This is a genomic window from Pseudomonas syringae group sp. 243L2, from assembly GCF_032587875.1.
GTDB classification, from domain to species: Bacteria; Pseudomonadota; Gammaproteobacteria; order Pseudomonadales; family Pseudomonadaceae; genus Aquipseudomonas; species Aquipseudomonas amygdali.
On record NZ_JAWHPL010000003.1, the window covers coordinates 285,202 to 342,872 of the forward strand.

A 57,671-nucleotide genomic window follows, 5' to 3' on the forward strand; every position below is an offset into this window, starting at 1 on the left:
CAGGCGTGGAGTTCATCACCCTGACGCCGGAGCAGAAGAAAGCCTTCTACGACGCCACCCAGCCGGTGCGTGACAAATTCGGTGCGCCTTACAAGGATTTGATCAGCCGCATCGAAGCGGTCCAGACCAATCCGGCACTGGCTGCACCCGGTACCCAAGCGGCCCAATAAGCCTGTCCGATTATGCTGCGCGAATGAGTGAAAGCTCGTTCGCCGCCGCAGTGGTGAGCCCAATGAAAAATACGCTATTGCGCATCAACGACACGATTTATCGGGTCTGCATCGGCATTGCCGGTCTGTCGGTGCTGATCATGACCCTGATCATCCCCTGGGGCATCTTTGCCCGTTACATACTCGGCAGCGGCTCCAGCTGGCCGGAACCCACGGCCATTTTGCTGATGGTGGTATTTACCTTCTTCGGCGCTGCCGCCAGTTACCGCGCCGGTGCACATATGGCCGTTTCGATGGCTGTGGACCGTATGCCGCAACAGGTGCGTCGCAGCGCCTCGATGGTCGTGCAGATCCTGATGGCAATCGTGGCCCTGTTCATGATCTTCAAGGGCTTCAAGCTGTGCGCTACCACGTGGAATCAGTTTGTCGGCGAGCTACCGTTTCTGAGGGTCGGCATCACTTACCTGCCAATCCCCATCGGCGGCATCGTAACCCTGATTTTCGTATTGGAAAGACTGTTTCTGGGCGACCAGAGTCATCGCGCGGTGATGCGCTTCGATGTCATTGAAGAAAGCGAAGGTGCCGCATAAATGGACGCTTTTATACTGCTGGGCAGCTTCATCGCATTGATCCTCATCGGCATGCCTGTCGCCTATGCGCTGGGGCTTTCGGCCCTGATAGGCGCCTGGTGGATCGATATTCCAGCCGATGCGCTGATGATCCAGATTGCGGGCGGCGTGAACAAGTTTTCGCTGCTGGCGATTCCATTCTTCGTGCTGGCCGGGGCAATCATGGCCGAAGGCGGCATGTCACGACGGCTGGTCGCCTTTGCTGCTGTGCTGGTGGGTTTCGTGCGCGGTGGGCTGTCGCTGGTCAACATTGTGGCATCCACTTTCTTCGGCGCGATTTCGGGTTCCTCGGTGGCCGATACCGCTTCGGTAGGCTCAGTGCTGATCCCGGAAATGGAACGCAACGGCTATCCTCGGGACTTCTCGACGGCAGTGACCGTCAGCGGCTCGGTTCAGGCCTTGCTGACGCCACCCAGCCATAACTCGGTGCTCTATTCGCTGGCGGCAGGCGGTACGGTATCGATTGCTTCGCTGTTCATGGCCGGGATCATGCCGGGTCTGTTGCTCAGCGCAGTGATGATGGGCCTGTGCATGATTTTCGCGCGCAAGCGCAATTACCCCAAGGGTGAAGTGATTCCGCTGCGCAAGGCGCTGAAAATTGCCGGTGAAGCGCTCTGGGGCATGATGGCCATGGTCATCATTCTCGGCGGCATTCTGTCGGGTATTTTCACCGCCACCGAGTCGGCCGCCATTGCCGTGCTCTGGGCGTTCTTCGTCACCATGTTCATCTATCGCGACTACAAATGGCGCGATCTGCCCAAGCTGATGCACCGGGCCGCACGGACCATTTCCATCGTGATGATTCTGATCGGTTTTGCCGCCAGCTTCGGGTACATCCTGACGCTGATGGAAATCCCGATGAAGATCACCACGGCGTTCCTGACCCTGTCGGACAACCGCTACGTGATCCTGATGTGCATCAACGTCATGTTGCTGCTGCTGGGCACCGTGATGGACATGGCTCCGCTGATTCTGATCCTGACTCCGATCCTGTTGCCGGTCATCGTCGGTGTCGGCGTTGACCCAGTGCATTTCGGCATGATCATGCTGGTCAATCTGGGGATCGGGCTCATAACACCGCCGGTGGGTGCGGTGCTGTTCGTCGGTGCCGCGGTGGGCAAAGTCACTATCGAAGCCACCGTGAAAGCTTTGCTGCCGTTCTACGTCGCGCTGTTTTTGGTGTTGATGCTGGTCACCTACATTCCCGCCATCTCGTTGTGGCTGCCGAGCGTCGTGCTCTAACGTCATCAGTTGCAACGCTACCGGAGCGCTTGAAACCGCTCCGGTATGCACCTCTGTTGTCCAGCCAAGGAGGCTGGTTGCGTATGTCTGCCCCTGCCCTGTTCCCCCGCCACATTGCCGTGCTGATCCTGGCATTGCTGGCCTGTTCGTTTGCCGGCAACCACATTGCGGCACGCATCGCTTTCGATCATGACACCGGCTTGCTGCTGGCCATTCTCTGCCGCTCCGGCGTCACCCTGCTGGTGCTGGTCAGTCTGGTGCTCTGGCAACGTGAAAAGCTCAGTCTTCCTGCCAGCACCTGGCGCTGGCAATTGCTTCTGGGCTTGCTGATCGCGACTCAGAGTTTTTGCATTTATTCGGCGGTAGCACGTATTCCGGTGGCTCTGGCATTGCTGGTGGTCAACGTCTCGCCGATTCTGCTGGCGCTGTTGACCTGGGCACTGGGCGGCGCAAGGCCCACACGACGTGCCGCAGGCCTGATGGCGTTGATTCTGTTCGGCCTGACGCTGGCGCTGGATGTGCCGCAGCGGCTGTCAAACCCTGGCAGCAGCGAACCGCAGTGGCTGGAAGGTATCGCCTATGCGTTTACCGCAGCGGTGGTGTTCGCCTTTGCGCTATGGATCACCGACAACAAACTGGCCAGCATGCGCGGCACTGTGCGCAGCATGCTGACCATGGTCGTGGTGTTCGCGGCGGCTGCGCTGGCCGGTGCCAGTGGCCTGTTGCCCGGTGGCGTGGATCTGCCGTCAAGCCGCATCGGCTGGACTGCGCTGGCCAGTCTGGTGGTGCTCTACGGGTTGGGCTTTTCGCTGCTGTTCATCTGCATGGCGCGGCTGGACATCGCCCGCAACGCGCCGGTGATGAACATCGAGCCGGTGGCGAGCCTGCTGTTCGGCTGGCTGATTCTCGATCAGTTGCTCAGCAGCGGCCAGGTCATCGGCGGGCTGATCGTCGTCAGCGGTATCGTCCTGCTGACCTGGCGGCGCGCCACGCCATCTGCCTCTCAACCATCCAGCCCATCATCCAAGAAGGTTTTGCATCATGCCCGCGAACGTACTGACCCTTGAAGATGGCCTTACCCGCCTCACTCTGGCTCCCGACATCGGTGGCAGTATCGTCAACTGGACCGTATTGGCCAGCGGGCACCCCCTGCTGCGCCCGAGCGACGAACTGGCACTGGCTGCCGGTACACCTCGCCGACTGGCCTGCTACCCGCTGGCACCCTGGTCTAACCGGATAGGCAACGGCGGTTTCGATACGCCGGATGGCTGGCTCGCACTGGCCGCCAACAGCGCCAACGAACCATTGCCGATTCATGGCAGCGCCTGGCAACAGGTCTGGAGTGTTATCGAGCAGACCGCAGAGCAGGTCTGCCTGCAACTCGACAGCCAGACGCCGTTCGCCTACCGCGCGCAACTGCGCTACACCCTGCAAGACGGCAAGCTGAGCATCGAACTGACCACCACCCACCTGGACAGTCGCGCCGCCTGGCACGGGCTGGGCTTGCACCCTTACCTGCCGCGCACGCCTCACACACGCTTGCAGGCCAAGGCTGCGCAGGTATGGATGTGCGACGACGCTGGCTTGCCTGCCGAGTTGCAGGACTTACCCGCCGAGTGGGACTTCCGGCACAGCAATACGCTGCCTGAAGCACAACTGGACAACGGTTTCACCGGCTGGGACGGCCACAGCATCATCAGCCAGCCAGACCTGGGCTATGAGCTGCACTGTCAGGCCACTGGCAGCGACTACTTTCTGGTGTTCTGCCCGCCGGGGTTGGGTTTCTTCTGCTTCGAGCCGGTTAGCCACCCAGTCAACGCACATCATTTGCCCGGCCGGCCGGGATTGAGCCTATTACGTCAGGAGGAGTCGATGGAGTTGACGATCAGTCTGCATTACAAGCCCTTGTAGCAGCTTTATGCGTGCATGCTCCGTGCCTTTCGTTACGGGGTAATCAACAGTGTTGAAAGACCGCTGACGCGGGTAACGCCGGTGGCGGTGTCGCAGCTGTTGTTCAACGTTGACTGAAGATTGCCAAGTAAAAATGTACTTGTCGCATTGGCGCCTTTATAACGGCCATCCACAATTGCCCCGACACCAACAATGGTCGTGTTCAAAGTACCAATATTATTGATCGTCGCGTTGAACTTGTAAGTGCTGGTGACTCCATCGCTCCAGCTAATGACCCATGTTCTGCTGGACGTTGGTAGCAGTAACGACTCGCAGGAAAACGTAGACTGGAAGCTTTCGCTGGACGAAGCGCTGGTAACCGAAGGGAATGAGAGCGAAACACACGGGTTCCAACTGCTCGTCGTCGATACAACAATCGTCTGACTGGTGTTGGTCAATCCTGGCGACCAGTTTGTAGTATGGGTTCCTGTACAGGTAACCAGATTTACAGCCTCAGCCTGAGCTCGCCAAGGTGCAAAAAGAAGCCCCATACAAATGATAACCAGCAGTACACAGGCCAGCTTGGCCAGCGTAGATGAAGCACGTGCAACGTGAGTGTCCATAATAGTCTCCCTGACCTTGATAGCATCCAGATCACAGGTTAAGCAGCCAGCTGCTAATAGCGCTACTGGCAGAAATGACAGCGACTGTCTGCATGACTGGCCCGTGGTCATTGCCATGGCAGCACCTGTAAAATTCCTCCACGCCGCTCGTCATATCCTGTGATCCACTCCCCATCCCGTTGCGTAACACCTCTGCATTGCGAACCAAAACCAGACAATGGTGATCAGAAGGTGGATCATGCGCACTACTGCCAGTCTCAGGACCTTCTGTCACTTGTCCCCCCCTCACAGCGAATCGACAATAACCCGACTTTGGATTGATGAAGTCGCCGCCGTGGCCCGCCAGAGGGACCGCGAAAGCTTCATGCGCATCTACGATCACTTCGCGCCGCGCCTGTTACGTTATCTGACCGGGCTGAATGTGCCTGAGGGGCAAGCCGAAGAATTGGTGCAGGAAGTGCTGCTCAAGCTGTGGCACAAGGCCGATTCCTTCGACCCGACCAAGGCCAGCCTGGGGACATGGCTGTTTCGCATCGCCCGCAACCTGTACATCGACAGCGTGCGCAAGGACCGCGGCTGGGTGCAGGTGCAGAATTCGCTGGAACAACTCGAGCGCCTGGAGGCCCCGGTAGATCGAACGCTCGATTACAGCCAGCGCCAGGAGCAACAACTGAACATTGCCATTCAGAACCTGCCAACCGATCAGGCCCGGGTATTGCGAATGTCTTATTTTGAAGCGCTCAGCCATCGGGAAATTTCCGAACGCCTTGGTATGCCACTGGGCACGGTGAAATCGTGCCTGCGCCTGGCGTTTCAAAAATTGCGTTCGCGGATAGAGGAATCATGATGAGCCCACGACATCATCCGGATGACGCGACGCTGGTCAGCTATGCAGCAGGGGCGCTGTCGCAGGTCCTTGCGGTGGTGACTGCGGCGCACCTTGAACGCTGTGCCGAGTGCCGTGCGCGACTCAGGCAAGCCGAAGAGATTGGCGGTGTATTGATGCAGCAGCACACCAGCAGCGTGGTGCCGCTCAAGGGCAGGTCAGCAATGCTGGCGCGCCTCGATGAACGGCAAACGGGCGCTGAGCCGGCAATGTATTCGACGCCGGCAGCCAATCAGGACCCGGACTTGCTGCCTGTCTGCATGCACGCGCATTTCGGTCGGCAACTGAGCACACTGAAGTGGAAGACACTGGTTCCTGGCGTGCAACGAGTACGTGCGCAAGGTATTGAACAAGGCAACCTGATGCTGCTGAAAATCGCCCCCGGCTTCAGCATGCCGGTGCACAGCCATGAAAGCGGCGAGATGACTATGGTGCTCAAGGGCGCGTATCACGACATACAGGGAGCGTTCGCGCTCAATGATGTGGCCGATCTGGACAGCCACATCCAGCACCAGCCCATCGCTTACCCTGACCGGGAATGCATCTGCGTACTGGCGACAGAATCAAGGCTGCGCTTTTACGGGCTGCTGGCGCGGATGATGCAGCCGTTCTTCGGGATCTGAAAAACGGCTCCATAGCTGCTCTCAGCGCTGAACACGCACCCCCAGCGAAGCCAGTGCATCCCAGTAACCCGGGTAGGTCTTGCCGACGCAATCGGGGTCGAGAATGCGAATACCGGCAATCTTCAAGCCTGCCAGCGCAAAACACATGGCGATGCGATGGTCGGAGTGGGTGTCAATCAATGCGTCTACCGTGGTGCCTGCCAGCGCCGGGTTGGCGTGCACCAGCAGATCGTCGCCCTCCTCTACAGCAAGGCCCGGCGCGATGGCACACAGGCCGTGGGACAGTGCTGAAATACGGTCACATTCCTTGACCCGCAGGTTGGCGATGCCGACAAAGCGCACTGGCTGACGGTTGAAGGCGGCGAGTACCGCCAGCGTCGGAATCGCGTCCTGCATTTGCGAACCGTCGATCACGGCAGGCATGTTCGGGAAGCTTGCGATGATCTGACTGGCCAGGGCATCAGGCTGAGTGAATGCGTCGCTGGCCACGCCGAGGTCGATATCGCCCTCGGTCAATGCTTGGGCGGCCCACAGGTAGGTGGCCGCCGATGCATCCGGTTCGATATGGAAGTCCGTAGCGCGATAACCAGTGGCCGAGACTTTCCAGGCGGTTTCGCCGATGGCCTGAACCTCGGCGCCGAAGGCCTGCATGGCCGCCAGGGTCAGATCGACATAACCACGCGCGCCAATCTCGCTGCCGGTCAGGGCGACTTCGACCGGGCCCTTGCCGCAGGCTCCGGCCATCAGCAACGCTGACACGTACTGGCTGGACAGGTTGCCATCGATTTCAATACGTCCGGCTTCCAGACCGCCTTTGCCCTTGATCGCCACCGGCGGGCAGCCACTGGGCGCACTGACCTCCACACCCATGCGCTGCAAGGCATCGACCAGCGGGCCGATCGGGCGCTTGCGCATGTACTCGTCGCCGTCGACCACAAAGTCGCCTTCGAAGTTGGCCAGTGCAGCGGTCAGAAAGCGCGTTGCGGTTCCGGCGTTACCGAGAAACAGTGCCTGCTGCGGTGCCTGCCAGTGGCCGCTGCTGGTGACCACGAATGTGCTGTCATCCGGCTCGTCGACCTGCACGCCCATCAGACGCAGTGCTTCGGACATCACGCGGGTGTCGTCACTCTTCAGCGCGCCGGTCAGGCGGCTGGTGCCTTTGGCCAGCCCGGCCAGCAACAATGCGCGGTTGGTGATCGACTTGGAGCCCGGCGGGCTGACGCGCCCGACCAGCGGGCGCTCGACAGGCAAAACAGTGAGGGTGGCTTGAGGTCGCATGATGTCCCTGAGCGTCAGCGGAAAAATCGCGATCCTAGCACGAGCGGGATCAAGCCCGCAGTGCGGTTTTGCTGCCCCAACGAGCCAGACAGCCGTTTACTTTTGTTCAGCACCCGACAGTTGCTGCAGCTTGTCATTGGCTGCCTGCAATTGATTGCGGTTGGCTGCCACGTCGGTGACGTCATAGATCACCAGGCACACATGGCTGATCGCCCCGGTGGTTGAACGCAGCGGAAACAGCGTGGTGTTCTGGTACATGAACTCTTCGTGCCCGGTGATCGGCTGGTAATTCTTGAAGCGCACCAGATACGGCCGCTGTTCCCAGATGGTGAATGCCGGTGTGCCAAGGGTCACGACGTTATCGATTTTCTTGCTCAACCATTGGCGGTTGACCTCCGGAAACAACTCGAAGAAGGTCTTGTCGATGGCCACATAAGGCACCACGCCAGAGCGGTTTTCCATGAAAGTATTCCAGACCGTCACCCGATAGTTCAGGTCCAGCACCACAATGCCTACGTCAATGTTCTGCGTGACGGCCAGCAACCAATGGAGCTCGTTGATTTCGATAGCGTTGCTCATGGGTCAGCTCATCATGTAGGCGAGTTTTTTGGTAAGCAGCTCGACCGAGTCTTCGGTGAACAGCATCAACAGATCGAAATGAATGTTATGGCCTTCTACGCTGTAACTGATTTCAACCGCCAGGGTCTTTTTCCAGCGCTGCTGATTAATACGAATAAGCTCGTCGATGCCACCCTGCGCGCCCAGCAACTGTGGATGGCCTTGCGAAAACGCGATGTCGATCTGCTCGGCAATACCGCTCAGGCAGGCACCGATCAGGATCGTGGACAGGTCCAGAAGCATCTCCATGTTGGAGCTGTCGGAGTTATCGTCGCCCATCAGTTTCGACATGCCGGAGATTTCCGAGTCATGGAAAATCAGCAGCGCTTCACCTGCAATGCCGCCACCGATGTAGCCCTGACAAACCGCCGTCAAACGCTGATCAGCGTGGGCATCGGCCAGCGCCATGTGCAACTCGCCGACTTCGAGCATGTTGACGTTGGGCACCGGCAACTGCACGAACACGCCCAGCACCTTGGCCAGCAACGCCGCAGCGCGGCCCATGGCAACGTTAATGGTTTCGCGGAAGGCATCCTGAAAGCTGATCACCCCGCCCTTGTTGTTGAGGGCCGGCAGCGCAACAGGTGACACCGCCGGCTTGCCCAGCAGGCCCAGGCGTTCCAGCGTGCTCTTGAGTTCGTCCGGGTCGGCAGGTTTTTTCAGAAACGCCAGCGCGCCCAGCTCCATGACCCGGCGCACCGCTTCGTCCTGCACGTCACCCGACACCACAATCACCTTGGTGTCGAGGTTTTCGGCACGAATCGCCGTCAAGGTCTGGTAACCGTCCATCACCGGCATGGTCAGGTCGAGCAGCACCACCTGGCCTTGGCCTTTACGGATAGCTTCCAGACCTTCCTGCCCCTGGGTAGCGAGCGTTACCGATACATCCCAATCAGCAGGCAGGGCACGCAAAAGCTGCTTTCGCGCCATGTTCGAGTCATCGCATATCAATAGTGCAAGCGTGGACATCGTGTGGTTCTCACTGCAAAAAAATCAGGCTGACAACGGCGGACAGCACGTATACGTTCGACAGCACTATCGAAATCGACTGACACTGAGCCTATAACGCTCGATCAGCAACATTCAAACTAAACCTATAGCCTTAAGTCGGCGATGTTTGCAGTTTCTGTAATTTAAGTCGCTTTCTGTTGCTGCAAATCACTACCGCGCCCACCCAAACCAGCCTATTATCAAGTGATAGATTTAATAGTAATCACTCGATAGACAGGTGTGTCCATGTCTCTGCCCATAAGCGACTACCATCCGGCCCTGCCCCGGCAGGACGATTTCTGGCAGCATCTGGGTATTCCGGCCCGTGGCACGCGCCTGTACTCGGCGCTGCACGACGGTTTGCCGTATGAAGTATTCGAGCGTCTGGCGCATTACACCGACCTGAACCGCTCGACCCTGGCCGAGCATCTGGGCATCGCTCCCGCCACCTTGCAGCGACGCCTCAAGGTGCGCCGCTTCAATGCCGAGGAAAGCGATCGGCTGTTCCGCTTGGCAGCGGTTTACAAAGCGGCGCTGGACCTGTTCGAAGACGATGCCGAAGCGACCCGTCTGTGGCTGGCCAATCCGGTCTATGGGCTGGGCAATCGCAGGCCGCTGGAAATGCTCGCTACCTCGGCAGAGGCGCAGGCAGTGCTCGACCTGATCGGTAGGCTGGAACACGGTGTCGTGGCGTGATTGCAGTCTATCGACTGGTAAAGCGCAAATGGCTGGCTCAGGCGTTCGACGGTGAAGGCGCCAAGCTCTATGGCGGACGCTGGAACAGCAAAGGCAACGCCTGTGTGTACTGCGCAGGCAGCGAATCGCTGGCGCTGCTGGAAGTGCTGGTGCACCTGGGCAATGCTGGCGTGGCCCGGCATTACGCGATGCTTGAGCTGCAGATTGGCGAAGAGCACATCCTCAATGCACGGCCGGATACCCTGCCCCCCGACTGGCGCGAAGAGCCCGCACCACCGGCAACAGCCTCGTTCGGCGACGACTGGCTTGCATCGGGTCAGAGCCTGGCACTGGCCGTGCCCAGCGTGATCATCCCGCGTGAATCGAATTACCTGCTCAACGTCCAGCACCCGGAATTCCTGGCCGTTGTGGCAACGGCCAAGGAGCTGGAGTTTGTGGTTGATCCGCGTTTGAAATGAGATTGATACAGGGCAGCCAGTTGTTCGATAGCGTCAGGTGCGAATTTGATAGCGTTATGGCCGAAGGTTGATCACCTCATAAACCGTTTGCAGATCCCGCTCCGGGATTTCCCAGATCAGCAGCTTTGGCGGGGTCTGGCGAAAGGCCGGGTTGTCGAAATAGACGTTGGCTGCCCCCGAGAACTCGCCGCCGTCCCTGGCGAAGCTGCCGATCGGTGCGCCGAGTTCGCGCTGTAGAAAACCGGTAAAGCCCGAATTGCGTGAGAAAGATGTGCCGATCAAGGCGACGTTGGGCAGGTTGCTGTCGCCAAACAGGTCGTCGAGGTTGTCGCCGCCTGACGCTGCTTCACTGGCAAGCTCGGTGATTTGCGTGGCGGCTACGCTTTGCGGCGCGGGTTGCAACGACAGCGGTAGCCAGTCGAGACCCGCTAAACGCACCAGATCACCGGAGCGCTCGGCAATCGGGGCGATGCTGGTTTGAAACTGCCGTTGCGGAGTGGCCTGAAAGCCGGCTTTGCGCAGGTGCAGTGCCAGCGCTCTGGCGGCCGCGTTGGCACCGCTTTCGCTCCAGTGTGTGTCGGTACGCAGGTACGCTGTGTCACCCAGCGGTTGCAGGGTAGTGGTCAGGTCCAACGTATCAACACCGGCGTCCTTCAGGCTGTTGGTCCATTGCACAACACGGGCCTGCTGTACCTCGGGGCGATAAAGCCCGCACAGTTGGGCGGCAGCAATGCGGCTTTTGTCTGGCACCACGGCGACCAGCAGGTCGATGCCGCGCTTTTTCAGGCTGCGTTGCACATCGATAACCGCCTGCGCCTTGTGTTGCGCATTGGCCTGCGCGTCGCGATTGAGCCTGAATTCATCGGTCAGGAACAGCCAGCCCGGACACCCCTGACGGACCCGCGGACCGGTGTCGTGAAACAGCAACCAGCTTGCGCCACGCTCGATATTCGCTGCGCGCTGCGCCAGAAAAGTCCCTGACAGTTGCTTGGCCAGTTTGTGAGTCACCTCGCCATGCAGCGCTGCATCGAGGGTCAGGGGTTTGGGCAGCAACTCGACCTTGCCGCTGGCCAGCAGCATGCACGAGGCCAGCAAGCCGACGCCGATGAAAGCCACCAGCGTGATTCCCGCCACGCCACAGGTGCGCACGGCCAGTTCGCTGGGCAGAGGCGGTACAGCAGACGGAGCAGTCATGGCCACTGACCTCAGAACTGGAAGTAAAGAAAAGGAACTGTCTCGCGGCTGGCAATCAGCGCGAACGACAACAGAAAGCCGGCCACCGGCCACAATGCGGCGCCCGCTATGAACAGAGGGTGGCTGGCGAAACGCTGCTCAACGCGAACCAGCAACAACGGCGCGAGCACACAGGCCATGCCCAGCAGCGCCGCCATGCCGTGCGCCGGGCGCAGGGTTACGGCCAGTGCATCGCCCAGCTCCAGGCCATGCAGGCCGAACTGTCCGGCATACATGGTCAGCGCAGTGGCAAAGTCCGGGGAGCGGAACAGCGTCCAGGCGAGGCACACAAACAGCAGCGTCAACACGTGCGCCAATGGTTTGGGAACAGTGGGCAGGCTGGAGCGCGACCAGGCGCGATCCACGCACAGCGCCACGCCATGTGCCGCGCCCCACAACAGGTAGTTCCAGCTGTCGCCGCCATGCCACAGACCGGCGATGGCCATGGTCAGAAACAGGTTGCGATAGGTGTTCCAGACGCCATGCCGGTTGCCGCCCAAGGCAATGTACAGGTAGTCGCGCAACCAGCTGGACAGCGACAGGTGCCAGCGCCGCCAGAAGTCCTGAATGCTGCTGGCCAGGTACGGCCGGTTGAAGTTTTCGGGAAAGTGAAACCCCAGCATCAGCCCAAGACCGATGGCCATGGCGCTGTAACCGGCAAAGTCGAAGAACAGTTGCAGCGAGTACGCCAGACAGCCGATCCAGGCATCGGCCAGCGACGGCTCGGGCAAGTGAAACGCCACATCGACCAACGGTGACAAGGTGTCGGCCACCAGCACTTTCATGCTCATGCCGATCATGAAACGGCGTGCGCCTAGGGCGAAATTCAGGCGGTTGAAACGGCGCTGCACCAACTCGCGGCGCACCCAGTCATAGCGGATGATCGGCCCGGCAATCGAGTGGCCGAACATCGAGATGTAGGTCGCGTAATTGATGAAACTGCGCTCGACCGGCACGGTGTGCCTATGTACATCCACCAGATAGGAAATCGCCTGCAACACGATGAACGACAGCCCGGCCGGTAACGCCACGCGCTGCCATTGCAGCGGCATAGCTCCGTAATACGTGATCAGCTGATTCCAGCTGCCGGCGACGATGTTGGCGTATTTGTACCAGCACAGCACGGCGGTGTTGAACACGATCAGTGCCACCAGCAGACGCACCCGCCCTGTTGAGCCTTGCCGCGCCCGATCGACCAGCAAACCGCCGACCCAGGCCACGATCGTCAACACGATGTGCAGGCTCAGAAACAGCGGGCTCAGCCAGCCGTAGAACAGCCAGCTGCCGATCAACAGAACGACGTTGCGCCACGCCGCCGGGCTTGCGGCATAGGCCAGCAAAAAAGCCGGCAGGAACACCATCAGAAACTCGAGCGAGGCGAATACCATAACGACCACAGAACCCGATCAGTTGGACAGCGTGTCCGTGGCCGACAACAGGCGCGGTCCGGTGGCGGACGGCACCAGCAAAACGCTGTAGCGTTCACCGGCCTTGAGCTCCCCCAGATCCAGCGGTGCGCCGACAGTGGCGTTGGCGCAAACCAGCTGTACCGAGAGGCTCACCGGATTGATCGAGCGGCGCTGCAACGTACCGGTCGGGATCGCCTTGAACAAATCAGCCGTGCGACCGGCAGGACGCAGGTTTGCCTCCACACAACCGGCATCCAGACTGAAAAACGCCAGCGAAGCCTTCAAACCGTTGAAATCATCAGGCTGCTCACGCACTGTCACCGGCGCAAGGCTGCCATCGGCCTGCACGGTGAGGACGACGGTGGCGAACTCGCCCGGCTCGACGCTGACGTCCATCGGCAGCTTTTTCTCACTGCTGATCAATGTGCCTTTTATCGAGCTGCTGGCCTGCACCGCAAAGAACAGCGACACCGGTTTTGCCGCGTCCAGTTGCAACGGTGCCTGGCCTTCCCGGGCAACCACTTGCAGCGGCGCGGCAGTGGCATTGACGAAGCGAATGAACGCCGAATCCTGCGCCGGGCCTGTCGGGTACAGGGCGATGTCGGCCGCCTGCGCTTGAGCACCGATCAACAGGGCCGCGACGCTCGCGGCCATCAGGCGCAGGGCGATCATTGCTTCGCTCCGGCTGCGCTGACGCTGGTGACCGGGAGTTTGCCCAAGGCATCGCCAATCGCGGTGCCCCAGGAGTTATAACCGGCGACGGTAAAGTGCTGACCGTCGGTGGTGATCCATTGTCCCGGTTTGGAGAAACTCAGCGAGTCGATGTACGTGCAGGGCGCCACGTTGCTGGCCAGAAACTGCGACATCAACTGGGTACGCGCATCGTTCTTCTGGTACATGCCGCCCACCTTGCCCCACGCAGGGCCGACCCAGGCGCACTTGGTGCCGGTGGCCGCAATCGCCTTGGTCAGGCCGGTGACGCTTTGCCATGCCCAGGCCTTTGGAAACGAAGGCTTGTCATAGGAAGCCATTGTGTCGCCGATCACGATCACCACCAGATCAGGCTTGTCGGCCGCGATCAGCTCGCCGATGGGCGTGGTCGTGGCGTCACGTCCCTTGATGACGATCTTGCCGTTGCCTTTTTGCTCGGCCCCGCAATCGACCTTTTTGGTGATCAACCAGTCACCGGCACTCGCGCCACAGGCACCGATCGAATGCACGATAGCGCCCTGCCTGGTCAAGTTGTCGTGCAGCGGTTCCATCAGATGATCGGCTAGACTCATGTGGCTTTCTCCCAGGACCAGAAGGGTCATACCGGCAAGAACGGAAGGCATCGAATTCTCCAGAAATCAGTTGGAATAAGGTGAACGGTAAGGGCTGACCGGCAGTGCCATCGGGCCGGTCATGTCCTCGAACATGTAACGCAGGTAAAGCGCGCCGCTGAACTGGCGATAGTCACGGGCATTGTCCAGGCCCAGATTGGCCCCCATGAACAGGCTGGAATCGAGCTTGTACTCGCCTGCCGCGCTAAGGTTGTAGCCAATTCCGGTTTTGCTCTGCCCTGTGTAGCGCTGGCCGGACGCGGCCTGCAGCGTGCTGTCGTCGGGGAAGAATTCGGCACCGTCCTGCTTGAAGTGCTGGACCCCGACCGAACTCTTGACCTGATAGCTGAAACGCTCGGTGCGCTGTGCCCACATCACCGGCACGCCGATGGCATAGAAGCTCTGCGGGCTGAAATAGCCACCATGGCCGTAAGTGAAGTAGCTCTGGTCATTGTCATAGCTCATGCCCATCAGGCTCAGGCCTGCGGTCAGCTTGCTGTCCTCGGCATTGCGCAGGTACCAGTAAACGCCGCCACCCACTTCGCCTCGGGTATTGGATTTCACGTTGTTGCCGACCAGCTTGTGCCACGAGCCGTAGCCATAACCGCCGATGGTCTGGTCGTCATAGCTGATCTGCCCGCGGCCGCCGTTGGCCGTGACGCCGCCCCAGGACAGGCCGCTGCGCTCGTCGGTGGAACCGGCAAACGAGGTCACGCTGTCCGTCACCGGACGCCGTGACACGTTGAGGCCGTAGCGCAGGTCCGGGTTGTCACCCAACGGCCGGTCGACACTCGCGCCACCCGCGACCGTGGTGTATTTGAAGCCCATCGGCGTGGTGCCGATATCGGCCTTGAGGCCTTCTTCGGGGCGCTCGAACGCTACCGCCAGACCGACACCCTTGTCGCTCTGCGAACCTGCAGCACCGCTGGTGCCACCGCCAAAACGGGCACTTGCATCGGATTTCACGCTCCCAGCATTCAGCGACACCGGCGTGACGCGCACGGCCACCCGGTTATCACCGGCAGGCACGTTGATCTCAAGCGGGGTCTCGACCACGGTCAGTTTGCTCAGACCCGCCTCGCTGTTATTGCTACGCACGCTCAGGCCCTGACTGACGAAGCCACTGCGCTGCTCAAGAATACGATTGAGCGCCTGCTGCGCGCTGCTGGCCTGATCGCGGTCGGTGGCTGCCATGAACGGATTGCCGCGCACGCTTTGCGCACGTGCGGCAGACAGCGGCTGTTGTGCGGCGATCTGGCCGGGGTAAGCCGTTTCACGCGTGGCCGGCAAGCTCGTCGCCGCCCCGCCGCTGAGCGACACCTGTGCCGGTGCCGGGATGGCAGACGCTGCGGCCAAGCTGCGTGAACCGCCCGCCGCGAACGGATTGGACGACGTCACACCCGACCCGCCCTGCGTAGCCATCAGACGCTGTTTTTCGCTTTGTTCGATGGCCACGGCCTTGCGCAGCAACTCGGTGGCCGCGCCAGTCTGCCCCATGCTCTGGTAGATACGTGCGGCTTCGGTCAGGGTCTGCGGGTCGTTGCGCTCCAGTTTGCGGAACTGGCTCAGGGCTTTTTCGGCAAAGCCATAATCATGCGCTTTGACCGCCGCATCAGCTGCGCCCAGCAGCACTTGCGGGTCATTGGGCTGACGCTGCAACAACGGTTTGTACAGCTCGAACGCGCGAGCGCTGTCGCCATTGGCGGTGTACATCCGGGCGAACGCCGACACCGCCTGAATGTCGTCCGGGCGCTGCGCCAAAGCCGGTGCCAGCGTGTCGTACGCGCCCGCCAGATCTCCACCCTCACGTAGCAGATCGGCCTGGCGAATGCGGTAGCGGTACAAAAGGTCATCGAAGCGTTTGCGGGTCTGCGCGCTCATCGGCTGACCCTGCACGTTGCGCAGGATCGCATTGACCTGCACATCATCACCCGCTGCGAGCAGCAGACCGGCGTATTGCAGCATCAGATCGGCCGACGGCGCCGGGGCCTGAGCGATGGCGGCAAGGGCCATTTCCTGACCGCGCGCGGGCTCGCCCGCATCAATGTAAGCGTTGGCCAGCGTGAGTTGACGCTCCGGGCTGCCGCTGGCGACCGGTTGCAGGCGATCGAGCAGCGCCAACGCTTCCTGGCGCTGACCGCGCCGGGCGATGCCGATGGCCAGATTGATCTGCACGGTCATGGTGATTTCGTCAGCGAGCGCTTTCATGTCCGGCGTGCGCTGATCCACCGGGATGCGCGCAAACGTGGTTTGCGCGTCCTGCCACTGGCCCATTTCCACCGACAGCAGTGCGCTGGTGTAAAGCGCATCGATGTTATTGGGCTGGGCCTTGAGCAGCTCGTCGATCAGCACGCGCGCCTTGGGCGCTTCGTCGGTCTTGAGGTACAGGCGCGCCAGGTCAAAACGCGTCCAGACATTGTCCGGGTCGCTCTTCACCGCGTCTTTCAAGGCCGTCTGAGCAGCGCGAACATCGCCACGCTGCTCGGCCAGACGCGCCACTTGTGTGGAGCGCAGCGCCTTGAAGCGACCGCTGTCGCCCAGTTTGGCCTGTTCGCCCGGCGACAATGTGTCGAGCAGGCGTAGCGCTTCATCGGCCTGACCACGCTGAGCCAGCACGTTGATCAGCCCGCGTATTGCTTGCGGATTGCCGCGCTGGCTCGCGAGCACCTGACGATAGCCTGCCTGCGCGGCGTCCAGTTGCCCGGCCTGCACCTGCACGTCGGCCAGGGTCAAACGCACGTCGATGTTGTCAGGGTTTTCCCGCTGCGCCTGCGCCAGCAACGCTTGAGCCTTGCCGGTCTGTCCTTTGGCCTGTAGATCACGGGCTTGTTGCAGCGAGGTCCAGAGCTGTACGTTTTCCAGCGCGTTTTTCCAGCGCGCACCGCCCGGCTGGCGCGTGGCGCGGGTCAGCAATTGTTCGGCTTCAGGCAGCCGGTTCTGCTGCTGACGCACCACGCCCAGGCCGCCCAGCGCATCGACATCGTCCGCCTTGATTTTCAAGCGGGCGGCAAAGGCTTCTTCGGCCGCCGCGTGATCATTTCTTTCCAGCGCCTTCAAGCCACGCGCCACCAACGGGTCCTGCTGCCAGCCTGAGGCAGCGCCGCTAGTGTTCTGCTGGCGGCCCTTGTTCAACTGGTCGCGGATTTCCTGATCGTCGGGATGAATCTTGAGAAACGCGTCGAACAGTGGCACCTGCGCAGCCGCAGGCGGGCCGATCCAGACCAACGCCATGCGCCAGCTCTGATCGGCGTCCCCGGCGATGTCCGGGTGAGTGCTCAGGCGCGCCAGCGCAGCGATCCCTTCGGCCCGGGTGTCTTCGCGGCGGGCCAGGTGCTTGGCGAAGAACAGCGCCAGAATCGAGTCGTCCGGATTCTGCCGGATCAGGCGTTCGAAGCCTTTGCGCGCTTCGGGCCAGTCCGCGCTGTTGAACCCCAGGTTGGTGTAGTACTCGCGTCCGATCGTGCCCTCGGGCAAACGGCCGTTGAACAGTTGGCGAAAGACCCCGGTCGCCTTGTCGCGCTCACCGGCATCGGCGAGGCGTCGGGCCTCATCCAGCAAGGCCTGATTCTGCGGCTGAGCGAGGGCGATGTCCTGCTCCAGTTGCACCGACTGCCACGGCACTGGCGACAGGGCCTGCAGACGAGCCAGGTAAGTCTGCGCCTGCTGCGGCTTGTTCTGTTTGACGCCGATCAGCCCCATGCCATACAACGCGTCGATCTGATTGGGGTCGATCTGCAGCACCTTCTGCCAGACCTCGGCAGCCCGCACCGGGTTCGAGCGAGCCTGCCAGTACTGGCCCTGCTCGATCAACTGCGCCTCGGCGGTGGCGGCCTGAGCCTGAGAAACGCTGGCTGCGATCGCGGCAACCAACCCGATGACTAACGTGTGGCGGCGCGCGGGCATGACGTCTCCCAGGATAATTTGAGGGTTCCGTCTTCACGGAACTGATAGCGTTTTTCGACCCAGCCCAAGGCAAACAGGCTGAGCATGAGGTTGTAATAGGCAGGTTCGGTGCGATCTGTCGGGTCGCGGGCCAGCGCCGTGCTGACGCCTGCTTCGACCCTGCGCTGCTGCTGTTCCGCCAGCCACGTCTGGCCCTTGGCCTGGAAGTACGGCAGCAACGCTGCCGAGTAACCAAACGGAGCCTGGCCCTGGCTCATGCCACTCATCACCTGGACTTTTTCCGGGGGCGTGCCGCTGGAGGCCGTGCTGACCGCCATGCCGTCGAGACGCGCCAGCAAGCGCGCGGCCAACGGGTCGGACGCAGGCGTCATGCCCGCCCAGAGGTAGACGCGAATCGCGTCATAGCTGCCCAGCTCGCCGGTGACCGGATCGACTACGAACAGCCCGGTTTTCGGTGATGTGCCGCGATAACCCACCCAGTCGGCGATAAAGCCTTTCGGGCTGGATGCGTCGATCAGTTTTGCCGTGTTGTCGGCGATTTCCTTCCACGGGCCAGCCGGTTCTTCCTTGGCCAGACGCCGTAACAGCGGCACCGGCAGGTAACTGGCGTTCAAACGCCATAAGTGGTCAGGCTGCACGAAACCTTCCGGGCCGGGCAGGAGCATCTTGCCCAGCCCCGGCAGGTTGACCACCAGCCGTGATTCAACGGTCTTGAGCAGCGCCAGCGCATCGTTTCGATACGCCGGGTGCTGCCAGATGCGGGCGGCTTCCAGCAGCGCATAGATGATCCACAGGTCGGCGTCGGACGCAGAGTTGGCGTCCTGCAGTTTCCAGCTGCCGTCTTCGCCCTGCCCCCACAACCAGCCGGGCAGGCGTGTCCTGGGGTCGGCGCCGGTCATGTTTTCGGCAGTCCACGTCCACAGCGTGTCGAAGCGCTCGCGATCATTGGCCACCAAGGCGAAGAGCATGCCGTAGGACTGGCCTTCGGAGGTGCTGTGGTTGGCTTTCAGGCTGGATTCGAGCATGCGCCCGTCGGCCTGCACGTAGCGCGTGGCGTAGTCCTGCCAGAACGGCCAGGCCGGGCTGTCGCAGGTGCTGGCCGCAAGAACCGGCGTCAGCGTCGCCGACGCCAGCACACCGGTCATCCAGCCAACAGCGCGGCGCAAATTGATTACCAGGGCCGGCATGATTTATTCATGCTCCAGTCGGCGTTTGGCAAGCGAACGCAGGGTCAGGTAAGCCACCCCGGTGACCAGCACCACACCCACGGCGACTACCAACAACAACCACAGCACGTTGCGCGACATCAGCCACTGCACGTATTTGATCGGCCCAAGATCACCGACGTAGTAATTCTGTTCGGCAACCAGTGCTTCGACGGAATCGCCGCGCACCACCACCAGACTGCCCTGAACCTTGTCGCTGTTGCTCAGCGCACGGGCCACGTCGCTCATGCCGCCGGGTTGGCCACTGGAGATCAGCACCACGCTGCGGCCTTTTTGCAGCGGCGATTCGAAGCCGGTCAGGAAGGTGCTGCGCGCATCGCTGGAGAACGCCATCGCCACCCGCGCCCGACGCAGGTTTTCATCCGGGTCCGGGCTCATCCAGTCACGCAGGCGGAACGCCAGATCGGAAAGTTCGAAGCTCTGCTGCTGACCGTTGCCGGAGGTCGGCAGGCGGTTGGCCCACAGGTTGAGCAACGGCTGATCGGGCCCGGAAGACATGACCAGAATGTCTTTGTCGGCGGCGCTGGCGATCTGTGCGGCCTGCATCACTGTGACGCCGGTCGCCGGGTAACCGGTGGACTCACCAAAACGACCCAGCACGTTCAGGTACGCGCTGATGTCTTCGGTACTCGGCTGGTCAGCCAGCACCACCGCCGTTTGCGACAGGTCAGCCAGACGCGTGAACGGGAAACCCGAGTCCTTGAACACACCCAGGTTGGGCATCGCCATGAAGTGCTCGTAGCCGCTGAAATCCAGCGTTGATTCCGGGTCGATGCTGCCGCGCATGTTGTCAATGATGATGTCGCCACATTCGCCCTGCTTGAGGTAATCGAACATGTAACGCAGTTGCAGACGCGATTGCAGCGCCACCGAATTGAGCGGCAGGTACACGTGCGCTTCACGGCTGACCGTGTCGTTGCCACCGGTCAGCCGGGCCAGGATCGAATTGCTCAGATTATCGATCGACGGCAGCGGCTCGGCCTTGATCAGGGTGTCGTTGAGGCTGACCATGATCGACGAATTGTTGGAGCGCTCCTGAGGTGTGTAGCGGTATTTGAGGTTCAGCGGCACACCGTCTTCGCGCCAGCTGAACAGGTCCGGCGGCAGGTTCAGCGGCACAGTGATGTCACCCGGATCGTAACCGGACACATTCAGTTTGTTGGCAGGCATCAGCTCGCCAAGCTTGATCGGCCGATCACTCGGCAGCCAGTTCGGCGCGTCGTAAGGCTTACGCGGCGCGAGCATGTCAACCCGTTCGATCAACGCACTGCTGCCGACCAGGCTCTGCCCGCCGACCACCAGCGCGTTGACCGCTTTTTTCAGCTCGGCGGAATTACGCCCGGTGATCACCAGCAACTTGCCGTTCGGATCGTTGGGGTGCGTCACCATCGTCAGAGTCGGGCCTTTTGCCGCAGGCATGGTCAAAGCGCCCAGTTGCAGCGGACCGTCGCCTTTGAGCAATACCAGCGCATTGCCCTTGGCCGGCAGTTCGTTGAAGTGCGCCGGGAAGCTGGCCATGCGCGAGCGGGTCTTGGCCGCACCGATCCACGAAGCCAGCGCACCGGCGGCTTCCAGCGTGGCGTTGTCGGGTGCCGCGCCCATCACCACCGGCAGGTTTACGTCACGGTCATCGCGACGGTCGAAGAACGGCAGCGGCAAAATGGCCAGATCGTTGGGCAACGCGAACGGCGTCACGCGGATATCCAGACGCGTGTCGTTGTTGATCCGCGCCCACAGGCTGGAATGCTTGGGGTCTTCGCAGCTCATTGTGTAGTGGCCGATGAACTGCAGGTTCAGGCGGTTGAACTCGGTGATCATCTGCGGTGGAATCTCGATCACCTGAGTCTGCGGCTTGCCTGCGCCCTCTTTGGGCAACGGCAGGGTGGCTGCGACTTCGTCGTTGATCATGACGTTGATCTGCGACAGATCGGCCAGTAATGCCGGTGAGTAGCTGTAACTCAGGGTCAGGCTTGCGCCAGTTACCACCTGATCGGCACGCACGTTGAAGTTGACGCTGTCGGTGGCTTCCACACCGCGCAGGTTCATCGGGTAATTGCGCCCCAGTTGTTGCAGCGTCACGCTGTAACCCTCGTTGGCACCCGTGGTTTCAGCAGCGCTTGCCCACATCCCGGTGGAGAGCACGGACAACGCACAAGCCAACAGGGCCCATGAGCGGCGAACGGCGAAGCGTTCGGCACCGAGAAAATACCGTTTAGTCATGACTACTCAATCCATCAATTTGCGGGAGGTGGGGAGATTTTTTTACGTGTGGGTAACAGTCGGCCGAAATCCTTGCGGGTGGCCTTGAGCAGCTCGACGACGCCACGAACGCCGATATGGCTGACTTCGCGCAGCGCGGCCAGCGGCGTATCCGGTTTGCCACGCCCCCAGGTCGATGCCCAGGTGTCGGCCCGCCCGAACGTCAGGCGTACCAGTTCGCTCTGCTGGCGCAGTGACAGATCATCGAAACGGGTGCCCAGATAGCCATCGCGGCAGAACATGACCGTGGCGGGGAAATGGCTGGTCTGCGCACCGCGATACAGCGACACCGTAATGCTGTCGCCACTGTCGATACCGGCATCGGCAGGCAGGACAAGCCCCAGGCCGGTCTGCGAAAAGTCCTGCGTCACAGCGTTGAACACCACGCCATCGGCGCGCGTGACACGAATCGGCAGTTTGGCCTGCACCCGCGGTTCAGTGCGCACCTGGCGGATCTCGCTGGCCACCGCAATCGCGGCGCTGGTGATGATGATGTTGTAGATCGTCCAGGCCATGTTGATGATGATGGTCAGGGTGATCGCATCGTTGTTCCAGCCCAGTTGATACAGGCTGTAGATACCGAGCGCGAAAACCACGGCGTTGAGCGTCAGCAGCACGATGTAGGGCCGCGCCAGCGTCCAGTCGAAAAACTTCTCCTCGACCACGCCGCCCTTGTCGGTCACGTTGAAACCACCGAACTTCGGGTTGATCAGCGCCATCAATACCGGGCCCATGATGTACCAGGCCAGCACGGCCTCGTAGACCTCGTTCCAGAACGAATGGCGGAAACGCCCCTGAATCCTGGAGTTGGTCAGGCTGGCGTGCGCCAGGTGTGGTAATACGTAAGCGGTGATCATCAGCGCCGAGGCGTGCATGACCTCGGCACCGAACAGCAGGTAGGCCAGTGGCGCAGTGAGAAATACCAGACGCGGCAAGCCATAGAAGAAGTGCAGCATGGAGTTGGCGTAGCACAGCCGCTGGCCTATCGACAGGCCCTTGCCCAGCAACGGATTGTCGGTGCGAAAGATCTGCGCCATGCCACGCGCCCAGCGAATGCGCTGGGCCACATGGCGCGACAGGCTTTCGGTCGCCAGCCCCGCCGCTTGCGGGATTGCCAGGTAAGCGGTGTTGTAACCGGCGCGGTTGAGCTTCAGCGCGGTGTGCGCATCTTCGGTCACGGTTTCGGTGGCCACGCCGCCGATTTCCAGCAGCGACGAACGCCGTAGCACTGCACAGGAACCACAGAAGAAGGTCGCGTTCCACAGGTCGTTGCCGTCCTGCAACAGGCCGTAAAACAGCTCGCCTTCGTTGGGCACACTGCGGAAGGTGTCGAGGTTCTTTTCGAACGGGTCAGGCGAGAAGAAAAAGTGCGGCGTCTGCAACATCGCAAGCTGTGAGTCTTTGAGGAACCAGCCCATGGCGACCTGCAAAAAAGAGCGGGTCGGCACGTGGTCGGCATCAAACATGGCGATGTATTCGCCATCGGTGGACTTGAGCGCTTCGTTCAGGTTACCGGCCTTGGCGTGGTAATTGTTTTCACGGGTCAGGTAGCCAACACCGATCTGCTCGCAGAACTCGCGAAAGTCTTCTCGGCGGCCGTCATCAAGTACGTAGACACGCAGTTTGTCTCGCGGCCAATCAATGGACTGCGCCGCAAAAATGGTCAGTTTGACGATGCTCAGCGCTTCGTTGTACGAAGGGATAAACACATCCACAGTCGGCCACTGACTGGAATCGCTCGGCATGATCACAGGCTTGCGGTGCAGCGGCCAGGCGGTCTGCACATAACCCAGCACGATGACGATCAGCGTGTAGAACTCGGCGACGATCAGCCCGTAGCCCAGCAGGCTGTCCAGCCAGTTATCGAAATCCAGAGTCGAGGTCAGCCGCCAGTACATGTACCGAAACGACGCCAGCAACGACAGCGTCACCAGCGCCAGCACCGAAATGCGCCCCGGCATCTTGCGAATCACCAGCATCGCGGCAAAACAGGCCAAGGCAAAAAAGCACTGCGCGTAGAGGTCCAGAGGCACGGTGACGACCAGCGCCATCAGCAGCAGGCCGACAACAATGGCCACGGTTTTCAGTGCGCGGCGCAGGGTCCTGGACTGCTGGCCGAACCTTGCCGACAAAGCATTCAGCCACAGCGATGAGCGCGTCCGGGGTGGGGACGCGTCGAGCGACAGGTTAGTCATGACAATCGGGTCTCTTCTACGTCCTGAGTCAGCAGTTTGGTGATCAGCAAGTGACTCAGCACGCGCAGGTCCTGAGTGCCTGGGGAGGCGCTCGGAACCTGTACCGCGTTGTGTCCGTAAGCCAGCGCTTCTGCGAGCGCGTTATCCTTGTGCACGATGCCCAGCAAACGCCCGCCAAGACGCTTTGCCATGACATCGCGCATGTCGCGACTGAACGTGCGCGATGCATCGAACTGATTGATGACGTAATGACAGACCGGCGGCTGCGGACCGGCCAGCACAGGCTCAAGCCAGCCCTGCATCTGGTCCAGCGTCAGGTAGCACGCCGCATCGGCGGTGAGCACGACCAGCACTTGGCTGGCGGCATTCAGTGCCTGTTCCAGCATGAGCAAATCACCACACGGGACGTCGAGAACCACCACGTCGCGCGCGCTCAATTGCATGCGCGCAATCTGGCGAACCAGCCAGTGCGCGTCATTTTCCTGAAAACGCTCCAGAGAACGACGCTCGTCAAGCTGCAGCGCGCCATACGCCAGCAGCTGCGTGTCAGCAGACCCGCTCAGTAACAGGGCCCGCCAGTTCTCGCCGCTCAGGCTGGCACCACCGAGGCCTGCCACATCCGGGCTGGCGTTGAGATGGTGCTGCAAGGCGTTTTGCGGGTCGAGGTCGATGGCCAGCGTCTGCCCGCCTGGCACCTTGACCAGGCTTGTCAGCGCCGCGCTCAAGGTGCTTTTACCCACCCCGCCTTTGGCTGACACCACCGCGATGACGTGTGCCGGGGTTCTGGAAAGTTGGCCTTTGCCCATCGACTGAGCCAGTGCCTCGTTGTTACGCGCCTGCGCCTCGGCCTGCCGCGCCTGAGCAGCCTCGGCGAGCAGTTTCGCCAATGTGTCAGCGGCTATGCGCCTGGTTTTATCGGGCGCTATCAAATCAGGTGCAGTCGAGTTGTTTTGCGCCGGCAGCGTTGAACAAGGTTGCTCAAGAGACGGCTGAGAGGTCGCGCGTTGCAGTGCAGCAGACGGGGTTCTGGAAACAGACGATTCCTGATAATCCAGGCTGTTGTCTATCTCCAGATAACCGTCAGAGCTCGCGCCGAAACGTTGAAACAGATTGGCCACATCGTCAGCACGACTCATTCTGTACGACCTCAAATGGGGCCGCCAAGCACACCCCCTGTGGAAAAGCGTTAATACCAATGTGTAATGTCATTGTGACAGTGTCAGGAAACCGATATATGACGTCCACAATTTACCGATGAGCGGTAAATCACTCGTTTTTCGACATTTTATTGGCGTTAAAAAATTGTGGATCTGGACACAATCGGCGGCAAACGGGACTGAATCGAGGGTTTTTCTCACCAGCAGCTATATATCCAGTGGATCGGATATATAGCCGCTAATGGGAAGGGTCGAATTAAATCAGTGGCCAGCGGGCGCAGATACTGCATCGACAGTCTGCGGCAACGCCATACCCTTGGGCCACAGCAACCAGATATTGCCTTTCTGTTTCATGTCACCTGCCAGCTTCCCGGCCTCATCGCCAGTGCCCCAGAACAGATCAGCGCGCACTTCACCGGCAATCGCACCGCCCGTGTCCTGCGCCGCAACCGGGCGCACCACGCTGCTTCCATCCGGCCGTGTGGTGGAGAGCCAGAGCAGACTACCCAGAGGAATCACCTTGCGATCGATGGCTACGCTGTAGCCCGGTGTCAGCGGCACGTTGAGCGAGCCGCGCGGGCCTTCATTGCTGTCGGGGTTACGGGCAAAAAACACATAGCTGGGGTTGCTGGCCAGCAACTCGCTGACCCGCTCCGGATGCGCTTTGGCCCAGGCTGCGATGCTGCCCATGGTCACGTCTTCCTTCTTCAACTGGCCCTGCTCCACCAGCCAGCGACCAATCGCGCGATAAGGGCGGCCGTTCTGATCGGCATAGCCCAGACGCAGCTGCGAGCCATCCTCCAGACTCACGCGCCCGGAGCCCTGAATCTGCAGGAACTGCACATCCATCGGGTCGGTCAGCCAGGCAATCACCGGCGCATTCAACCCCTGCGCGTTGATCGTCGCGGCATCGTCGTAAGGCTTGAGCACCCGCCCCTCAAGCCGACCGCGCAAGCGCTTGCCCTTGAGTTCGGGATAAATGCTGTCCAGATTGACCACGATCAGATCGTCCGGAATGCCGTAAACCGGCACGTTAGCCGTGGCGGTCTGAGTCAGGCTGCCAGGGTAGACAGGCTCGTAATAACCGGTGATCAGGCCATCGGCACTGCCGCCATCAGCGCGCAGGCTGTAGACCTGCAACTGGCTCTGCAAAAACGTACGGATCTGCGCCGCATCCGGAGCCGCCACAAGGCTGCCCGCCGCCGCACAGGTCGGTCCCCACACGGCATCAGCCTTCAGACGAACACACGCACTGCGCCATGAGGCAAACCCGGCTTGCAAGTCGGCGTCCGACACGGCTGGCAGCGCGTCCCAACCAGCCTGGCTATAAGTGGTGTGTGGCGGTGCAGGCGGCGTCACCGGCTTATCGGACTTGTCACACGCGGTCAGCAGGGCAGCCAGTGGCAAAGCCAGCGCCAGCCCACGGAACCATGGCTTGAAAGAGAGCATCATCAGCAGCAATCCTTTTACAGCCCACAGCAGGCTGGAGGGTAAAAGGCGTCATTGTGGCTGAAGCGGACAGAGGGGCCTAGTGGGAAGCTTCATTCATCACCAGAGTCGGGCATAGCGCTCCTCGCCAGACCTGTTCCGTCCAGACCCAGACGCATTCTGATTGTCGATACAACCCGCCATGCTTAACGCCCGGCGTCGCCCTTCCGGCTGCTGGCCTGCTTACTTTCAAGGCCGGCCCGGATGCGGTTCCGGGTAGTCGCGGTTGATGTCGATTGGTTTGGCGTACGGCCCGCCCCATAGCTGCTCATGCAGAGCGCCGATGCGCTTGGCCATTGTGCTGTCGTGCATCACCACTTCCAGGTTGCGCGAGTTGTCGAGGTAGCCGCCGAGCCAGTTACTGGTGCCGACCCATGCGACCTGATCATCAATGTCCATGGTCTTGCTGTGAATCACGCGTGCATACGGGATGAACCCCTCGGCAGCTACGGGCAGTGTGACAATGCGCACCTGCACGTTTGGCACCAGGGCCAGACTCTTCAAATAGGCTACTTCGGGCATGCCTGTGTTCCAGTCCGACACCATGAGTTTGATCGACACGCCACGGGCGGCAGCGCTGCGGATGGCGTTATCGATGACCGCATAGTAAGGCCGGGTTTTGTCAGGTCCGTAGGACAAGGGTGCGTAATCCAGCAACTGGACGCGAACCTCGCGTCTGGCTTGCGCCAGCAAACGCGGCAGCTCGGCCTGGGAGTCGAGTACGCCGGGCGGGTTATAGCGCTGCGGACTGGCGACCAGATAGTTGCCAGCAGGCAAAGCATTCTTGTTCGAGTGTGGCACCGGAATCGGTTTGCCTTCGGCGATGGCGGCCTGGGCTAGCCAGTCCTGATCGAACACGGCCTGCGTCTGGCGCACGACATTCGGCTCGTCGATGCGCAGGCCGGTTTCATGGATGTGCTCCAGAGAGCGCCAATCGAAATTCTGACTGCCTATGAACGCCTGCCGGCCATCCACGACGATGAATTTGGCGTGAATGATGCCGCTGCCCGTGAGCTTGGCGTATGGCAGTACGCGCAAGGTGAGGTTGGGTATCGCCCGCAACCGTTCAAGGGTCTGCGGATCGGACATTTTCAGGCCTTTTTCCTCCAGCAGAAAACGGATTTTCACCCCGCGCTGCCCCGCTGCTGTAAGGCTTTCAAGGACCTTATCCATCACCGAACCGGCATGGTCTGCGGCATAGAACTGCTCGATATCGATACCCTTGCGGGCTCCATCGAACAGCTCGCGCCAGACCTCGCCGGGCGCTCGCAGGTCAGGTGTCTGCAGGTCGGTTCCGAGCGGAACGGTGTGTACCAGCTCGAAACCTGGAATAGCGAAGTCGGCCTGCGCAAACGAACTCGTCAGCAGTAACGCTGCGATCACGGCGCGGGAGCGTGCAAGTACCCTACGACCTGGAAGATTAAAGAACATGCGGGCCTCATCGCCGGACGCAGGCAGGAAGGCGCATGCCAAGGGCACACGCCGGCAGGTTGATCAGGCAGTGCGGTATTTCGGTTGGACCGGGGCAGCCGAATGCTCGGTTTCATCCTGCACCTGTGCGCCGCTGGAAGCGCGGATCAACAGGATCTTGAGTTGATCGTTGATGCGTTCCAGGCTGTCCTGAAAGTAGTTATGAAAGACCACGCAGAACAAGGCGATGGCAATACCCAGCCCGGTCGCGAACAGCGCCGTGCCGATACCGGCAGAAATCTGCCCGGGATCGGACACCCCGGCACTGGCCAGCGCCTTGAACGTGTCGATGATGCCCAGAATGGTGCCCAGCAACCCCAACAGAGGTGCAGCGGTAGTGATGGTCTCGATCAGCCAGAGGCTGCGGGCCAGCGGCGCGCGAGTGCTCAGGTACTGGGTTTCGATGACATCATCCAGATCCCTGCGCGAGCCCTGAGCATTTTTTTGCGCAAGCACCGGCAGGACCATGCTCAGCGGCAAACCGGCCCGGCGTGTCAGCGCCTCCGGCAGGTCCTTTTCACTGTGCACCGAAGCACTGAGTGCCGCTTGCAGCGCCCGTGCCTGACGGCGTACGTAAGCAAAGTAGATACCCCGCTCGATCGCGACAAAGATCGCTATCGCGATGGCGGCGTACATCACATAGAAGGTGATGTCGTGAAGCTGATTCATGTCCATGGCACAGACCTCTGGTCAATGAAGATTAGAAATTGGCTTCAAGAGAAACGGTAACGGTACGCTCGACGCCGACGATGTACGCCGGGTCGCCATCGCGGAAGCCGCTGTATGTACCTGCGTTGGTCTTGGTGGTGTACACGCCGTCCAGGTACTCCTTGTCGAACAGGTTGTCGACGTTCAGACGCAAGGTGGCATCCTTGACGATTTTCTTGTCCACCGGCAGATAGATGCCCGCGCCCAGATTGAAGATGGTGCGCCCCGGAATGCTTTCGTCATTGGTCAGGTCGCCATACAGCTTGCTGGTGAACTTGGCTCCGAAGGTGCCGTAATAACTGCCGTCGTCGTAGCCGATGTTGGCGGCCAGCATGTTCTTCGGCACGTTGGCAAACTGCTTGCCGCTGGTAGGCAGCTCGATGGCGGCGCCGTTATTGAAAACGGTCAGGTCATCCTTCTGTTTGGCGCGGGTGTAGGTGTACGAGGTGTAGTAATTGAAATGGTGCGGCAGCAGGCCGCTCCACTCCAGTTCAAGCCCGCTGTTATCGACTGCACCGGCATTGATGTCGGCAAAGTCACCATTGATGTCTCTCGATGACACCTGACGGTCCTTGAACTGCATGTAGAACAGGGTGGCGGCCAGCGTCATGTCCTGTTCGGTAAAGCGCCAGCCCAGTTCGTGGTTCCAGCTGGTCTCCGGCTTGCTGTTGATGGAACCGGTGCCTGGGTCATAAAGGACATAGTTCTGCGGTATGCGCATGTTGCGCGACAGGCTGTAGAACAACTGGTCACGCTCATCCAGCTGATACTTGAGGCCTACGTTCGGCAGCAGCTTGTTGTAGGTCTGGTCACGTTTTTCCGGCCGCTCGGTAAGGCTGCCGTGGTTATTGCCTTCACGCTCGACATTCATGTAGGCCAGGCCGCCGATCAGCGTCCAGTCCGGGGCGAAATACCAGGTGTCCTGAGCCCATACTTTTTGTGCAGGCGTCACGGTATAGCGATCACGGCCCTGGATCTCATTGCCGTTGGCATCGACCATGTAATCCGAGTCTGGCCAGATGCTTTCCGGCTTGCCGTTGCTCTTCAGGCGAATGAAAGGCTGAGTCTGCAACTGACGCGCGCGCTCATACCAGTAGCCGACTTGCACGCTGTGTTCGTCGTTGACGTCCCAGTTCAACTTGGTGGTGATCCCCGGACGCCACGTCTGGGTGCGCGAAGGCCGGTAATACACGCCAGTGGTCGATGAGCCATCAGCGTTATAAGCGGCAGCCGTCGGCAAGTTGCTCAGGTCGAATACACCGTTCTGATTCGAGCCGCGGTTGAGCGCATAGGAGGAACTGTTTACACCGCTGCCGTTGCCCCAGAAGTAATAGGGGATGACTGAAAGTGCCAGATTGTCGGCCAGTTTGAATTGGGTATTGAGCACGGCGGTGAACGTCTGGAACGGGTTTTGCGCCAGTTCGTAATAACTGGACAGCTTGCCGTTGCTGCCCCGCGTGGGCGTCGAAGGATAGGGGTCAAACTTGCGTCCGTTCTGCTGAAACTGGCTCTTGGTGAGCTGACTGTAGCTGTTGTTGTCCTGCTCGTGATACTTGAGGATCAGGTTGGCCGTATTGCCCGAGCCCATGTCGAAGAAGCTGTTCCATTCCACCTTGTCAGCGCGCACGGCACCGTCACCGCGCCATTTCTGGCCTTCGGTGTGAGACATCGACAGCCAGTTGCTCAGCCCGTTGATTTCACCGGTATTGAGCCGCGCAAAGGTCTTGTAAGTACCGTTGCTGCCTGCACTTTGTTTGACGAATGCGCCGGTTTCCTTGGTGGGCCGAATGGTGACAATACCGATGTTGCCACCGCTGGAACCGATGTGCGGGCCGTCACTCTCGGCAGAGCCCTGGGTGACGAAGATCTGATCAATGTTTTCCGGGTCGCCCAGCAGGTTGGAATACAGTGCATAGTTGCCGGAGTCGTTGATGGGCATGCCATCTACCGACATCCCGACCTGATCGGAGTTGAGGCCGCGCATGGTAAAGCGAAAGCCCGACAGGCCGGTGGCATCTTCACTGGAGATATTCAGGCCCGGGGTGTATTTGAGTTTGTCGATCGCGTTACCTGTTGCGGTCTGCTTGTCGAGCGCCTCCTTGGTCACTGTGGAGCGCGCCTTGATGCTCTCCTCCTGAACCATATAGCCACCGCCCACCGTCGCCTTCCCTTGTACGCCAATGGTGCCGACGTCACTGGCACTCGAATCAGCCATGGCCATGCCCTGGCTCATGCCAGCGGCGACCAACGCAAGGTGAATTCTGGAAAACTTCATCACTCTGTTCCTTGTCAGTGCTATTGCACGCTGTAGTTGAAGGTGGCGGTGAAGCGCTGTTCGCTACGCCCGCCGAAGGCTTGTTCGGGAAACGGTTTGACTTGCTTGATGCGTCGCAGACTGTTGGCTGCCGCGCGGTTGAGAAGCATGCTGGACGCCTGGGTCTGAATGCCGGAGTCCAACACTCGCCCCTGGCGATCAACCAACAACCACACCACTACCTCGCCGCTCGGGCGCTCCAGCGAGGCCTGGCGTCCGGTCGGGTACTGTTTGTAGCCATCCAGATCGTTACGCAGCCCTTTGAGGTAGCCACCTTCGAGGCCCTGCGTGTCTACTTTCGGCTGCGCCGGTGGCTGAGGCGGCGCGACGACAGCGCTGGCCACAGGCTTACTGGGGGCCTGGACCGGCTCGGCGGGCTTTACTACCGCCGGGGCTGGCTTGGGTACAGGTTCCGGGCGCGGCTTGGGTTCCGGCTTGGGCTTGGGCACGGGCTTGGGGACAGGTTTAGGCATGGGCTTGGGCGGTGGCGGAGCAGGCTCGGCGTCTTCGCTTTCCACCACGGGCGGCGGTGGCGGCGGCTCTTCAGGCTGAACCGGAAGCGGCTCGGTCGGCACCACGGGCTCTGGCGCTGGAGGCTCAGGCTCGATCAACGCCAGCTCCACGGCTGACTGGTCATAAACCGGCTCTACCTTAAGGGCCCGCGTCTGCACCCCCATCACAATCACGATGAGCGCCACCAGCGCTGGAAGGCCTGCGAGCCACTGACGTACACGAAACAGGACATACATGGTCAGGATTTACGCGTGGCAATGGAAACCGAGGTAAAGCCACCCAGACGCAAGGTGTCCATGATCTCGACCAGACGTGCGACCTCAACGCCCTTGTCGCTGTTGACGATAATGGTGGTTCTAGTATCGGGCTTTTCCAGCGCCTTCAAGGCAGGCACCAGAGCCTCGACTGTGGTCGCCTTGCCATCAAGCTGTAATTCGCCGTTGAGGCCCAGGGTCAGGATCGATTTGTTCTGCGGCTTGAGCTGCTGTGAACTGCTGGCGCTCGGCAGCTGGGTTTTCATCCCCAGAGCCGGAATCACGTTCAGGCTGACCAGTACGAAAAAAACCAGCAGAAACATCATCACGTCGATCATCGGGATCAGTTCGATGTGCGCCTTGCGTTTTTTAGGTTCGTCCCACGTTCTCATACCATCCGCCCTTCTTGTCAGAGGCCGAGAATCTAGCAACCGAATATGACCGATCAGTTAGGTTTACATGACTGTTACATGGCCTTTGTAAGCTCTTTTGATGGCACTAAAATGTTTCTCGCAGCCGTCATAAAAACGCCATGGAAACGCGGCAATTCTTGAGTATTCAACTCAACGGAAAACCCGGGATGCGTCTCGATATGCCCAGTATCCGCACCTCACGACTATTGCTCTGCCCGTTGCGAGCCGAACAGGCCAGCGCCTTGTCGCGACTGGCTGACGACCCCGTGATTGCGAACATGACGGCCACAGTCCCCTCGCCCTATACCCTGGAGCATGCACAGGCTTTCATTGCCGATGCACCGGAACAATTCGCCGCTGGACGAACATTGAGCCTGGGGGTTCATGCCCAGGAAATCGGGGAACTGACCGGGGTCGTCTCACTGCGCCTGTCAACCTCGCATCGCAGCGGCAACCTGGGTTACTGGATCGGTGCCGATTACCGAAATCAGGGCTACACCAGCGAGGCGGTGCAGGGTTTGCTGATGCATGGCTTCACCGTCATGAACCTCAACCGCATCGCCGGTCAGTGCTTTGCCGACAACATGGCCAGCGCCAGGGTGCTGGAGAAGTGCGGACTGTCGTATGAAGGCTGTATGAAAGAAGCATTTTTGAAAAACGGTGTTTTCAAAGACATGTTGCTGTTCGGGCTGTTGCGCTCGCAGTACGAACCAGCAGAGGCCGCGCAATGACTGATTTCAACCCGGATCGCCGACGCATCATTACCGGCGTGGCCGGTGCCACTCTGCTATCGATCCTCAGCCCGTTTGCCCGCAGCGCGGGTGTCGATTATCCGTTCACGCTGGGCGTGGCATCCGGCGACCCGCTGCCTGACGGCTTCGTGATCTGGACACGCCTGGCGCCACAGGTGATGACAGCCACGGGCGACGGCGGCCTGAAAAAACCCGTCGAAGTACGCTGGAAAATCGCCAGCGATGCAGCGATGACTCGCGTCGTACGTGCGGGGCAAGCGACCGCTCAACCGCGCTTTGCCCATTCGGTACATGTTGAAGTGGGCGGTTTGCAGCCTGGACGTCCCTACTGGTATCAGTTCGAAAGTCTGGGCGCGCAAAGCGCCGTGGGTCAGGCCTGCACTGCGCCGCTGGCAACCGCCATGGTCTCGGCACGGTTCGGCTTCGTTTCATGTTCGCATTGGGAGGCGGGATATTTCAGCGCCTACAGGCACCTGGCTGCGGAGCGACCTGAAATGGTGTTCTTTCTGGGTGATTACATCTATGAAATGAACGTCTCTCCCACAAACATACAGTTCCCGCGCCGCCATGCCACCTCAGACCCGATGGACCTGGCGGGCTATCGCAACCGATACGCGCAGTACAAGACCGACCCGGACCTGCAAGCGCTGCATGCCTGCGCGCCGAGCATCGTCACCTGGGACGATCACGAAGTACAGAATGACTACGCCGCGCAGTGGTCCCAGGACCCGAACGTTCCTGTGGACAGCTTTCTACGTCGCAGAGCCGCCGCTTATCAGGCGTTTTACGAGCACATGCCCTTGCGCGCGAGCAGCCTGCCCAAAGGACCGGACATGCGTATTTACCGGAACCTGGACTATGGCCGCCTGGCACGCTTCCATGTACTCGACGGTCGGCAGTATCGTTCCGAACAGGCGTGCATCCAGCCCAACGGCAGCCGCCGAGGCTACGTAGCGCCCAGAGACTGTCCGGATCTGAGTGATCCGAAACGCACCATGCTCGGCTGGGAACAGGAAGCCTGGCTGGACCGCAGCTTCGCTGAGTCACCTGGACAATGGAATGTCATTGCCCAGGACTTGCTGGTCGCTCCGCTGGAACAGCGCAATCTCAAAACGCAGGCGCTGGGCCACTGGACCGACGGCTGGGACGGCTACGCGGCGACCCGCGAGCGCATGCTGGCATCCCTGCAACGCCAGCAGACCCGCAACCCGGTGTTCTGGGGTGGCGATATCCATTCGTTCTGGACCACAGACCTGCACGCCGATGCGGGCAATCCGGACTCAGCCGTCGTCGCCACTGAATTCGTCGGCACCTCGGTGACATCCGGCGGACCGCCATTCGACGCCTTCAACAGCATTCTGGGGCTCAACCCCCATGTGAAGTTCTTTGACAGCCGCCAGCGTGGCTACGTGGCGGTGGACCTTAGCGAGCGGCAGATGCTGACCCGCTTCCAGGTGGTGTCGGATGTGCTCGACCCCGCTGCCAGTGTGTCGACGCTCAAACGCTTTGCGGTGGAGGCTGGCAAGGCCGGGGCGGTTTCTGGGTAGGCGATTCATAGGGAGGGCAGCACTTGGGACAGTATTGTCCACTGTGAAGAGACAGTAAAACGCGCGTCAGGCGCTTTTTCCCTTTCCGGTGAGCTACTAATCTGAACCCACGTTGAACGCCACACCTCACCTACCCAAACGAAAGGACTTGACCATGAAAAACGCCCCTTACAGCCGCCTGAACAAAGATGACGCCATCGTGCTGCTGATCGATCATCAGACAGGCCTGATCTCGCTGGTACAGGACTTCACGCCGAACGAGTTCAAGAATAACGTCCTGGCCCTGGCTGACCTGGCCCGCTTCTTCGAACTGCCGACCATCCTCACCACCAGCTTCGAACAAGGCCCCAACGGTCCGCTGGTGCCGGAACTCAAGGCCATGTTCCCCGATGCGCCATACATCGCCCGTCCAGGCCAGATCAACGCCTGGGACAACGAAGATTTTGTAAAGGCGATCAAGGCGACCGGCCGCAAGCAGTTGATCATCGCTGGGGTAGTGACTGACGTGTGCGTGACCTTTCCGACCCTGTCGGCACTGGCTGAAGGCTTTGAAGTGTTCGTGGTCACCGATGCATCGGGCACCTTCAACACCACTGTCCAGCAAGCCGCCTGGTCGCGTATGACCCAGGCAGGTGCGCAGTTGATGAACTGGTTCTCGGTGGCCTGTGAGCTGCAAGGTGACTGGCGCAACGATATCGAAGGGCTGGGCAACCTGCTGTCCGAGCGGATCCCGAACTACCGTAACCTGATGAACAGTTATTCGGCACTGACTGCCCGCTAGAGGCCCTGCTTCAAATCAACTCCCACGTATCATTGGCCTGCCTGCAGAATGTGTTGTCCTGCTTTTCAGTGGTGCCACCGTTGGCTTCCAGGCTTACAGAAAGCGGTCGACAAGTAGTCTCGGCCGCTGTTTTGCCGGAGGGCAAGGAAGAGATTGAGCCCAGATCGAATGCTTCAGTCTCTTTACTGGCCGACACATTCATATCATCGAACCTGACTGAAGCAAGCCTCTTTCTGGTATCGGCATCGGACTGCGTCATCACGTAGTCCTTGTGCACGTAGCCCACGGTCACGCCCTTGCGTCCCACCAGAATCCAGTCACCGGTAGAACCCACGGCAGTGAATTGCGTATTGCCCGGCAGGCTGCCCACCTTGTCAGCGTTCATGTTCGGTGCAGAGCGCACGTTGAGGGTAGACCGGGTGACATAGGGTTGATTGATCAGCTTCATCGACGGCACGCCCTGAATGTTGGGCGTGCGTTTGACATCGATGGTCCGGACCGCCTTGAACTCCGGGCCTGGCGTGATCCGGGCGCTTGCATTGGAGTGATCGGAACGCCAGATGGCCGTGGGCTGCGCTACAGGAGTTGCGGGCTGACTCAGAACTTCCTGAGTGCGCAGCGCCAGTGCCTGTTTATCCCTGTCGTCGAGCAACTGACCGATGCGGTTACCAATATAGCCGCCGATGCCTGCAACGATCAGCGCGGCTGCGATCTGACCGTTACCCTTGCCCATCGTTGCACCGACCGCCAGACCGGCGATACCGCCGATCACAGTACCCGCCTGTTCCTTGCTGATGCCCATCTGCGCGCATCCGGTGACTGAGGTGGCGATGCTTACCGCCAGAATTGATGCAACGAATTTCTTGCGCACGGGGCTTACTCCCTTTTGAAACGTTTTACTCGGCGTTGAGCAGAGGTCTGGTCAAGTTGTACAACATGGCTTCTGCAGACATCGCCCAATGAAAGACACCGGCCATGAGGGTCGGGCCGGCCTCGATGTCCTTGAACGCAGTGCGATAGCCTGGCGATTGAATGATTGCGTTACCGGCGAGCAATGGAACCATCACGATCAGGGCCACCGCTGCCGCTCTGACGGCGACAAGCCTCTTCTGTATGAACGCGCGCTGCTCGACGGTCGACAACAACAACCCGACGATATTGAGCGCGCCCATGAAAAGACCACTCAGCAACGACCAGGGTACGAACCACATGTTTTTGAGGACGCTCAGGCTCTGTGCGCCATGCACATCAGTGCGCGCGACGTCGCTGGCCATGTTGCTGGCGATGCCATTGAGGTACGTGTTGAATTGACTGGGCGTGACAAGCAGGTCCATTCCTTCCACGTAGAGCGGGCCCAGGACCTGACGCGCCATACCGCGCACCTGCGCAGTATTGGCCATCGCTTGACGGGTACGCAGGCCTGAAGGCATCGCCAACGCGTAGTCTTCGGCGCTCGGCGGGTCCTGTTGCAGGGCTGCGTTCGGGAGGGCAAGCGGTTTGCGTTTATTGCCCGCTACGCCAGAGCGCCGCAAGGCTTCTACCTTTGCGTATTCACGGGCGATATCGTCAAAGACCGGGATGACTTCCGCTTGCAGCCGGCTGTAGAGCCGATCGGCATTGCGCCGGGTATAGCCCTTGAAGACGGTTTGGGCGAAGCCCTGAAAATTGTGGCCAATCTGCTCGACGTACGAGCCCTGAACACTCATGAGTACGCCAAGATTGGCGATGAAGGCCTTGCCCTCGCCCTTGTCGCGATATTCCTGATAGGGAATGCCGGGTATCTGCACCGAATCGTAGAGCAGGCCTTTTTTCGTCACGTAGGCGTAAAGGCTGTAAACCCGCAGATCGGCCGGAAACGCTTCAGCAATCGCGTCCGGCACCACACCCTGAACCCACCAGGTCAGCGGGGCCAGTACCACGGTACTGAGCAGGATGGAGCGCATGAGATGCTGCTGATGTCCCCATTTCCCATGAGCCCAGATACACAGGCGCCAGGCCGCCAGGCACACGCTCACTGCGGCAAGGCTCTGCCCGTATATTTCCAGCGCCTGCAGGTTTTTGAGGGGAATATCGGCGCCAGCCTTGTTCAACAACTCTGCGTTGAACAGCAAGCCACCGATCAGGCAAAGGGCATTGAGAACGGTAAGTACAGCAAGCAGCATCCAACCAATCCTTGTCAGAGTGGAACCAGTGATTCACAACACTTGAGTGCGAAGGTGCCCACTGACCAACTGCGGCGCATTCTGCCTGCCGTCCAAAAATGATGCCAGAGCTATCAGGTGTTGCCGGTCGTCCGTGCCCTGCAACACCTGAAATACCGACAGTGACGTCAGCCGCTACTTCAACTGATTGGCAAACCGACCTACCGCACCCACCACCTGTTTGGCCCCTTCCTGAATCTCGACGATCACCGCGCCGGCCTCGTTGGCCAGCAAAAGACCCTGTTCCGCCTGAGTGCGGCTGTTGGCCATGCCGCGTACCGCCTCATCGGCCAGCGACTGGTTTTGCTGCACGACGCTGACGATCTCTTCGGTCGCAGCGCTGGTGCGGCCGGCCAGTTGGCGGACTTCATCGGCGACCACGGCAAAGCCCCTGCCCTGCTCACCGGCGCGCGCGGCCTCGATGGCGGCATTGAGCGCCAGCAGGTTGGTCTGCTGGGCGATGCCGCCGATGGTCTGCACGATGGAGCTGATCAACAGGGACTGCTTGCCCAGTGCTTCGATGCCCGACGATGCCGACTGCATCTCTTCGGATATCTTGCGCATGGTCTGCACAGTGTTCTGCACCACATCCGCGCCGCGCTGGGCGCTGACGTCGGTCTGCTGGGAGATTTCAAACGCCACGCTGGCCGCCTGGCTGACTTCATCTTCGCGGGCGACCTGATCGGTCACCAGCGTGGCGAACTTGACGACCTTGTAGAGTTTGCCCTGAGCATCATGAACCGGGTTGTAAGTAGCCTCCAGCCAGACCTCACGCCCGCTGTTGTCGATACGCTTGAAGCGCCCTGCGACGAACTCGCCGCGGTTGAGCATCGCCCAGAACTCCCGGTACGGTGCCAGTGAAGTTTCAGCCGGATCACAGAACATGCTGTGGTGCTTGCCCTTGATCTGCGCCAGGTTGTAACCCATGCCACGCAGAAACTGATCATTGGCCGTGAGCACGTGGCCGCCAAGATCGAACTCGATCACGGCGGTAGAGCGCAGCAATGCCTGAATGAACGCAGAGTTCTCGGCAGCGGTCTCGACGGTCTGGGTGATGTCCGACCCGTAGCATTGCAAGGTCACCAGTTTGCCCTGGTCATCCAGAACCGGCTGCCACATGGCACGAATCCACACCAGACTGCCGTTGGCATGCAGAAAACGGTAGTTGTCGATCACCGACTCGCCTTTCTGCACCGCCAGCTTGAGGTTACGGTAGCAATCGAGCTGTTTGACGTAGGACGGCACCATCTGGTCCAGATCCTTGCCCAGCAACTGGTCGGCAGAATAACCAAGCGCCCTCAGGAAGTTGTCATTGGCATGGACGATACGGTTATTGGCGTCCAGACTCAGCGACACCATCCGCGCGTCCATCCCTTTCTGCATTTGCCGATACATAGATAACTCGGCGTGTTGTGCCTGTAATTCCTTTTTCAAGCGAGTGTTGAACATGACGGCACCAGTAGTGGGTTGTACGTATGTATCGGCCTAAGCGTAGACGGGATTAAGGCGTTTCGTCTGATGATGGCAGATTGAATTGATGTGGGTTGCCCGCATAACCGGGGCCTGCAATTGCGGAACCTTGAATGGGCAGGCTGATGACGAATGTGCAAGGCGAAACAAAATGCAGGAGCCATAGGTCACAACGGGTTGACCAGCTATTGCCTGCTAGACTCACTTGCTTGCAGCAACGCCATTAAGGACCCTCAATGATGCGACGCATTCTGATCACCGGTGCAAACGGTTTTGTCGGGCAGATGCTGTGCCGTAAGCTGCAGCACGCCGGGCACCATATTGTTGCATTGGTGAGCCCTGACTCTCCCCGCTCCGCTTATGCTGCCGAATCGCTGCATTGTGACATTCGCGACGCCGCTGGCCTTGAGCAAGTGGTGTCTCAGGCAAATCCCACTCACGTTGTGCATTTGGCGGCTATTACGCATGTGCCTACCAGTTTCCAGGACCCTCTGGCCACCTGGCAAACCAACGTCATGGGCAGCGTGAACCTTCTACAGGCATTGCAACGCAAGGCCCCTCAGGCATTTGTGTTGTTTGTCAGCTCATCGGAAGTCTACGGCGAGGCATTCAAGCAGGGTATTGCGCTCGACGAAAACAGTGTCTGCAAACCCATGAATCCCTATGCCGCCAGCAAACTTGCCGCCGAAGCGGCCTTTCATGAGTACTTTCGTCGTGGCCAGAACGGTATTGTCGTACGTCCGTTCAATCACATTGGTGCCAGGCAATCGGCTGATTTCGCGACCGCGTCATTTGCTCGTCAGATCGCCTTGATAGAAGCAGGCAAGCAAGCACCACAGTTGAAAGTCGGCAACTTGCAAGCGGCGCGAGACTTTCTCGATGTGCGTGATGTGTGCAATGCCTACGTCGCCCTGCTGGACATGGCCACCAGGCAGGAAGCCTATCCTCAATGCCTGAATATCTGCAGCGGCGAGCCCGTCCGTATAGAGGCAATACTGAGTCAGCTCATGGCACTGAGCTCAGAGAGGATCGATGTGATAAACGATCCCGAACGAATGCGGTTATCTGACATCCCCTGCGCGTTCGGTGATAACTCCGCTATCCAGAAAGTCACTGGCTGGACGCCCACCACAACGCTGCAGTCTACACTCACGACACTGCTGAATTACTGGCGCGATGAGATAGCTGCAACGGCTTGAGCTACCGGTTTATGCGTGAGGGGCGTTGCGATCAACAACGCCTGAAACACCCACCCTACACCTACCAGAGTATGAAAGAGGGACGCTTAAAACGATGTTCCCTGCTGGTTACGCTTCAGATCGGCATCCACCATCAACCGGCATAGCTGCTCGAGACTAGTGTTCGCTTCCCAGCCAAGCACCTTCCTGGCTTTTTCAGGGTTGCCGATAAGCAGCTCCACTTCAGAGGGGCGATAGAATTTTGGGTTGACTTGAACAAGGGCTTTGCCCGTGGCCGCATCAATGCCCTGTTCGTTCTCTGCGCTACCTTTCCACTCCAGGTCAATATCGACAGCCTTGAAGGCCATTGCCACAAAGTCTCGAACGGTTTCGGATCGATGGGTGGCCAGTACGAATGAGTCGGGCTCATCAGCTTGCAGCATGCGCCACATGCCTTCGACATACTCCTTGGCAAAACCCCAGTCACGTCTGGCATCCAGATTGCCTAATTCCAGAAGTTGTGACATACCCAGTGAAATACGTGCGGCAGAATCGGTAATTTTGCGGGTGACAAACTCTTTTCCCCGCAGAGGAGACTCGTGATTGAACAGAATGCCGCTGGCACCGAAGACCCCATACGACTCCCGATAGTTGATCGTCATCCAGTGCGCATAAAGCTTGGCCACACCATAAGGACTGCGAGGATAGAACGAGGTGCTTTCGACCTGTGGGACTTCTTGCACCTTGCCGAACATTTCAGAAGTGGACGCCTGATAAAAGCGTATTTTCGGGTTCACTATGCGTATCGCTTCAAGCAGGTTGACTGCGCCCAGGCCGGTAATTTCAGCAGTCGTTATCGGCTGGTCGAAGGAAACACCAACAAAGCTCTGCGCCGCCAGGTTGTAAATCTGGGTGGGCTCGGCTTTTTGCAGCAAGCGAATACTGGCACTCAAGTCAGTCAGGTCGTGTTCAACAAGGTGCAAATTCGGATGGCTGGCCACGCCAAGTTCTTCAAGACGCCAGAAGTTGACCGAGCTGGTACGGCGGTAGGTGCCGTAAACCGTATAACCTTTTTCCAGCAGCAACTGAGTCAGGTAAGCGCCATCCTGGCCAGTGATACCCGTGATAATTACAGATTCTCTAGGTGCATTCATAAATAGGGGATTCCGGTCCGGGCTGACGCGACTTCATTTATTACGCCGAGGTGCATTCATGACGCTCGGCACGCTCGCTTCGAAGGCAACCCACAGCGCTTGAGTCGAAGCATATGATCACTATAGATGCGGAATCTGATGTGCAAGCAGTCATTTTCAGTAAGTTATGTTTGCGAGCTGCTCCGAACAAATATCAGAACAGGATAAGTAGGCCGTGCGGTTTACCACTCTCACCGTGCGATTACCCTAGCGCAGATGACCAAAAGGAGAACAGCAGTCGTCCTGACGCCTTGCCGGAAAGTCGAGAGGAACCGCCGGTCGCCTTCAGGACACACACACTACACGCTGATAGCACTAAGACATCATTCGTGATGTCCTAATGTTTCTCGATGTTAATGTACCGGTGTCACATGCTCGTTTCTGCCCTTGAACGCCCCGATCCTGAAGATGCACAACTCCTTGCGGAGGTAGAGCAGACGATTACTTCAGGTGTGGGTGCGTTGCGCTTCAGCCGTGTGCTTGAGCAACGCTACCAGGCGGAAACCAGACCACAGCGGCGCGAATTCCTGACGGCGGTGGGGATTGGTGGCAGCCTGATCTACAACCTGTTTCTGATCAGTGACTGGTTGATTCTGCGGGATGTGTTTGTCTACGTGGCGCTGGGGCGTCTGTGTCTGATCACGCCGATGTTTATTGTGCTGTTAGTGCTGGCGCAACGCTTTTCCACTCGCTGGGCAATGGAAACGACAGCTGCGACCGCGACGGTACTGTGCTCGCTCATGCCCATGCTGGTGATGATTCACAGCCAGAGCCCGTATCAAATCTTTTATCAACTGGGCATGCTGTTGATCATGGTCTATTGCACCATGATCCAGCAATTGCCCCTGCGCCATGCAGCCGCCGCGATGTCATGCATGCTGATCATCCAGTTGGTGACAACCTACATTGCCAATTTCGCAGACTTTGTGATCTGGCAGGCCAATGCAGTGCTGTTCGTCTCCACGGTAGCGCTGCTGTTGATGGCTTCGTATTTTCTGGAGCGCGCCAGCCGCATGAGCTACCTGTTCGCGCTTCGCGGACGCCTGCTGCAAGTGCAGTTGATGGAGTTCGCACGCACCGATGGTTTGACTCGCCTGTTCAATCGACGCTATCAGGACGAAGTGATGACCTCGGTCTGGGAACGCGCGCGTAAAACACCGGCGAACGTGGCCATCATCCTGCTGGACATCGATCACTTCAAATCCTACAACGACAACTATGGACACCCACAAGGCGATACCTGCCTCAAGTTGCTCTGTCAGAAAATCCAGCAAAGCGCGCATGAAAATGGAGCCGTGGCGTTTCGCTTCGGCGGTGAAGAGGTTCTGGTTCTGATGAATGGCGATGCCGGACAGGCCAGAGAAATGGCCGACGCCCTGCAGGCCGCTGTCGCGGCGCTCAAGTTACCGCACCCGGTGCTGGGCGAAAGCGCGTTCGTGACTGTCAGCCTGGGGGTCGCGTGTGCAACCGCACCGCAGACCACTGCCGACCATCTGATCAGCGCTGCTGACAATGCCCTCTACGCCGCTAAACGCGCAGGGCGTAACTGCGTGTGCTTTGCGTGAAATGACGCTTTGCAGGGCCTGGCTTTACCCCACATCCTTGCCGCTTTAAGCTCGTCGCGCAAACCAAGGCTAGGAGCCAGCGCATGAGCGTTCACATTGATGTCAATAACAACCCTACAGAAGAAGATCGCCTGGCGATTCTGGAACCACTGAAGCGCTTTAACGCCGAGCAAGCGGGTGACGGTAAGTCAGAGAAAGTGGCGATGTTCATTCGCGATGATCAGACCCGGGAAATTCTCGGTGGCCTGCACGCACGCATTTTTTATCAATGGTTGTTCATCGAGTTGCTGGTGGTGCCGGAGCAAACCCGGGGGCAAGGCATGGGCTCGCGTTTGATGCAGATGGCTGAGGATCTTGCGGTCGAGAAAGGCTGTGCAGGGATCTGGCTGGATACCTTCGACTTCCAGGCTCCGGATTTCTATCGCCGCCACGGTTACACCGAGTTCGGGCAGATTGACGACTATCCGCCCGGCAGCAAGCGCTTCTTTTTCCAGAAGCGCCTGCCGGTATCAGCGTCCTGACGCTTGCGTCAGACCTTGAACTTGCCTACCAGGTTGTTGAAGGAAATCGCCAGACGAGACAGCTCCTGACTTGAAGCGCTGGTCTGGTGAGCGCCAGCAGCGGTCTGGGTGGAGAGGTCCTGAATGTTGATCAGATTGCGATCCACCTCGCGCGCAACGTGGGACTGCTCTTCGGACGCGGTAGCAATCAGCATGTTGCGATCGTTGATTTCGGCAATGCTCTGCGCAATGCGCTCCAGCGACTGGCCGGTGGCCTGAGCCAGGGATTGAGTATTGCTGGCGAGGGTACGGCTGTTACCCATGGCCCGCACAGCCTGATCGGCACTGGCCTGCACGCTGCCTATCATGGTTTCGATTTCACCTGTGGACGCCTGAGTACGAGCGGCAAGCGCACGTACTTCGTCGGCCACCACGGCAAAGCCGCGGCCCTGCTCACCGGCGCGCGCAGCCTCGATGGCGGCGTTGAGGGCCAGCAGGTTGGTCTGTTCGGCGATACCACGGATCACGTCCAGCACCTGACCAATCTCACGAACCCGCCCGGCAAGCTCTTCAACCATTGAGGTGGAGCTGCTGATCTCGGCGCTGACGTTGTTGATCGCACTGACCGCATCACGCGCCTGATCACGCCCGGTAGCCGCTTCGGTACTGGTCCGCTTTGAGGCGTCAGAGGTAGACATGGCGTTACGCGCCACTTCTTCGACCGCAGCGGTCATTTCGGTGACCGCCGTGGCAGCCAATTGAATCTCGTCGTTCTGTCGCATCAGGCCACGGCTGCCTTCTTCGGTAACGGCATTGAGTTCTTCAGCAGCCGAAGCAAGCTGGTCGGCAGCGCTGGAGATCTGTCCGATGGTGCTCTTCAGGCTGTTCTGCATATCACTGAGCGCCGTAAGCATCAGGCCTGCTTCATCCCGGTGAGTGCTGACGATCGGCTGGGTCAGATCGCCACCGGCAATGCGCTGCGCACTGACAAGGGCAGAGGAAATGGGCGAACTGATCACACGACTGATAAACAGTGCCAAAAGGAAGGCGGCCACGAAGGCAATGCCGATCCCCATATACAGATTGAGATTGGCCGCTGATTCTGTTTTTTCAGCGGCGATTGCACCTTCACCTATCTGACGGTTGTTGGAGCCGACCATGATGTACAACTCGTCCACCACGGTCAGATAGGCCTTGCGAACGTCGCCTTCGATCAGCGCCCTCGCGGCTGCAACGTCTCCGGAAAGGACAACAGCCACAGCACGATCAACCAGCGTCTGATAGACGGGCCAGTCCTTGTCCATCTTATCGCCTGCAGCGCGCTCGTCATCTTCAAGCGGTGTTGCACGATAGGTCGCATAAGCTTTTTCTGCTTCTGCGCGATTGTTTTTCATACTGGCGAGAACTTCATCCTTCACGCTTTGTGGCGCGTTGCTGGCAGTGACCGAAAGCAAGCGATACAAATCACGATTCTGCTCGACAACATTGATGGTGGCCTCGTTGGTTTTCGACACCGACACCAGGTTGTTGGAGAACGCAAGTTTCAGGTTGCTGGCGAGCTCACCGATCCCCCGGCTGGCAACCATGCCCACCGCGAGGGTGATAACCGCGCAGAGTGCAAATGAGATAAACAGCTTGGTGGAAAGCTTGGCGTTGTAGAACCAGTTCATGGAGAAATCTCTAGTTTTAACAGCTGGCTGAGGCTGGGCTGCGGTGCTCGAGGACCGGCAGTTTCAGGCTCTGTATAAAGCGTCTATCGGCAGCATCAAGCACCACTGAAGTGACATTCATCCGATTGGCCGCCAAGGGCTCAGGGCTAATGGCGCAATGCTTTGAAACAGGCTGAAGGTAACGGCCCAGCGGTGTAACAAGAACTTTCCGCACTGACTGCGTTAGTATTTCCGGCCTACGATCAGTCAGAGCCATGAATCAGGATGCCGTCTTCGCCCGCCGAAAAACGTCCATTACCGTCCATCCTTGCCGGTCCGCTGTTACGCCGACAGGAAGCCGGACGCCTGGTGCTGTGGCTGGTGGGCTCGCGCCCGCTCAAGCTGATACTGCGTCTGCGTCATGGCGTTGAGAATGCAGCAGATGACTTCAACGACCATTCACTGACCGATCAGCAATGCCAGATCGTCGCGGTAGGTCGCCACGCATTCATTCATCTGATCGACCTGCAACTGGAGGCCGAGCTGCCCCTGGACACCTGGATCGATTACGACCTGTTGGTAGATGGCGAACCTGGCGGTATCGCCGAGTGGGCACCGCACCTGCTGTACGACGGTGCCCGTTATCCGAATTTCGTGGTACGCAGCAGCATTGATCAGCTCTTGCATGGCTCGTGTCGCAAGCCACATCACAGCGCGGCCGAGGGTCTGCTCTGCGTGGATCGCCTGTTGGCCGGCAACCAGGACCCGTTGCAACGCCCTGCGCTGTTGATGATGAGCGGCGATCAGATCTACGCCGACGATGTCGCCGGGCCGATGCTGCGCGCCATTCATGTGCTGATCGAACGGCTGGGGTTGTTCGATGAGCAACTCGACGGTGCTGTTGTCGACGACAGCACCAGCCTTTATGCGCACCCGGCCAGCTATTACCAGCGTGCCGACCTGCTACCCGCCCTGAAAAGCAACGACACGCTGCGTGAGCGGTTCTTTGGTGGCACCAGCAAGCCGGTATTTACCAGCAGCACTGCGGATAACCATTTGGTCACTCTGGCGGAAGTGGTGGCGATGTACCTGCTGGTCTGGTCACCCACGCCCTGGACCCTGATCGAGCCAGGCAAGCCGCATCTGGAAGCCGACGAAGTCGAGCGTTATGCCAGAGAGCAGCAACTGGTCGAGGATTTCACTGCGGGGCTTGAGGGCGTGGCGCGTGCGATGGCTCACCTGCCGTGCATGATGATTTTTGACGACCATGACATCACCGATGACTGGAACCTGTCGGCAAACTGGGAAGAAACCGCGTACGGCCATCCCTTCTCGAAACGCATCATCGGCAATGCCCTGCTCGCCTATCTGCTCTGCCAGGGCTGGGGTAACAATCCCGACGCACTCAACGACCTGGTCCGGCAGGTACATGAACTGAGTGCAGCGGCTGTGCGCAAGGATAACTGGCTGGACAGCACGGCCCAGGACGCGCTGATCGATCAGTTGCTGAAGTTTCAACAGTGGCATTACGTTCTGCCGACCAGCCCGGCGCTGGTGGTACTGGATACGCGCACCCGACGCTGGCGCAGTGAATCGAATTTCAATCACCCGTCCGGCCTGCTGGACTGGGAAGCGCTCAGTGAACTGCAACAGGAACTGATCGACCATAAATCGGCGATTATCGTGTCACCTGCCCCCGTGTTCGGCGTCAAGTTGATTGAGGCGATCCAGCGTGTCTTCAGTTGGTGCGGCTACCCGTTGCTGGTCGATGCGGAAAACTGGATGGCGCATCGTGGCGCAGCCAACGTCATTCTGAACATCTTTCGCCATTCCAGAACCCCGGGCAATTACGTGATCCTGTCGGGTGATGTGCATTACTCGTTCGTCTACGAAATCCTGATCCGTCAGCGCAGTGGCGGGCCTCACATCTGGCAAATCACCAGCAGTGGCATCAAGAATGAATTCCCCCGTCGTCTGCTGGACACTTTTGATCGGCTGAATCGCTGGTTATACTCTCCCCGCTCACCTCTTAACTGGTTCACCAAGCGCCGCCTGATGAAGGTTGTTCCGCGCACGCCCGAGCACAGCAAGGCCGGTGAACGCTTATGGAACTCGGCAGGTGTCGGTCAGGTAATGTTCAATGAACAGGGCCAGCCGACCCTGATCAACCAACTCAATGCCAACGGTGACGCGCCTACCTGTTTCGTCGAACCGCAAGATTCCAGAGACGAGCGGTCTGACACAGATCGTGGTTTTCTGGAAAGTAACCGGGAAACAAGGGATAGTCACCGCTAAACTTATCGGCAATTGCCGGGTCGATAGTTGCTACCGGTCAGGTTTGCGGCACACCCTGGCAAGCATTATTTCCTGGAGAGCGCCCCCGTGATAACCAATCAACGCATAGCCAGACTCAACGCCTGGGGCGCGCATGGCTTCACCGCCACCGGCGTCGTCCTTGCGTTCCTGGCTACCATTGCCTTGTTCAACAACGAACCCAAAGCATGCCTGCTGTGGCTGGGCGCCGCCCTGATCGTGGATGGCGTAGACGGCTCACTGGCTCGCAAGGTCAATACCACCTCGGTACTGCCGCACTTCGATGGCTCGGTGCTGGACCTGGTCATCGACTACCTGACCTACGTGTTCATTCCGGCACTGTTCATCTATCGCTACATACCAGTGCCGGATTACACGTTGCTGCTCAGCGTATCGGTGATTCTGGTGTCGTCGCTGTTCTGCTTCTGCAACGTCGACATGAAAAGCAAGGACAACTACTTTCAGGGCTTTCCCGCGGCATGGAACGTAGTTGCCCTGTGCCTTTACATTCTGTCGCCCGCGCCGTGGCTGACGTTCATCACCATCATCGCCTTGGCATTGCTGACCCTGACGCGCATGAAGTTTCTGCACCCGTTTCGTGTGCGTCGTTTCATGCCGATCAACATCGCAGTCACCACCGTGTGGTTGTTGTCCAGCGCGCTGCTGATCATCAACCACCCACACAACGGTCCTGTGGTCATGGGGCTGTGGCTGGCGATGTCGGCGTATTTTCTCGGAATTTGTGTCTGGAGAACGTCGCTGGAGTGGCTGGGACGGCTTAAAGCCTGACGCCGAGGCCTGAACAAAAAGCTCGCTGATCGCATTGCGCGGTCAGCGAGCTTTTTTATGCGCGCCCTATTTGCTCTCGGCCTGCACCTCGGCAGCAGGCGGGATTTTGCCGAAGTAATGCGTCGTAAAGCAGCACAACCCCAACCCGCCCAAGGCCAGCAGGCCGCCGACAATACCGACATTGGCAACCCCGAGATGGCTGCTGACCACGCTGCCGAGCAGCGCACCGCCACCAATACCGATATTGAAGATGCCCGAGAACAGCGCCATTGCCACATCGGTCGCATCCGGTGCCAGCGAGAGTACACGCGCTTGCAAGGTCAGCCCGAAGCACATGATCGCCATGCCCCAGATAATGGTCAGCGTGCCGAGCGCTGTCGCATCGCCGGAGAGTGGCAATAGCATGAGCAGGCAAACGGTCAGCGTGCCAATGGCGGTGATCAATAGCCCGTTAGGGAAGCGGTCGCTGAACAGGCTGAAGATGATCGAGCCCATGATTCCTGCACCGCCAAAGACCAGCAGCAGAATCGTGGTCATTTCGCCGCTGAGTCGGGACACAGTCTGGGTGAACGGCTCGATATAGCTGTAGGCGGTGAAATGAGCGGTCACCACAATCGCGGTCAGCAGGTAGATCGCCATTAACCGTGGGCGTTTGAACAGGATCGGCAGGCTGCGCAACGAGCCGGAGTTCTGGCTGGGCAGCAAAGGCAGCGCGCGAGCCAACAGGAAGACTACCAGCGCAGCGATGCCGGCGATGCCCAGAAAGGTAGTCCGCCAGCCCAGGGCCTCACCCAGCACGCGGCCCAGCGGAATACCCAGCACCATCGCCAGCGACGTACCGGTCGCCAGCAGGCCAAGCGCCTGAACCTGCTTGCCGGGCGGTGCGATGCGCACGGCCAGCGACGCCGTGACCGACCAGAACACCGCATGTGCAAAGGCGATACCGACCCGACTCACCAGCAGGATTGCGAAGCTGGGGGAGATTGCGGAGAGTACATGGCTGACCACAAACAGGCCGAACACGAACATCAGCAACTTGCGGCGCTCGATGTTGCGCGTCGCCAGCATCATCGGCAACGACATCAGCGACACGACCCAGGCATAGATCGTAAGCATCAGCCCGACCTGGGCCGGGGTCATCTCGAAGCTCTGGCCGATGTTACTCAGCAGACCGATCGGCACGAACTCGGTGGTATTGAAAATGAAGGCCGCCAAGGCCAGCGCGAATACGCCAAGCCAGCTACCTGCTTGCTCGTTTGGAGGTGAAGTTATCAAGAATCGCAACGCCCTGAAAATGTTCCGACCCGAAGGCCGATCGCCACGCATGAACACGCACGCCTGACACCTGTATGGAACCGCGGCTCGCCCCCACTGAAAAACCAACGCAAAAACGCTCCGCTCGACCTTCTGAATCGGGCGCAGTGTGCAAAGTGGATTATTGTGGATATGGGGAGTGAAGCCAGATGACACGAATTCTACGGACCGCCAGAGTGGATCACAACCCGTACAGTCATGACAGACTTTACAAATGACCGCCGGTCGTCAGCCGTCAAGGAAGCGCTGGCGGTTCTCGGGCGACGGCAACAGACAGTGATCATAGCGCCCGAACAGGCGATATCGGTTGAGCGCGATACGGTTGTAGGCCCAGTCCCTTAGAAAGCGTGGAAAAATACCCAGCACTTTCAGCAGCGGCCACGGCGCAGGCAGCAGCCCCATGATGTGCAGAAATGCATCCGAGCGTACGAACACCCGATTGTTAACGATGACTGCGATGGTATGAAAATCGTCGAGCGGCAGCCCGGCCCACTTCAGCAATGCCTGCCCTTGCTCCGACTGTACGGCGGCCAAGCGCAGACGCTGGTGCGGATCATGGCGAATCAGAAACTTCACCACACCATTGCACAGTTTGCAGACGCCATCGAACAGCACGACACATTCATCGGGTTTCAGATACGGGGCGGGGGTAGTCGTCGGCACGGTATTCACCTGTTCAGGAAAAACAGCCCTGGCGCGCCCGGAAACATGAACGCCCCGCCAGTCGAAGGACCGGCGAGGCGTTCAGGCTAAAGCCATTGCTCGACAGAATCAAACCTTGCGGACGAACTCGGACTTCAGCTTCATCGCGCCGATGCCGTCGATCTTGCAATCGATATCGTGGTCGCCATCGACCAGACGGATGTTCTTGACCTTGGTACCGACCTTGACCACCAGCGAAGAGCCTTTGACCTTCAGGTCCTTGATCACGGTAATGGTATCGCCGTCCTGCAGCACATTTCCCGTGGAGTCCTTGATGACTTTCACGTCGTCGGCTGCATCGGCGCCAGCAGCGTCTGCAGACCATTCATGGGCGCATTCCGGGCAGATCAGCAGGCTGCCGTCTTCGTAGGTGTATTCGGAATTGCATTTCGGGCAGGACGGTAAGCTCACAATGGTTCTCGCATCGAGGGGTAAAAACCATGAATTATAAAGGGCTTTTACACTTTCAGGTTGGAAGACGCTGATCCACTGGTGCAAACCTGTCGATATAAACCGGCTTCAGCCATTGGACAGGAGCGAATACCTGAGCTAAAAAATACATCACTCTCTCCTTCGATTCCCTTCTGATCCTTCATCCCCAACGCCTGCGCCCTGCGTTGGCGGTAGCTATTGCAGCGCGCATTTACCGCCTTTCACCACTTCCTGTATCGAGCACACTTCATGGGCATTCCTCATAACCCGGCGCTCGGCTATCGACCCGAAATCGATGGCCTGCGCGCGCTCGCGGTGATCCCGGTCATCCTGTATCACGCGGGTTTGCCGTTATTCAGCGGTGGATTCGTGGGGGTCGACATCTTTTTTGTGATCTCTGGCTATCTGATCACCTCGATCATTCTTGCGCAGATGCTCAACGGCAGATTCTCGCTGATCGATTTCTACGAACGGCGCGCCCGACGCATTCTGCCGGCGCTGTTCGTGATGATGCTGGTCTGCCTGCCTGTCGCGTGGTTGACGCTCGATCCGTCTGACCTGAAATACTTCGCCAAGAGCCTGGTGGCGGTGCCGACCTTCTCATCCAACGTACTGTTCTGGCTGGAAAGCGGCTATTTCGACGCAACCGCTGAACTCAAACCCTTGCTGCACACCTGGCCGCTCGCGGTAGAGGAGCAGTACTACCTGTTTTTCCCACCGCTACTGATGCTGGCCTGGAGCATGGGTCGCAAGTGGCTGATTGTGCTGCTGATCGCAGCTGCCCTGGCAAGCCTGGCGCTGGCGGAGCTGGGGGCGCGTCATAACGCCAGTAACGCTTTTTATCTGCTGCCTGCACGCGCCTGGGAATTGCTGACGGGCTCGTTCATCGCCTTCTACTTTGTCTGGCGCCCGCGTAGCGTTGATAGCGCCAGCCATCTCGATCAGGCGGCGACGCTGCTGGGGATTTTGCTGATTGGTTATGCCGTGGTTTGTTTCGACAGCAGTACACCCTTCCCTGGCCTCAACGCGCTGCTGCCTGTGCTGGGTGCGGCATTGATCATTGTCTTCGCCAATGGCCAGACCTGGGTCGGCAACGCGCTGAGCTCACGGGTAACGGTCCTGATCGGCATGATCAGTTACAGCGCCTATTTGTGGCATCAGCCCGTCTTTGCCTTCGCTCGTCAGCGCAGCCTGATTGAGCCAGGCCTGCCGCTGATGCTGGCGTTGACCGTGCTCTCGCTGCTGCTGGCCTGGCTGAGCTGGCGCTTCGTCGAGCAGCCCTTTCGCAAGGCCGGTGCATTCAACCGCCGTCAGCTCTTCGCCTCGGCAGGCGTTGCTTCCACGCTATTTGTCGTGCTGGGGCTGGTCGGCTATCTCAATAACGGCTTTAGCCAGCGCTTCGCTGTCGATCCGGCGATGCATCAGGCATTTGTCGACCCGCAGATACGCGAAAAATGCGACCGGAACCTTGATAGCCAAGGCTGGAATGTCGATTTTTGCCTGTTTGGTCTTGCCGACAGCAACGTCGTACCGGAGATGGCTCTGTTTGGTGACAGCCACTCAGAGGCCCTGTTATCGACGTTTGACGCCGCCGCGCGGGATCTGGGCAGAACCGTCGCGCACATAGGTCTGGGCGGTTGCCTGCCCTTGCTCGGCGTGGACATCGCCAAGGGTAACTACCCTGCCGGGGTATGCGAGGCGCTGGCCAATCGCGAGTTTGAATACGTGAAGCAGCGGCAGATCAAAAAGGTCGTGCTGGTGGCACGCTGGACGCTGTACACCGACGGCAATTACGGCGAGCGGAAGATGAGCAAGTATTTCCTGACCTCCCGCACCCACCCGGAAAAAAACCGGGAAACCTCGCGAGCAGTGTTCAGGCAGGCATTTGAAACCACGATAAAGGCCTACCGCGATATCGGCACCGAGGTATTCATCGTCGCGCAGGTGCCGCAGCAATTGATCAATCCCGAGAGCCTCTACTACCGCCTGGCCCGTGATGCCTGGGACAGTGATGCGCAGAAACTGCAGCGGGTCAGTGAATTGTCGGTGCCAGTCGAAAAACATGCTCTGTTGCAACGCTTCACTCGCGAACTGTTCCTGCACGCCAGCCAGGCGAAGCAGATCAGGTTGATCACCCTGGATGAAGCCTTTTGTAAGGACAAGCAATGCCTGATTGGCGATATGAACTCGTACTACAAGGATTTCAACCACCTCAACGCCCGGGGTGCGGGGCTGCTTGCAGGCCAGATCAGCCATATTCTTGACCAGTGACAGGGTTTTATCAGGCGGCATTGTCTGTAATGCTGATACCCGCACAGACGCTTGAGGACCATCGCATGACCGCCGCCAGCTTCGCCCCGTTTCAGGATCTGGCCAGCCTGCTGATCCCGCATACTCATGCAGAGAAAATCGATGGCGCGCACGACGTCTCGCACTTGCTGCGCGTCTGGAAAAACGTCTGCGCCATCCGTGACCGGGAAGGCGGCGATGCCCGCGTACTGATCGCCGCCACGCTGTTACACGACTGTGTTTCGGTCGAGAAAGACTCACCGTTTCGCTCCAGTGCTTCGCGACTGGCGGCAGCACGGGCCCGCGAATTGCTTACCGAGATGGGCTGGGACGAAGAAAGTATCGCTGCGGTTGCCCATGCTATCGAAGCGCACAGTTTCTCGGCGGCGATAACCCCGCTGACACTGGAAGCCCGAATTCTGCAGGACGCCGACCGTCTGGATTCTCTGGGCATGATCGGCGTGGCTCGAACCTTTTACGTATCAGGGCGGATGGGCAGACAGCTTTACGAACCGAACGACCCGCATGCCAGCCAGCGCCCGTATGACGACAGGAACTTCGCCGCCGACCATTTTCATACCAAGCTGCTGCACCTCGCCGACAGCTTTCAAACCGACACCGGGACACAGATGGCGAAGATCAGGCACGACCGGCTGAAGCGTTTTCTGAATGAACTGATGGAGGAAATCGGCGCGCCTCAGCCATGATGGGTTACCTGTTTCCGATATAAACATCAGATGTCATAAAGACATCACACAACTGCCCTATAAACGGCTCTCCGAGAAGGTCTGCGTGTTTATAGGGGTTGTGTGCCGTGAAAAGATTTATGCCTCGTTTCCTGCGTCGGCAATCCACAACGCCAACACTATTGCGCCGCTTCAGGATTACCCTGCGCCTGGTGATCTGTTTCGGCATCACTTCCCTGCTGATGGTCGCGCTGGGGGCTTTCTGCCTGCTGCAGATGCAGGAGATCCGCAATCAGGGCGAAGCTGTCGAGAGTGGTGCGCTGCCCAGTATCGCCATGGCCGATGCCATCGCCATCGGCCTGGTCAAACTGCGCAGCGAGACCACCCGGCTGATCGCCAATGCCGACGATCCGGGTGCGGTCATCAACAGCAAGATCAATGTCGAACAGCTCAAGAACGAAGTCGAGAAAGGTTTCTCGGAATACCTTGCGCGTGTTCAATCGGGCACTGAGCATGACTCTATCGTCGCGTTGCAGGATGCCTATAAGGCGTTCATGCCCGGCTTGCAGAATCAGATCACGCTGATCGAGCAGAACAAGCTGGATGAGGCCCGAATGCTGGCCAATACCATGCTCGCGCTGCAAGGCGACCTGATGGACATGCAGGTGCAGTTGCTGCGCGAGCTGAACAAACAGAGCGCTGCCGCCGCCGTAGAGTCAGCAGGCACCCGTTACGAGCAGGCGAGAATCATTGCGCTGAGCGCCATCGCCGTCGTATTGGCTCTGACCCTGCTGCTGGCCTGGCGTCTGAGCGTCAGCATCATTCACCCGGTCCGCCAGGCTTTGCACATTGCCAGCACCATCGCCGATGGTGATCTGACAGAGCACCGGATACCGGATGGCAAGGACGAGACCGCGCAGTTACTGATCACCCTGGGGCGCATGCGCACCAACCTGCACGGCACGATTGATCAGATCTACGCAGCGGCGACGCAGCTGTCGCAGTCGGTTCAGGAGATGGGCACCATTGCCGAAGCCAGTGCGCTCAATCTGCAATTGCAGAACAACGAAATCGAGCAGGCCGCAGTCGCCGTCAACCAGATGAGTCAGGCGGCCATCGAAGTGGCAGGCAACGCCAGCAGCACCGTGACCGAATCAAAGGCGTCGACCCAGGCGGCAGCGCAAGGGCAGGAAAAACTGTCGGCGACGATTCTTTCGATCAAGCAACTGACTGAAAACGTACTGGACTCCTCGCATCAGGCTGAAGGACTGGCCGAGCGCACGCAGAGCATCAGCAGCATCCTCGATGTGATTCGCGCGATCGCCAACCAGACCAACCTGCTGGCCCTGAACGCCGCCATTGAGGCAGCCAGGGCGGGCGAAGCCGGGCGCGGATTTGCCGTGGTAGCTGACGAGGTTCGTTCACTGGCGCAACGCACCAGCGCCTCGACCTCAGAAATCGAAGGGCTGATCAGCGGTGTGCAGCAAAGCACTCAGCAAACGGCAAGCTCGTTGCGCCACACGGCAACGCAAGCCAGCCTGACGCTTGAGCAAGCTGCATCAACCGGCGAAGCATTGACCGTGATCATCCATTCAACGGGCACCATCAACGACCGCAACCTGTTGATTGCCAGTGCCGCAGAACAGCAAGCCCAGGTTGCGACTGAAGTAGACCGCAACCTGAGCAGTATCCGCGACCTGTCGAGCCAGACAGCGTCAGGCGCGCAGCAGACCACCGTGGCGAGCAATTCGCTGTCGATGCTGGCGGCTGATCTGAACCTGATGGTGCAGCGCTTCGTGCTGTGATGACCTGCCTGTCGCCAACCAGCCGTCGCAAAAACAGACTGGCTGGCGATGCTGCAGCCTGAGGGTGGCTGTCAGTCCTGCGGACGCAGACGGTACTGCGGCGGCAACTGCTCGAAGCCGCTGATGGTTACGTCGAGGCTCTTCCAGCGGCCGTCCTTGATGCCGTAGATGCAGCCATGCACAGACAGGCTCTGCCCACGGTGCCAGGCGTTCTGCACAATGCTGGTGTGACCGACGTTGGCCACTTGCTGAATCACGTTCAGCTCGCACAGACGGTCGACACGCTCTTCCTCGGTCGGCAGCTTGGCCAGCACTTCACGGTTTTCGTAATACAAATCACGAATCGTGCGCAGCCAGCCGTCGATCAGGCCAAACTGGCGGTCCTGCATGGAGGCGCGTACACCGCCGCAACCATAGTGGCCCGTCACCAGAATGTGTTTGACCTTCAACACGTCCACTGCGTACTGGATCACCGACAGGCAGTTGAGGTCGGTGTGCAACACAACGTTGGCCACGTTGCGATGGACGAACAGATCGCCGGGCAGCATGCCGACGATCTCGTTGGCCGGGACACGTGCATCCGAACAACCGATCCACAGGAACTCAGGTGTTTGCTGGCGGGCCAGCTTGGCGAAAAACTCTGGGTCTTCCTGCTTTATCGCATCGGCCCAGCGTGCATTGTTATCAATCAGGTCTTGTAGCTCGTTCATGCTTTGACGCCTCGATAATGATGCCCAGCCTTGGACTGGAGTCGAATCCTTCAAGTCACGCCTATTTGCCACTACTGACAAAATTCACCAAAGCTCGTCGGTCAACAAAAAGGAATCTTCAAAGTCATGGCCGGTCCATTTTTTACGACCACCTGAAATGAGGATTTCCCATGAACGATTCACGCCGTCCGTTCGGTGCTGCCGAACCGGAACCCATCGACGATAACGAAGACCGTATGGGCTCCATGGAAACACTCGACTTCGACGAAGAAGATCGTGCCCGTATCGGTGATCTTATTCCTGAAGACGAACTGCAACATGAAATTCCGGATCAGCGTGTGCGTGAGGCAGGCCTGACCGGTGCCTCGACTGACGATCACCATTCGACCGATGACGATTTGTCTCCGGAAACCCTGATCCGCGAAGACGGTGCCCGTTCACCGAATGAGCAGGGCGAAGACGATCCTGCCGACCTGGAGCGGACTATAGTCGATGAAGATGACATCGGTGGTGGCAACGGTCTGGACGAGGAGGAACTGGCAATCATCGACCCGCTGGATGGCAATACCCAGCGCTGACAGCCAGCACTATTCGAAAAGCGTACAGGCCATGACCACAGCGTCTTCGCGGCCGCCGACTGCCGGGTAGTAATCGCGACGCCGGCCTATCTCGTTGAAACCGTAGTTTTCATACAGACGATAGGCTGGACGATTACTGTCACGCAGCTCCAGAAAGCATTCCCGAGCGTTTAGCTGATAAGCACGCTTCATCAGATGATCCAGCAGCAGCAAGCCAAGACCACGGCCCTGATTTTCAGGTTTGACGGTGATATTGAGCAGATGCGCTTCATCGATGATGACCTGAATCACACCGTGCCCGACCTGCTGCGCCCCTTCGAACATCAGCCAGATCTCGTAGGACTTGAGGCCATCGAGAAAGATGCCGCGTGTCCAGGGATGGCTGAATGCTGCGTATTCGATTTTCAGCACCGCATCCATATCGGCTTCGGTCATGGGGCGGAAGGTTACGGCATCACTCATCGATCGATTTCCAGCGCGTCATCAGCCGACGCATGGCTTTCCAGACATCGGCCTTGCGCTCAGGCTCGTCCATCATTAATTCAAGACCCGGCAACGCCCAGGCAGTACCCAGACCTTCGATCTGCAATTCGCGGTTATAGGATTCGGCGTCGGCTTCACCGGCGAACTTCATCGACGGCAAACCGATCAGCCACAGGCACGCACAGGGTTCGTCCTCAAGCCGGGCACCGACAAAGCCTTGCACGAAGTCGCGCGCCGCTTCCGGGCCCTGATCCATCTGGCCGCGCACCAGCAACGGCCAGCGCACCGGTTCGCCGATAATCTGCGGGCTGTCGGGCAGACCGGCAGCGCGCAGCATGTCCTTGAGCAGCAGGTAGGACGGATCGCGGCTCTGAAACGGCTGGCCGGTGGTCAGTTCTACCAGCAGCATGCAACGGCCGGCACGCAGCAATTGCAGGGCAAAACGCGGTGGCGGCACAACCGCGGCCTTGGGCGGCGCAGGCGCGGCCTCTTCGACCGGGGCAACTGTGCGCGTGCTGGCCAGTGACGGACGCGGCACCTCGACCTTCGGGCGCTCGGGCTGCCGGGCGATTGGCACAACGTTCGCAGCTTCGACCGGCGCAGCGTGCGCAGATGGCGCGGCAGCAGGCGCAATGTTCTGCACCTCGACCGGCGGCGGTAACGGCGCAAGCAGCTCCGGACGCGAGGGCGCAGCGAATGGCAGTTCTGTGCGCGGCAGCCAGTTGACCACCTGCATGGCGGTCAAATAAGCGCGGCGACGGGACTCG

The 57,671-nt window shown here is 59.4% G+C and carries 51 protein-coding genes and 3 pseudogenes (2 of these 54 only partly in view); 22 read left to right on the plus strand and 32 right to left on the minus strand.

The window, feature by feature from the left end:
* The 5 genes from RYB66_RS02405 to RYB66_RS02425 form a co-directional block, all read left to right on the plus strand.
* Positions 1-170, plus strand: the 3' portion of a protein-coding gene (locus RYB66_RS02405; RefSeq protein ID WP_005746511.1) for a TRAP transporter substrate-binding protein. Its footprint begins 856 nt before the window's first position; only the last 170 of its 1,026 coding nucleotides appear in the window; the start codon falls outside the window, past its left edge; it ends in the stop codon at positions 168-170.
* 62 nt (positions 171-232) lie between these two features.
* The gene (locus RYB66_RS02410) at positions 233-760 is read left to right on the plus strand and encodes a TRAP transporter small permease (RefSeq protein WP_002556153.1); all 528 of its coding nucleotides are present in this window, start codon (positions 233-235) and stop codon (positions 758-760) included.
* A complete protein-coding gene (locus RYB66_RS02415) occupies positions 761-2,041 on the plus strand; it encodes a TRAP transporter large permease (RefSeq protein WP_005746510.1) in 1,281 nt (426 codons plus the stop codon).
* Between the two features lie 83 nt (positions 2,042-2,124).
* Positions 2,125-3,108 carry an EamA family transporter gene (locus RYB66_RS02420; protein ID WP_005733974.1) on the plus strand — a complete coding sequence of 328 codons (984 nt, stop codon included), beginning with the start codon at positions 2,125-2,127 and terminating at the stop codon, positions 3,106-3,108.
* Positions 3,083-3,952 (plus strand): aldose 1-epimerase, encoded by an 870-nt coding sequence (locus tag RYB66_RS02425; RefSeq protein ID WP_316893670.1) that lies wholly within the window; start codon positions 3,083-3,085, stop codon positions 3,950-3,952. The genes RYB66_RS02420 and RYB66_RS02425 overlap by 26 nt, the downstream gene beginning before the upstream one ends.
* Before the next feature lie 32 nt (positions 3,953-3,984).
* Here RYB66_RS02425 and RYB66_RS02430 read toward each other — a convergent pair whose 3' ends face one another.
* Positions 3,985-4,554, minus strand: a complete 570-nt coding sequence (locus RYB66_RS02430; protein WP_316893672.1) for a hypothetical protein — start codon at positions 4,552-4,554, stop codon at positions 3,985-3,987.
* Positions 4,555-4,888: 334 nt separating this feature from the next.
* On the opposite strand from RYB66_RS02430, the gene RYB66_RS02435 reads away from it, so the two are divergent.
* Entirely contained in the window at positions 4,889-5,401 is a 513-nt protein-coding gene (locus tag RYB66_RS02435) for a sigma-70 family RNA polymerase sigma factor (RefSeq protein WP_004642487.1), read from the plus strand.
* Positions 5,401-6,063, plus strand: a complete 663-nt coding sequence (locus tag RYB66_RS02440) for a ChrR family anti-sigma-E factor (protein ID WP_316893723.1) — start codon at positions 5,401-5,403, stop codon at positions 6,061-6,063. Before RYB66_RS02435 ends, RYB66_RS02440 begins: the two co-directional genes overlap by 1 nt.
* Positions 6,064-6,084: 21 nt before the next feature.
* Here RYB66_RS02440 and aroA read toward each other — a convergent pair whose 3' ends face one another.
* The 3 genes from aroA to RYB66_RS02455 all read right to left on the minus strand — a co-directional run bounded on the left by aroA (position 6,085) and on the right by RYB66_RS02455 (position 8,928).
* Positions 6,085-7,341, minus strand: coding sequence for a 3-phosphoshikimate 1-carboxyvinyltransferase (aroA, locus tag RYB66_RS02445; RefSeq protein WP_005746506.1), 1,257 nt, complete (start codon positions 7,339-7,341; stop codon positions 6,085-6,087).
* Positions 7,342-7,437: 96 nt separating this feature from the next.
* Positions 7,438-7,920, minus strand: coding sequence for a PAS domain-containing protein (locus RYB66_RS02450; protein WP_002556144.1), 483 nt, complete (start codon positions 7,918-7,920; stop codon positions 7,438-7,440).
* A 3-nt stretch (positions 7,921-7,923) separates the two neighbouring features.
* Entirely contained in the window at positions 7,924-8,928 is a 1,005-nt protein-coding gene (locus tag RYB66_RS02455) for a response regulator (protein WP_011167792.1), read from the minus strand.
* A gap of 267 nt (positions 8,929-9,195) precedes the next feature.
* Here RYB66_RS02455 and RYB66_RS02460 point away from each other — a divergent pair, with 267 nt between their 5' ends.
* Complete coding sequence (locus RYB66_RS02460; RefSeq protein WP_004663867.1) at positions 9,196-9,645, plus strand: DUF2384 domain-containing protein; 450 nt, start codon at positions 9,196-9,198, stop codon at positions 9,643-9,645.
* Positions 9,642-10,103, plus strand: coding sequence for an RES family NAD+ phosphorylase (locus tag RYB66_RS02465; RefSeq protein WP_057401296.1), 462 nt, complete (start codon positions 9,642-9,644; stop codon positions 10,101-10,103). Before RYB66_RS02460 ends, RYB66_RS02465 begins: the two co-directional genes overlap by 4 nt.
* 54 nt (positions 10,104-10,157) lie before the next feature.
* Here RYB66_RS02465 and RYB66_RS02470 read toward each other — a convergent pair whose 3' ends face one another.
* The 15 genes from RYB66_RS02470 to RYB66_RS02540 form a co-directional block, all read right to left on the minus strand.
* Positions 10,158-11,297: an alginate O-acetyltransferase AlgX-related protein gene (locus RYB66_RS02470; protein ID WP_316893674.1), complete on the minus strand. Its 1,140-nt coding sequence runs from the start codon at positions 11,295-11,297 to the stop codon at positions 10,158-10,160.
* Positions 11,298-11,308: 11 nt separating this feature from the next.
* On the minus strand, positions 11,309-12,724 hold the full coding sequence (locus RYB66_RS02475) for an MBOAT family protein (protein ID WP_316893725.1): 1,416 nt from the start codon (positions 12,722-12,724) through the stop codon (positions 11,309-11,311).
* Positions 12,725-12,742: 18 nt separating this feature from the next.
* A complete protein-coding gene (locus tag RYB66_RS02480; RefSeq protein ID WP_316893676.1) occupies positions 12,743-13,417 on the minus strand; it encodes an alginate O-acetyltransferase AlgF in 675 nt (224 codons plus the stop codon).
* On the minus strand, positions 13,414-14,079 hold the full coding sequence (locus RYB66_RS02485; RefSeq protein WP_316893678.1) for an SGNH/GDSL hydrolase family protein: 666 nt from the start codon (positions 14,077-14,079) through the stop codon (positions 13,414-13,416). Before RYB66_RS02485 ends, RYB66_RS02480 begins: the two co-directional genes overlap by 4 nt.
* A gap of 15 nt (positions 14,080-14,094) precedes the next feature.
* Positions 14,095-17,970, minus strand: a complete 3,876-nt coding sequence (locus tag RYB66_RS02490; RefSeq protein ID WP_316893680.1) for a cellulose biosynthesis protein BcsC — start codon at positions 17,968-17,970, stop codon at positions 14,095-14,097.
* Complete coding sequence (bcsZ, locus tag RYB66_RS02495; protein WP_057401301.1) at positions 17,946-19,157, minus strand: cellulose synthase complex periplasmic endoglucanase BcsZ; 1,212 nt, start codon at positions 19,155-19,157, stop codon at positions 17,946-17,948. Before bcsZ ends, RYB66_RS02490 begins: the two co-directional genes overlap by 25 nt.
* 3 nt (positions 19,158-19,160) lie before the next feature.
* Positions 19,161-21,416, minus strand: coding sequence for a cellulose biosynthesis cyclic di-GMP-binding regulatory protein BcsB (gene bcsB / locus RYB66_RS02500; RefSeq protein ID WP_316893682.1), 2,256 nt, complete (start codon positions 21,414-21,416; stop codon positions 19,161-19,163).
* A gap of 14 nt (positions 21,417-21,430) precedes the next feature.
* Entirely contained in the window at positions 21,431-23,650 is a 2,220-nt protein-coding gene (gene bcsA / locus RYB66_RS02505; protein ID WP_316893684.1) for a UDP-forming cellulose synthase catalytic subunit, read from the minus strand.
* Positions 23,647-24,786, minus strand: a complete 1,140-nt coding sequence (bcsQ, locus tag RYB66_RS02510) for a cellulose biosynthesis protein BcsQ (protein ID WP_316893686.1) — start codon at positions 24,784-24,786, stop codon at positions 23,647-23,649. Before bcsQ ends, bcsA begins: the two co-directional genes overlap by 4 nt.
* A gap of 282 nt (positions 24,787-25,068) precedes the next feature.
* On the minus strand, positions 25,069-26,259 hold the full coding sequence (locus RYB66_RS02515) for a murein transglycosylase A (protein WP_005733959.1): 1,191 nt from the start codon (positions 26,257-26,259) through the stop codon (positions 25,069-25,071).
* 225 nt (positions 26,260-26,484) lie between these two features.
* On the minus strand, positions 26,485-27,726 hold the full coding sequence (locus RYB66_RS02520) for a phospholipase D-like domain-containing protein (RefSeq protein ID WP_316893688.1): 1,242 nt from the start codon (positions 27,724-27,726) through the stop codon (positions 26,485-26,487).
* A gap of 63 nt (positions 27,727-27,789) precedes the next feature.
* Complete coding sequence (locus RYB66_RS02525; protein WP_044294177.1) at positions 27,790-28,440, minus strand: MotA/TolQ/ExbB proton channel family protein; 651 nt, start codon at positions 28,438-28,440, stop codon at positions 27,790-27,792.
* A gap of 25 nt (positions 28,441-28,465) precedes the next feature.
* Positions 28,466-30,748: a TonB-dependent receptor gene (locus RYB66_RS02530; RefSeq protein WP_316893690.1), complete on the minus strand. Its 2,283-nt coding sequence runs from the start codon at positions 30,746-30,748 to the stop codon at positions 28,466-28,468.
* Between the two features lie 20 nt (positions 30,749-30,768).
* On the minus strand, positions 30,769-31,536 hold the full coding sequence (locus tag RYB66_RS02535; protein WP_316893692.1) for an energy transducer TonB: 768 nt from the start codon (positions 31,534-31,536) through the stop codon (positions 30,769-30,771).
* Between the two features lie 2 nt (positions 31,537-31,538).
* Entirely contained in the window at positions 31,539-31,946 is a 408-nt protein-coding gene (locus tag RYB66_RS02540; protein ID WP_316893694.1) for a biopolymer transporter ExbD, read from the minus strand.
* A gap of 188 nt (positions 31,947-32,134) precedes the next feature.
* On the opposite strand from RYB66_RS02540, the gene RYB66_RS02545 reads away from it, so the two are divergent.
* The 3 genes from RYB66_RS02545 to ycaC all read left to right on the plus strand — a co-directional run bounded on the left by RYB66_RS02545 (position 32,135) and on the right by ycaC (position 35,047).
* Positions 32,135-32,698 (plus strand): GNAT family protein, encoded by a 564-nt coding sequence (locus tag RYB66_RS02545; protein WP_316893696.1) that lies wholly within the window; start codon positions 32,135-32,137, stop codon positions 32,696-32,698.
* Positions 32,695-34,266: an alkaline phosphatase D family protein gene (locus tag RYB66_RS02550; protein ID WP_316893698.1), complete on the plus strand. Its 1,572-nt coding sequence runs from the start codon at positions 32,695-32,697 to the stop codon at positions 34,264-34,266. The genes RYB66_RS02545 and RYB66_RS02550 overlap by 4 nt, the downstream gene beginning before the upstream one ends.
* A gap of 154 nt (positions 34,267-34,420) precedes the next feature.
* Complete coding sequence (gene ycaC, locus RYB66_RS02555; RefSeq protein ID WP_005777887.1) at positions 34,421-35,047, plus strand: isochorismate family cysteine hydrolase YcaC; 627 nt, start codon at positions 34,421-34,423, stop codon at positions 35,045-35,047.
* A gap of 10 nt (positions 35,048-35,057) precedes the next feature.
* Here ycaC and RYB66_RS02560 read toward each other — a convergent pair whose 3' ends face one another.
* The 4 genes and pseudogenes from RYB66_RS02560 to RYB66_RS26505 form a co-directional block, all read right to left on the minus strand.
* Positions 35,058-35,918 (minus strand): SH3 domain-containing protein, encoded by an 861-nt coding sequence (locus RYB66_RS02560; protein WP_057421480.1) that lies wholly within the window; start codon positions 35,916-35,918, stop codon positions 35,058-35,060.
* 25 nt (positions 35,919-35,943) lie between these two features.
* Positions 35,944-37,209 carry a hypothetical protein gene (locus RYB66_RS02565; RefSeq protein WP_316893703.1) on the minus strand — a complete coding sequence of 422 codons (1,266 nt, stop codon included), beginning with the start codon at positions 37,207-37,209 and terminating at the stop codon, positions 35,944-35,946.
* Between the two features lie 174 nt (positions 37,210-37,383).
* On the minus strand, positions 37,384-37,938 hold the full coding sequence (locus RYB66_RS26500) for a methyl-accepting chemotaxis protein (protein WP_369812071.1): 555 nt from the start codon (positions 37,936-37,938) through the stop codon (positions 37,384-37,386).
* A 42-nt stretch (positions 37,939-37,980) separates the two neighbouring features.
* Positions 37,981-38,697 (minus strand): annotated as a pseudogene (locus RYB66_RS26505) (PAS domain-containing protein); the annotation flags it as partial.
* A 260-nt stretch (positions 38,698-38,957) separates the two neighbouring features.
* On the opposite strand from RYB66_RS26505, the gene RYB66_RS02575 reads away from it, so the two are divergent.
* Positions 38,958-39,917, plus strand: coding sequence for a GDP-mannose 4,6-dehydratase (locus RYB66_RS02575; protein ID WP_002552099.1), 960 nt, complete (start codon positions 38,958-38,960; stop codon positions 39,915-39,917).
* Positions 39,918-40,003: 86 nt separating this feature from the next.
* On the opposite strand, the gene gmd is transcribed toward RYB66_RS02575, so the two are convergent.
* A complete protein-coding gene (gene gmd, locus RYB66_RS02580) occupies positions 40,004-41,050 on the minus strand; it encodes a GDP-mannose 4,6-dehydratase (RefSeq protein ID WP_316893707.1) in 1,047 nt (348 codons plus the stop codon).
* A gap of 410 nt (positions 41,051-41,460) precedes the next feature.
* Here gmd and RYB66_RS02585 point away from each other — a divergent pair, with 410 nt between their 5' ends.
* Together RYB66_RS02585 and RYB66_RS02590 are read left to right on the plus strand one after the other, a co-directional pair.
* Positions 41,461-42,654 (plus strand): sensor domain-containing diguanylate cyclase, encoded by a 1,194-nt coding sequence (locus RYB66_RS02585; protein WP_117140516.1) that lies wholly within the window; start codon positions 41,461-41,463, stop codon positions 42,652-42,654.
* Between the two features lie 83 nt (positions 42,655-42,737).
* Positions 42,738-43,175, plus strand: a complete 438-nt coding sequence (locus tag RYB66_RS02590; RefSeq protein ID WP_316893709.1) for a GNAT family N-acetyltransferase — start codon at positions 42,738-42,740, stop codon at positions 43,173-43,175.
* Positions 43,176-43,183: 8 nt separating this feature from the next.
* Here RYB66_RS02590 and RYB66_RS26510 read toward each other — a convergent pair whose 3' ends face one another.
* Positions 43,184-44,068: a methyl-accepting chemotaxis protein gene (locus tag RYB66_RS26510; RefSeq protein ID WP_410478398.1), complete on the minus strand. Its 885-nt coding sequence runs from the start codon at positions 44,066-44,068 to the stop codon at positions 43,184-43,186.
* Positions 44,042-44,824, minus strand: a pseudogene (locus RYB66_RS26515) (MCP four helix bundle domain-containing protein); the annotation flags it as partial. The pseudogene RYB66_RS26515 and the gene RYB66_RS26510, both read right to left, overlap by 27 nt.
* A gap of 264 nt (positions 44,825-45,088) precedes the next feature.
* Between RYB66_RS26515 and RYB66_RS02600 the strand changes: the two are divergent.
* Together RYB66_RS02600 and pcsA are read left to right on the plus strand one after the other, a co-directional pair.
* A complete protein-coding gene (locus RYB66_RS02600) occupies positions 45,089-47,098 on the plus strand; it encodes an alkaline phosphatase D family protein (RefSeq protein WP_005746478.1) in 2,010 nt (669 codons plus the stop codon).
* 87 nt (positions 47,099-47,185) lie between these two features.
* Entirely contained in the window at positions 47,186-47,905 is a 720-nt protein-coding gene (gene pcsA / locus RYB66_RS02605) for a phosphatidylcholine synthase (protein WP_002552093.1), read from the plus strand.
* Between the two features lie 66 nt (positions 47,906-47,971).
* Here the strand turns inward: pcsA and RYB66_RS02610 are convergent, their stop codons facing one another.
* The 3 genes from RYB66_RS02610 to RYB66_RS02620 form a co-directional block, all read right to left on the minus strand.
* A complete protein-coding gene (locus RYB66_RS02610) occupies positions 47,972-49,180 on the minus strand; it encodes a sugar transporter (RefSeq protein ID WP_029240860.1) in 1,209 nt (402 codons plus the stop codon).
* Between the two features lie 267 nt (positions 49,181-49,447).
* Entirely contained in the window at positions 49,448-49,882 is a 435-nt protein-coding gene (locus RYB66_RS02615; protein ID WP_002552091.1) for a thiol-disulfide oxidoreductase DCC family protein, read from the minus strand.
* A gap of 108 nt (positions 49,883-49,990) precedes the next feature.
* The gene (locus RYB66_RS02620; RefSeq protein WP_032613429.1) at positions 49,991-50,335 is read right to left on the minus strand and encodes a zinc ribbon domain-containing protein YjdM; all 345 of its coding nucleotides are present in this window, start codon (positions 50,333-50,335) and stop codon (positions 49,991-49,993) included.
* 267 nt (positions 50,336-50,602) lie between these two features.
* Here RYB66_RS02620 and RYB66_RS02625 point away from each other — a divergent pair, with 267 nt between their 5' ends.
* From RYB66_RS02625 to RYB66_RS26525, 4 genes and pseudogenes are all read left to right on the plus strand, one after another.
* Positions 50,603-52,624 carry an acyltransferase family protein gene (locus RYB66_RS02625; protein ID WP_005777862.1) on the plus strand — a complete coding sequence of 674 codons (2,022 nt, stop codon included), beginning with the start codon at positions 50,603-50,605 and terminating at the stop codon, positions 52,622-52,624.
* A gap of 65 nt (positions 52,625-52,689) precedes the next feature.
* Complete coding sequence (locus RYB66_RS02630) at positions 52,690-53,349, plus strand: HD domain-containing protein (protein ID WP_029240861.1); 660 nt, start codon at positions 52,690-52,692, stop codon at positions 53,347-53,349.
* Positions 53,350-53,468: 119 nt separating this feature from the next.
* Positions 53,469-54,275, plus strand: a pseudogene (locus RYB66_RS26520) (MCP four helix bundle domain-containing protein); the annotation flags it as partial.
* Positions 54,276-54,344: 69 nt separating this feature from the next.
* Positions 54,345-55,133, plus strand: a complete 789-nt coding sequence (locus RYB66_RS26525; protein ID WP_407719283.1) for a methyl-accepting chemotaxis protein — start codon at positions 54,345-54,347, stop codon at positions 55,131-55,133.
* 71 nt (positions 55,134-55,204) lie between these two features.
* Here RYB66_RS26525 and can read toward each other — a convergent pair whose 3' ends face one another.
* A complete protein-coding gene (gene can / locus RYB66_RS02640; protein WP_002552086.1) occupies positions 55,205-55,843 on the minus strand; it encodes a carbonate dehydratase in 639 nt (212 codons plus the stop codon).
* A gap of 170 nt (positions 55,844-56,013) precedes the next feature.
* Here can and RYB66_RS02645 point away from each other — a divergent pair, with 170 nt between their 5' ends.
* Positions 56,014-56,421 (plus strand): hypothetical protein, encoded by a 408-nt coding sequence (locus RYB66_RS02645; RefSeq protein ID WP_005777856.1) that lies wholly within the window; start codon positions 56,014-56,016, stop codon positions 56,419-56,421.
* Positions 56,422-56,430: 9 nt separating this feature from the next.
* Here RYB66_RS02645 and rimI read toward each other — a convergent pair whose 3' ends face one another.
* Positions 56,431-56,883 carry a ribosomal protein S18-alanine N-acetyltransferase gene (rimI, locus tag RYB66_RS02650; protein ID WP_002552084.1) on the minus strand — a complete coding sequence of 151 codons (453 nt, stop codon included), beginning with the start codon at positions 56,881-56,883 and terminating at the stop codon, positions 56,431-56,433.
* A protein-coding gene (locus RYB66_RS02655) for an energy transducer TonB (protein ID WP_117140515.1) crosses the window boundary here: on the minus strand, positions 56,876-57,671 show its 3' portion. The gene runs 8 nt beyond the window's last position; only the last 796 of its 804 coding nucleotides appear in the window; its start codon lies beyond the right edge, outside the window — the gene reads right to left on this strand; it ends in the stop codon at positions 56,876-56,878. The genes rimI and RYB66_RS02655 overlap by 8 nt, the downstream gene beginning before the upstream one ends.

Coding starts and splice junctions, on each gene's coding strand:
- RYB66_RS02415 (WP_005746510.1), top strand. CDS start 761: ATGGACGCTTTTATACTGCTGGGCAGCTTCATCGCATTGATCCTCATC.
- RYB66_RS26525 (WP_407719283.1), top strand. CDS start 54,345: ATGGGCACCATTGCCGAAGCCAGTGCGCTCAATCTGCAATTGCAGAAC.
- RYB66_RS02410 (WP_002556153.1), top strand. CDS start 233: ATGAAAAATACGCTATTGCGCATCAACGACACGATTTATCGGGTCTGC.
- RYB66_RS02470 (WP_316893674.1), bottom strand. CDS start 11,297: ATGACTGCTCCGTCTGCTGTACCGCCTCTGCCCAGCGAACTGGCCGTG.
- RYB66_RS02565 (WP_316893703.1), bottom strand. CDS start 37,209: ATGCTGCTTGCTGTACTTACCGTTCTCAATGCCCTTTGCCTGATCGGT.
- RYB66_RS02540 (WP_316893694.1), bottom strand. CDS start 31,946: ATGAGAACGTGGGACGAACCTAAAAAACGCAAGGCGCACATCGAACTG.
- RYB66_RS02520 (WP_316893688.1), bottom strand. CDS start 27,726: ATGTTCTTTAATCTTCCAGGTCGTAGGGTACTTGCACGCTCCCGCGCC.
- bcsB (WP_316893682.1), bottom strand. CDS start 21,416: ATGACTAAACGGTATTTTCTCGGTGCCGAACGCTTCGCCGTTCGCCGC.
- RYB66_RS02455 (WP_011167792.1), bottom strand. CDS start 8,928: ATGTCCACGCTTGCACTATTGATATGCGATGACTCGAACATGGCGCGA.
- can (WP_002552086.1), bottom strand. CDS start 55,843: ATGAACGAGCTACAAGACCTGATTGATAACAATGCACGCTGGGCCGAT.
- RYB66_RS02575 (WP_002552099.1), top strand. CDS start 38,958: ATGCGACGCATTCTGATCACCGGTGCAAACGGTTTTGTCGGGCAGATG.
- RYB66_RS02475 (WP_316893725.1), bottom strand. CDS start 12,724: ATGGTATTCGCCTCGCTCGAGTTTCTGATGGTGTTCCTGCCGGCTTTT.
- RYB66_RS02485 (WP_316893678.1), bottom strand. CDS start 14,079: ATGCCTTCCGTTCTTGCCGGTATGACCCTTCTGGTCCTGGGAGAAAGC.
- RYB66_RS02420 (WP_005733974.1), top strand. CDS start 2,125: ATGTCTGCCCCTGCCCTGTTCCCCCGCCACATTGCCGTGCTGATCCTG.
- RYB66_RS02460 (WP_004663867.1), top strand. CDS start 9,196: ATGTCTCTGCCCATAAGCGACTACCATCCGGCCCTGCCCCGGCAGGAC.
- RYB66_RS02630 (WP_029240861.1), top strand. CDS start 52,690: ATGACCGCCGCCAGCTTCGCCCCGTTTCAGGATCTGGCCAGCCTGCTG.
- ycaC (WP_005777887.1), top strand. CDS start 34,421: ATGAAAAACGCCCCTTACAGCCGCCTGAACAAAGATGACGCCATCGTG.
- RYB66_RS02450 (WP_002556144.1), bottom strand. CDS start 7,920: ATGAGCAACGCTATCGAAATCAACGAGCTCCATTGGTTGCTGGCCGTC.
- rimI (WP_002552084.1), bottom strand. CDS start 56,883: ATGAGTGATGCCGTAACCTTCCGCCCCATGACCGAAGCCGATATGGAT.
- RYB66_RS02525 (WP_044294177.1), bottom strand. CDS start 28,440: ATGGACATGAATCAGCTTCACGACATCACCTTCTATGTGATGTACGCC.
- bcsZ (WP_057401301.1), bottom strand. CDS start 19,157: ATGCCGGCCCTGGTAATCAATTTGCGCCGCGCTGTTGGCTGGATGACC.
- RYB66_RS02590 (WP_316893709.1), top strand. CDS start 42,738: ATGAGCGTTCACATTGATGTCAATAACAACCCTACAGAAGAAGATCGC.
- aroA (WP_005746506.1), bottom strand. CDS start 7,341: ATGCGACCTCAAGCCACCCTCACTGTTTTGCCTGTCGAGCGCCCGCTG.
- RYB66_RS02530 (WP_316893690.1), bottom strand. CDS start 30,748: ATGAAGTTTTCCAGAATTCACCTTGCGTTGGTCGCCGCTGGCATGAGC.
- RYB66_RS02490 (WP_316893680.1), bottom strand. CDS start 17,970: ATGCCCGCGCGCCGCCACACGTTAGTCATCGGGTTGGTTGCCGCGATC.
- RYB66_RS02515 (WP_005733959.1), bottom strand. CDS start 26,259: ATGATGCTCTCTTTCAAGCCATGGTTCCGTGGGCTGGCGCTGGCTTTG.
- RYB66_RS26510 (WP_410478398.1), bottom strand. CDS start 44,068: ATGCTTACGGCGCTCAGTGATATGCAGAACAGCCTGAAGAGCACCATC.
- bcsQ (WP_316893686.1), bottom strand. CDS start 24,786: ATGAGTCGTGCTGACGATGTGGCCAATCTGTTTCAACGTTTCGGCGCG.
- RYB66_RS02550 (WP_316893698.1), top strand. CDS start 32,695: ATGACTGATTTCAACCCGGATCGCCGACGCATCATTACCGGCGTGGCC.
- RYB66_RS02430 (WP_316893672.1), bottom strand. CDS start 4,554: ATGGACACTCACGTTGCACGTGCTTCATCTACGCTGGCCAAGCTGGCC.
- RYB66_RS02585 (WP_117140516.1), top strand. CDS start 41,461: ATGCTCGTTTCTGCCCTTGAACGCCCCGATCCTGAAGATGCACAACTC.
- gmd (WP_316893707.1), bottom strand. CDS start 41,050: ATGAATGCACCTAGAGAATCTGTAATTATCACGGGTATCACTGGCCAG.
- RYB66_RS02625 (WP_005777862.1), top strand. CDS start 50,603: ATGGGCATTCCTCATAACCCGGCGCTCGGCTATCGACCCGAAATCGAT.
- RYB66_RS02545 (WP_316893696.1), top strand. CDS start 32,135: ATGCGTCTCGATATGCCCAGTATCCGCACCTCACGACTATTGCTCTGC.
- RYB66_RS02425 (WP_316893670.1), top strand. CDS start 3,083: ATGCCCGCGAACGTACTGACCCTTGAAGATGGCCTTACCCGCCTCACT.
- RYB66_RS02535 (WP_316893692.1), bottom strand. CDS start 31,536: ATGTATGTCCTGTTTCGTGTACGTCAGTGGCTCGCAGGCCTTCCAGCG.
- RYB66_RS02480 (WP_316893676.1), bottom strand. CDS start 13,417: ATGATCGCCCTGCGCCTGATGGCCGCGAGCGTCGCGGCCCTGTTGATC.
- RYB66_RS02440 (WP_316893723.1), top strand. CDS start 5,401: ATGAGCCCACGACATCATCCGGATGACGCGACGCTGGTCAGCTATGCA.
- RYB66_RS02600 (WP_005746478.1), top strand. CDS start 45,089: ATGCCGTCTTCGCCCGCCGAAAAACGTCCATTACCGTCCATCCTTGCC.
- RYB66_RS02645 (WP_005777856.1), top strand. CDS start 56,014: ATGAACGATTCACGCCGTCCGTTCGGTGCTGCCGAACCGGAACCCATC.
- bcsA (WP_316893684.1), bottom strand. CDS start 23,650: ATGACTAACCTGTCGCTCGACGCGTCCCCACCCCGGACGCGCTCATCG.